This is a genomic window from Streptacidiphilus sp. EB129 (genome assembly GCF_041262645.1).
In the GTDB taxonomy this organism is placed as follows: Bacteria; Actinomycetota; Actinomycetes; order Streptomycetales; family Streptomycetaceae; genus Streptacidiphilus.
Genome location: NZ_JBGCCS010000002.1, coordinates 56,610 through 113,932, shown reverse-complemented (window position 1 = coordinate 113,932; position 57,323 = coordinate 56,610). Strand labels below are relative to the sequence as shown.

General features: G+C 73.5%; 45 protein-coding genes, 2 pseudogenes and 2 riboswitches (2 of these 49 cut by a window edge). Of the genes and pseudogenes, 13 read left to right on the top strand and 34 right to left on the bottom strand.

Translation table 11 applies throughout. From position 1 onward, the window contains the following. The 3 genes in view from ABH925_RS02730 to ABH925_RS02720 are tightly spaced (at most 25 nt apart) and all read left to right on the top strand, a layout consistent with a single transcriptional unit that may run on beyond the window. Positions 1-1,402, top strand: the 3' portion of a protein-coding gene (locus tag ABH925_RS02730) for an aldehyde dehydrogenase family protein (RefSeq protein ID WP_370145103.1). Its footprint begins 158 nt before the window's first position; 1,402 of the gene's 1,560 nt are visible here — the last part of the coding sequence; the start codon falls outside the window, past its left edge; its stop codon occupies positions 1,400-1,402. 25 nt (positions 1,403-1,427) lie between these two features. Continuing rightward, on the top strand, positions 1,428-3,929 hold the full coding sequence (gene pepN / locus ABH925_RS02725) for an aminopeptidase N (RefSeq protein WP_370145102.1): 2,502 nt from the start codon (positions 1,428-1,430) through the stop codon (positions 3,927-3,929). Continuing rightward, positions 3,926-5,020: an amidohydrolase family protein gene (locus tag ABH925_RS02720; RefSeq protein ID WP_370145101.1), complete on the top strand. Its 1,095-nt coding sequence runs from the start codon at positions 3,926-3,928 to the stop codon at positions 5,018-5,020. Before pepN ends, ABH925_RS02720 begins: the two co-directional genes overlap by 4 nt. Here the strand turns inward: ABH925_RS02720 and ABH925_RS02715 are convergent. After that, positions 5,006-5,746, bottom strand: coding sequence for a rhomboid-like protein (locus tag ABH925_RS02715; RefSeq protein WP_370145100.1), 741 nt, complete (start codon positions 5,744-5,746; stop codon positions 5,006-5,008). The genes ABH925_RS02720 and ABH925_RS02715 overlap by 15 nt on opposite strands. Positions 5,747-5,824: 78 nt before the next feature. Here ABH925_RS02715 and ABH925_RS02710 point away from each other — a divergent pair, with 78 nt between their 5' ends. Both ABH925_RS02710 and ABH925_RS02705 read left to right on the top strand, forming a co-directional pair. Beyond that, positions 5,825-6,502 (top strand): uracil-DNA glycosylase, encoded by a 678-nt coding sequence (locus tag ABH925_RS02710; protein ID WP_370145098.1) that lies wholly within the window; start codon positions 5,825-5,827, stop codon positions 6,500-6,502. 138 nt (positions 6,503-6,640) lie between these two features. Continuing rightward, positions 6,641-7,672: an SCO1860 family LAETG-anchored protein gene (locus tag ABH925_RS02705; protein WP_370145097.1), complete on the top strand. Its 1,032-nt coding sequence runs from the start codon at positions 6,641-6,643 to the stop codon at positions 7,670-7,672. 77 nt (positions 7,673-7,749) lie between these two features. Here ABH925_RS02705 and ABH925_RS02700 read toward each other — a convergent pair whose 3' ends face one another. The 11 genes and pseudogenes from ABH925_RS02700 to ABH925_RS02650 all read right to left on the bottom strand — a co-directional run bounded on the left by ABH925_RS02700 (position 7,750) and on the right by ABH925_RS02650 (position 21,012). Beyond that, positions 7,750-10,200 carry a polysaccharide lyase 8 family protein gene (locus ABH925_RS02700; protein WP_370145096.1) on the bottom strand — a complete coding sequence of 817 codons (2,451 nt, stop codon included), beginning with the start codon at positions 10,198-10,200 and terminating at the stop codon, positions 7,750-7,752. A 154-nt stretch (positions 10,201-10,354) separates the two neighbouring features. Beyond that, positions 10,355-11,383, bottom strand: coding sequence for an Rv2231c family pyridoxal phosphate-dependent protein CobC (gene cobC / locus ABH925_RS02695; RefSeq protein WP_370145095.1), 1,029 nt, complete (start codon positions 11,381-11,383; stop codon positions 10,355-10,357). Next, a complete protein-coding gene (locus ABH925_RS02690) occupies positions 11,373-12,347 on the bottom strand; it encodes a sirohydrochlorin chelatase (RefSeq protein WP_370145094.1) in 975 nt (324 codons plus the stop codon). The genes cobC and ABH925_RS02690 overlap by 11 nt, the downstream gene beginning before the upstream one ends. Further along, positions 12,344-13,024 carry a precorrin-8X methylmutase gene (locus ABH925_RS02685; protein WP_370145092.1) on the bottom strand — a complete coding sequence of 227 codons (681 nt, stop codon included), beginning with the start codon at positions 13,022-13,024 and terminating at the stop codon, positions 12,344-12,346. The genes ABH925_RS02690 and ABH925_RS02685 overlap by 4 nt, the downstream gene beginning before the upstream one ends. After that, positions 13,021-13,221, bottom strand: a complete 201-nt coding sequence (locus ABH925_RS02680; RefSeq protein ID WP_370145091.1) for a 4Fe-4S binding protein — start codon at positions 13,219-13,221, stop codon at positions 13,021-13,023. The genes ABH925_RS02685 and ABH925_RS02680 overlap by 4 nt, the downstream gene beginning before the upstream one ends. Then, a complete protein-coding gene (gene cobJ, locus ABH925_RS02675; protein WP_370145090.1) occupies positions 13,218-14,999 on the bottom strand; it encodes a precorrin-3B C(17)-methyltransferase in 1,782 nt (593 codons plus the stop codon). The genes ABH925_RS02680 and cobJ overlap by 4 nt, the downstream gene beginning before the upstream one ends. 308 nt (positions 15,000-15,307) lie before the next feature. After that, positions 15,308-16,522, bottom strand: a pseudogene (gene cbiE, locus ABH925_RS02670) (precorrin-6y C5,15-methyltransferase (decarboxylating) subunit CbiE); the annotation flags it as partial. Positions 16,523-16,536: 14 nt separating this feature from the next. Continuing rightward, entirely contained in the window at positions 16,537-17,739 is a 1,203-nt protein-coding gene (locus tag ABH925_RS02665; protein WP_370145088.1) for a cobalt-precorrin-5B (C(1))-methyltransferase, read from the bottom strand. Beyond that, positions 17,736-18,572 carry a precorrin-4 C(11)-methyltransferase gene (gene cobM / locus ABH925_RS02660; protein WP_370145087.1) on the bottom strand — a complete coding sequence of 279 codons (837 nt, stop codon included), beginning with the start codon at positions 18,570-18,572 and terminating at the stop codon, positions 17,736-17,738. Before cobM ends, ABH925_RS02665 begins: the two co-directional genes overlap by 4 nt. Beyond that, on the bottom strand, positions 18,569-19,303 hold the full coding sequence (gene cobI, locus ABH925_RS02655) for a precorrin-2 C(20)-methyltransferase (protein ID WP_370145086.1): 735 nt from the start codon (positions 19,301-19,303) through the stop codon (positions 18,569-18,571). Before cobI ends, cobM begins: the two co-directional genes overlap by 4 nt. Positions 19,304-19,400: 97 nt before the next feature. Then, positions 19,401-19,495, bottom strand: a riboswitch (cobalamin riboswitch). Between the two features lie 155 nt (positions 19,496-19,650). Then, positions 19,651-21,012 (bottom strand): cobyrinate a,c-diamide synthase, encoded by a 1,362-nt coding sequence (locus ABH925_RS02650; protein WP_370145085.1) that lies wholly within the window; start codon positions 21,010-21,012, stop codon positions 19,651-19,653. Between the two features lie 82 nt (positions 21,013-21,094). Between ABH925_RS02650 and ABH925_RS02645 the strand changes: the two are divergent. After that, positions 21,095-21,693, top strand: a pseudogene (locus ABH925_RS02645) (Uma2 family endonuclease). A 9-nt stretch (positions 21,694-21,702) separates the two neighbouring features. Here ABH925_RS02645 and cobO read toward each other — a convergent pair. The 7 genes from cobO to ABH925_RS02610 form a co-directional block, all read right to left on the bottom strand. Next, on the bottom strand, positions 21,703-22,299 hold the full coding sequence (gene cobO / locus ABH925_RS02640) for a cob(I)yrinic acid a,c-diamide adenosyltransferase (protein ID WP_370145084.1): 597 nt from the start codon (positions 22,297-22,299) through the stop codon (positions 21,703-21,705). A gap of 2 nt (positions 22,300-22,301) precedes the next feature. Continuing rightward, on the bottom strand, positions 22,302-24,347 hold the full coding sequence (locus ABH925_RS02635) for a putative cobaltochelatase (RefSeq protein WP_370145402.1): 2,046 nt from the start codon (positions 24,345-24,347) through the stop codon (positions 22,302-22,304). Between the two features lie 35 nt (positions 24,348-24,382). Further along, complete coding sequence (gene cobN / locus ABH925_RS02630; protein ID WP_370145401.1) at positions 24,383-28,018, bottom strand: cobaltochelatase subunit CobN; 3,636 nt, start codon at positions 28,016-28,018, stop codon at positions 24,383-24,385. 125 nt (positions 28,019-28,143) lie between these two features. Next, on the bottom strand, positions 28,144-29,664 hold the full coding sequence (locus ABH925_RS02625; RefSeq protein WP_370145083.1) for a cobyric acid synthase: 1,521 nt from the start codon (positions 29,662-29,664) through the stop codon (positions 28,144-28,146). Then, entirely contained in the window at positions 29,661-30,635 is a 975-nt protein-coding gene (locus ABH925_RS02620) for a cobalamin biosynthesis protein (protein WP_370145081.1), read from the bottom strand. The genes ABH925_RS02625 and ABH925_RS02620 overlap by 4 nt, the downstream gene beginning before the upstream one ends. A 128-nt stretch (positions 30,636-30,763) precedes the next feature. Then, positions 30,764-30,909: riboswitch (cobalamin riboswitch) on the bottom strand. A 94-nt stretch (positions 30,910-31,003) separates the two neighbouring features. Continuing rightward, on the bottom strand, positions 31,004-31,264 hold the full coding sequence (locus ABH925_RS02615) for a hypothetical protein (RefSeq protein WP_370145080.1): 261 nt from the start codon (positions 31,262-31,264) through the stop codon (positions 31,004-31,006). Positions 31,265-31,493: 229 nt separating this feature from the next. Beyond that, positions 31,494-32,960 (bottom strand): NAD(P)/FAD-dependent oxidoreductase, encoded by a 1,467-nt coding sequence (locus ABH925_RS02610; protein ID WP_370145078.1) that lies wholly within the window; start codon positions 32,958-32,960, stop codon positions 31,494-31,496. Between the two features lie 262 nt (positions 32,961-33,222). On the opposite strand from ABH925_RS02610, the gene ABH925_RS02605 reads away from it, so the two are divergent. From ABH925_RS02605 to ABH925_RS02595, 3 genes are all read left to right on the top strand, one after another. Further along, positions 33,223-34,338 (top strand): alpha/beta fold hydrolase, encoded by a 1,116-nt coding sequence (locus ABH925_RS02605; RefSeq protein WP_370145076.1) that lies wholly within the window; start codon positions 33,223-33,225, stop codon positions 34,336-34,338. A 273-nt stretch (positions 34,339-34,611) separates the two neighbouring features. After that, entirely contained in the window at positions 34,612-35,964 is a 1,353-nt protein-coding gene (locus tag ABH925_RS02600; RefSeq protein ID WP_370145074.1) for a hypothetical protein, read from the top strand. Positions 35,965-36,282: 318 nt separating this feature from the next. Continuing rightward, positions 36,283-36,774 carry a MarR family winged helix-turn-helix transcriptional regulator gene (locus ABH925_RS02595; RefSeq protein WP_370145072.1) on the top strand — a complete coding sequence of 164 codons (492 nt, stop codon included), beginning with the start codon at positions 36,283-36,285 and terminating at the stop codon, positions 36,772-36,774. A gap of 31 nt (positions 36,775-36,805) precedes the next feature. Here the strand turns inward: ABH925_RS02595 and ABH925_RS02590 are convergent, their stop codons facing one another. Next, complete coding sequence (locus ABH925_RS02590; RefSeq protein WP_370145071.1) at positions 36,806-37,810, bottom strand: Lrp/AsnC family transcriptional regulator; 1,005 nt, start codon at positions 37,808-37,810, stop codon at positions 36,806-36,808. Positions 37,811-37,946: 136 nt separating this feature from the next. Between ABH925_RS02590 and ABH925_RS02585 the strand changes: the two genes are divergently transcribed. Beyond that, positions 37,947-39,509: an MFS transporter gene (locus tag ABH925_RS02585; protein WP_370145070.1), complete on the top strand. Its 1,563-nt coding sequence runs from the start codon at positions 37,947-37,949 to the stop codon at positions 39,507-39,509. Positions 39,510-39,600: 91 nt separating this feature from the next. Here ABH925_RS02585 and pssA read toward each other — a convergent pair whose 3' ends face one another. The 11 genes from pssA to ABH925_RS02530 all read right to left on the bottom strand — a co-directional run bounded on the left by pssA (position 39,601) and on the right by ABH925_RS02530 (position 52,670). Beyond that, entirely contained in the window at positions 39,601-40,476 is an 876-nt protein-coding gene (gene pssA, locus ABH925_RS02580) for a CDP-diacylglycerol--serine O-phosphatidyltransferase (RefSeq protein WP_370145068.1), read from the bottom strand. Next, complete coding sequence (locus tag ABH925_RS02575; RefSeq protein ID WP_370145067.1) at positions 40,463-41,116, bottom strand: phosphatidylserine decarboxylase; 654 nt, start codon at positions 41,114-41,116, stop codon at positions 40,463-40,465. The genes pssA and ABH925_RS02575 overlap by 14 nt, the downstream gene beginning before the upstream one ends. A gap of 416 nt (positions 41,117-41,532) precedes the next feature. Then, positions 41,533-42,744, bottom strand: a complete 1,212-nt coding sequence (locus ABH925_RS02570) for an acyl-CoA dehydrogenase family protein (protein WP_370145066.1) — start codon at positions 42,742-42,744, stop codon at positions 41,533-41,535. A 166-nt stretch (positions 42,745-42,910) separates the two neighbouring features. Continuing rightward, positions 42,911-43,423, bottom strand: a complete 513-nt coding sequence (locus tag ABH925_RS02565) for a MaoC family dehydratase (protein ID WP_370145064.1) — start codon at positions 43,421-43,423, stop codon at positions 42,911-42,913. Between the two features lie 10 nt (positions 43,424-43,433). Beyond that, the gene (locus ABH925_RS02560) at positions 43,434-44,393 is read right to left on the bottom strand and encodes a CoA ester lyase (RefSeq protein WP_370145062.1); all 960 of its coding nucleotides are present in this window, start codon (positions 44,391-44,393) and stop codon (positions 43,434-43,436) included. Between the two features lie 61 nt (positions 44,394-44,454). Next, positions 44,455-46,506, bottom strand: a complete 2,052-nt coding sequence (locus tag ABH925_RS02555) for a protein meaA (protein WP_370145060.1) — start codon at positions 46,504-46,506, stop codon at positions 44,455-44,457. Positions 46,507-46,511: 5 nt separating this feature from the next. Beyond that, positions 46,512-47,849: a crotonyl-CoA carboxylase/reductase gene (gene ccrA / locus ABH925_RS02550; protein WP_370145058.1), complete on the bottom strand. Its 1,338-nt coding sequence runs from the start codon at positions 47,847-47,849 to the stop codon at positions 46,512-46,514. Positions 47,850-48,220: 371 nt separating this feature from the next. Then, complete coding sequence (locus ABH925_RS02545; protein ID WP_370145056.1) at positions 48,221-49,111, bottom strand: TetR family transcriptional regulator; 891 nt, start codon at positions 49,109-49,111, stop codon at positions 48,221-48,223. A gap of 41 nt (positions 49,112-49,152) precedes the next feature. Beyond that, positions 49,153-50,967: a 3-hydroxyacyl-CoA dehydrogenase family protein gene (locus ABH925_RS02540; RefSeq protein ID WP_370145054.1), complete on the bottom strand. Its 1,815-nt coding sequence runs from the start codon at positions 50,965-50,967 to the stop codon at positions 49,153-49,155. Positions 50,968-51,260: 293 nt separating this feature from the next. After that, entirely contained in the window at positions 51,261-51,791 is a 531-nt protein-coding gene (locus ABH925_RS02535) for an NUDIX domain-containing protein (protein ID WP_370145053.1), read from the bottom strand. Between the two features lie 39 nt (positions 51,792-51,830). Next, on the bottom strand, positions 51,831-52,670 hold the full coding sequence (locus ABH925_RS02530; protein WP_370145051.1) for a class I SAM-dependent methyltransferase: 840 nt from the start codon (positions 52,668-52,670) through the stop codon (positions 51,831-51,833). Between the two features lie 138 nt (positions 52,671-52,808). Between ABH925_RS02530 and ABH925_RS02525 the strand changes: the two genes are divergently transcribed. Continuing rightward, positions 52,809-53,249, top strand: a complete 441-nt coding sequence (locus ABH925_RS02525; protein ID WP_370145049.1) for an SRPBCC family protein — start codon at positions 52,809-52,811, stop codon at positions 53,247-53,249. A gap of 268 nt (positions 53,250-53,517) precedes the next feature. Here ABH925_RS02525 and ABH925_RS02520 read toward each other — a convergent pair whose 3' ends face one another. The 3 genes from ABH925_RS02520 to ABH925_RS02510 are packed head-to-tail and all read right to left on the bottom strand — an operon-like array spanning position 53,518 to position 55,232. Next, on the bottom strand, positions 53,518-53,844 hold the full coding sequence (locus ABH925_RS02520; protein WP_370145047.1) for a hypothetical protein: 327 nt from the start codon (positions 53,842-53,844) through the stop codon (positions 53,518-53,520). Beyond that, positions 53,807-54,634 (bottom strand): helix-turn-helix domain-containing protein, encoded by an 828-nt coding sequence (locus tag ABH925_RS02515; protein WP_370145046.1) that lies wholly within the window; start codon positions 54,632-54,634, stop codon positions 53,807-53,809. The genes ABH925_RS02520 and ABH925_RS02515 overlap by 38 nt, the downstream gene beginning before the upstream one ends. A gap of 49 nt (positions 54,635-54,683) precedes the next feature. Then, positions 54,684-55,232, bottom strand: coding sequence for a gluconokinase (locus ABH925_RS02510; RefSeq protein ID WP_370145044.1), 549 nt, complete (start codon positions 55,230-55,232; stop codon positions 54,684-54,686). A 5-nt stretch (positions 55,233-55,237) separates the two neighbouring features. On the opposite strand from ABH925_RS02510, the gene ABH925_RS02505 reads away from it, so the two are divergent. Both ABH925_RS02505 and ABH925_RS02500 read left to right on the top strand, forming a co-directional pair. Then, entirely contained in the window at positions 55,238-55,633 is a 396-nt protein-coding gene (locus tag ABH925_RS02505; protein ID WP_370145042.1) for a FadR/GntR family transcriptional regulator, read from the top strand. A 154-nt stretch (positions 55,634-55,787) separates the two neighbouring features. Further along, on the top strand, positions 55,788-57,323 hold the 5' portion of the coding sequence (locus ABH925_RS02500; protein ID WP_370145040.1) for an MFS transporter. 957 nt of this gene lie beyond the right edge of the window; only the first 1,536 of its 2,493 coding nucleotides appear in the window; the start codon lies at positions 55,788-55,790; its stop codon lies off the right edge, out of view.

Here is a 57,323-nt window from a genome sequence, read left to right as displayed (position 1 = left end):
GCGGGCGGCGGCGGACCGGCTGGAGGCGGACGGCGCGGCGCTGATCGCCGCCGCCGACCGGGAGACCGCGCTGGGCACCGCGCGACTCACCGGTGAGCTCGGGCGCACCTGCTACCAGCTGCGCGCCTTCGCGGACGTCGTCGACGAGGGCGCCTTCCTCGACGTGATCATCGACCACGCGGACCCCGCCGCCGCGCCCGCTCCGCGTCCCGACCTGCGTCGCTGGAAGGTGCCGGTCGGCGTGGTCGCGGTCTTCGCGGCCAGCAACTTCCCGTTCGCGTTCAGCGTCCCCGGCGGGGACACCGCCAGCGCGCTGGCGGCCGGCTGCGCGGTGGTCGTCAAGGCGCACCCGGACCACCCGGAGACCAGCGAGCTGGCCGCGGCGGCGCTGCGGGCGGCGGCGGTGCAGACCGGGCTGCCGGCGGCGGTGGTCGGGCTGGTGCACGGCCGGCAGGCCGGGGTGGATCTGGTGCGGCACCCGCTGGTGAGCGCGGCCGGCTTCACCGGCTCGATCCCCGGCGGGCGGGCGCTGTTCGACCTGGCGGCCGGACGTCCGGTACCGATCCCCTTCCACGGCGAGCTGGGCAGCCTCAACCCGGTCGTGGTCACCGAGGCCGCCGCTGCGGAGCGGGCCGAGGAGATCGGCGCCGGGCTGGCCGGCTCGTTCACCCTGGGCATGGGCCAGTTCTGCACCAAGCCGGGGCTGGTGTTCGTCCCCGAGGGGGCGGCCGGGGACCGGCTGGAGAAGGCGCTCACCGGCGGCGCGGCCGAGGCCGCCGCCGGTCCGCTGCTGGACGGGCGGATGCGCGAGCACTTCCTGGCCGGCTTCGCCGAGCGGTCCGCGCTGCCCGGGGTGAGCACGCCGGTGTCGGCGGGTACGGCGGGCGCGGACGGCTGGGCGGTCAGCCCGGGATACGTCAGCGTCCCGGCCGGGCTGGTGGCGGGGGAGCAGGAGCGGTACCAGGCGCTGCTGGAGGAGTGCTTCGGCCCGGTGACCGTGGTCGCCCGCTACCGCGACGCGGCCGAGGTGCAGGCGGTACTGGCCCGGCTGGGCGGCAACCTGACCGCGACCCTGCACGCCGAGCCCGGCGAGGAGCAGGCCGCGGGGTGGCTCGCGGCGCTGACCCCGCTGGCCGGCCGGGTGCTCTTCGGCGGCTGGCCGACCGGCGTCGCGGTGGCGCCGGCCATGCAGCACGGCGGCCCCTATCCGGCCGCCACCAGCTCCGCCACCTCGGTCGGCGGCAGCGCGATCGAGCGCTGGCTGCGGCCGGTCAGCTACCAGAACGTGCCGCAGCAGCTGCTGCCCGCCGAGCTGCGCGACCGGGAGGCGGACGGGGCCGGGGCGGCCGACGGCTCCGGGTCGCGGGTCCCGCGCCGGGTCGACGGAGTGCTGGAGCGCTAGCCCGGTCAGTGGCAGCATGATCCCCATGCCTGCACTGACTCGCGCCGACGCCGTCGCACGCCACCGCCTGCTGGATGTCCGCAGCAGCACCGTCGACCTCGACCTGACCCGGGGAGCGGAGGTGTTCGGGTCCCGGACGCTGATCCGGTTCCGCTGCACCGCCCCCGGGTCGTCCACCTTCGTGGACGTCAAGCCGGACCGGCTGCTGCGGGTGACCCTCAACGGCGCCGAACTCGACCCGGCCGGGCTGATCGACGGGCGGCTGCAGCTGCCGGGCCTGGCGGCGGAGAACGAGCTGCTGGTGGAGGCCGACATGGCCTACTCCCGTACCGGCGAGGGAATGCACCGCTTCACCGACCCCGCGGACGGCGAGGTCTACGTCTACACCCAGTCCTTCCTCGACGACGGCCCGAGGGTCTTCGCCGGCTTCGACCAGCCCGACCTGAAGACCGTCTACGACGTCAGCGTGCGGGCCCAGCGGGAGTGGACCGTCGTCGGCAACGGCATCGCCACCCCGCCCGCACCGGAGGACGAGGACGGCGTCTGGCGCTTCGCGACCACCCCGCCGATCAGCAGCTACCTGGTCAGCCTGGTCGCCGGGCCGCTGACCAGCATCAGCTCCGAGCACGACGGGATCCCGCTCGGGCTGCACTGCCGCCGCTCGCTCGGCCCCTACCTGGAGGCCGACGCCGAGGAGATCCTGGAGACCACCCGGCGCAGCTTCGACCACTACCACCGGGTGTTCGAGCAGCGGTACCCCTTCGACTCCTACGACCAGTGCTTCGTCCCGGAGTTCAACGCCGGGGCGATGGAGAACCCGGGCTGCGTCACCTTCCGCGACGAGTTCGTGTTCCGCTCCGCGGTCACCGACGCCGAGCGCGAGGAGCGGGCGCTGGTGGTGGCCCACGAGATGGCGCACATGTGGTTCGGCGACCTGGTCACCATGCGCTGGTGGGACGACCTGTGGCTGAACGAGTCCTTCGCCGAGTACTGGGCCTACCAGGTGGTGTCCGAGTCCACCCGCTACACCGGCGCCTGGACCGGCTTCTCGGCCGCCCGCAAGAGCTGGGGCTACGACGCGGACCAGCGGCCCTCGACCCACCCGGTGGCGCCCGAGGCCGTCGACGACACCGCCCAGGCACTGCAGAACTTCGACGGCATCTCCTACTCCAAGGGCGCCTCCGCGCTGCGCCAGCTGGTCGCCTGGCTGGGCGAGGAGGCCTTCCTCAAGGGCGTCAACTCCTACTTCCAGAGCCATGCCTTCGGCAACGCGGCGCTGGAGGACCTGCTGGAGGCGCTCACCGCCAGCAGCGGCCGGGACGTCCGCTCCTGGGCCGACCGCTGGCTGCGGACCTCGGGCGTGGACACCCTGCGGATCGACGGCGACCGCATCCTGCACACCTCCGCGGACGGCGAACTGCGCCCGCACCGGATCACCGTGGGCAGCTACGGACGGCTCACCGACGGCCGGCTGAGCGCCCTCGGCCGCGTCCCGCTGGACCTGCCCGCCGAACCCGAGCACGCCTTCGCGCCGTCCACGGCCGGCGACCCGGAGCTGCAGCTGCTCAACGACACCGACCTCGGCTTCGTCAAGATCCGCCTGGACGAGCGCTCCTGGCGGACCGTCAGCGAGTCGCTCGGCGAGATCCCGGAGGAGCTGGCCCGTGCCGTGGCCTGGAGTGCGGCCCGGGACCTGGTCCGTGACGGCGAGTTGGCGCCGGCCGAGTACCTGCGCCTGGTCGCCGCGCATCTGCCGGGCGAGTCCTCGGTGCACCTGGTGCAGTCCGTGCTGCGCTTCGCCCGGGAGACCGTGGCCGACCGCTTCCTGGCGCCGGAGCGCCGCCCCGAGGGCCTGTCCCTGCTCGCCGGGGTGTGCCGGCAGCTGCTGCGGCGCACCGAGGGCGCGCAGGGCGGCTCCGGGCTGCGGCTGCTGGCCGTGCGCGCGCTGATCGACTCCTCGGCGACCCCGGCCGAGGTCGCCGAGCTGCGGCAGTGGCGCGCCGAGGGCACCGTGCCCGGCGGGCCGCTGCTCGACCCCGACCTGCGCTGGCAGCTGCTGCTGCGGCTCGCCGTGCTGGGCGAGGTCGGCGAGCCGGAGATCGCGGCCGAGCTGGCCCAGGACCCCAGCGCCACCGGCCAGGAGGGCGCGGCCCGCTGCCGGGCGGCGCTGCCCCAGGCGGCGGCCAAGGACGCCGCCTGGGACGCGCTGTTCACCGGCGACCTGTCCAACTACCTGGTGGCCGCTACCGCCCAGGGCTTCTGGCAGCCCGAGCAGCGCGAACTGCTGGGTGACCGGCCGCAGCGCTTCTTCGACGCCGTGGTCGACGCGGCCGAGAAGCGCGGGCCCGCGATGGCCCGGGTGCTGGCGCGGTTCGGCTTCCCGGCCTTCGACGCCACCCCGGAGACGGTGCGCGCGGCCGAGGCCTGCCTGGAGCGCGCGGATCTCACCCTGGCCCTGCGGCGCGGCCTGGTCGACCAGGTCGACGACCTGCGCCGGGCGCTGCGCGCACGCGGGGGCGACAAGTGACGGCACGTCAGGAAGTACTGCACGTCCGGGGCCGGATCCTGGCCGGCGCCGAGGACGTGCGGGACGAACTCTGGGTACTCGGCGGCCGGGTGACCTACAGCCGCCCGGCCGGCGCCGCCGACGTGCGCACCGTCCAGGGCTGGGCGCTGCCGGGCCTGGTGGACGCGCACTGCCACGTCGGCCTGGACCAGCACGGCCCGGTGGACGACGCGACCAGCGAGAAGCAGGCACTGGCCGACCGGGACGCCGGCGCGCTGCTGCTGCGCGACGCCGGCTCGCCGTCCGACACCCGCTGGGTGGACGACCGCGACGACCTGCCCCGGCTGGTGCGGGCCGGCCGCCACATCGCCAGGACCCGCCGCTACATCCGCAACTACGCCCATGAGATCGAGCCGGGGGACCTCGCCGCCTACGTCCGCCGCGAGGCCAGGCGCGGCGACGGCTGGGTGAAGCTGGTCGGCGACTGGATCGACCGGGACACCGGCGACCTGGCCCCCTGCTGGCCGCGCTGGGCCCTGGACGAGGCGATCGCGGCGGCGCACGCCGAGGGGGCGCGGGTGACCGCGCACTGCTTCAGCGAGGACTCGCTCGCGGACCTGGTCGGCGCGGGCATCGACTGTGTCGAGCACGCCACCGGCCTGACCGAGGACACCGTGCCGCTGTTCGCCGAGCGCGGCGTGGCGATCGTGCCCACCCTGGTCAACATCGCGACCTTCCCGGCCATCGCGGACGGCGCGAGCCTCAAGTTCCCCGGCTACGCCCGGCACATGCGGGAACTGCACGAGCGCCGCTACGCCACGGTGGCCGCGGCGTACGACGCCGGGGTGCCGGTGTTCGTCGGCACCGACGCGGGCGGCTCGCTGCCGCACGGGCTGGTCGCCGCCGAGGTCGCCGAGCTGGTCCGGGCCGGGATCCCGCCGATCGCCGCGCTGTCGGCGGCGAGTTGGGGCGCTCGGGCCTGGCTGGGCCGCCCCGGCCTGGACGAGGGCGCGTCGGCCGACCTGGTCGTCTACGCCGAGGACCCGCGTGCCGACGTCCGGGTGCTGGCCGACCCGCGCGCGGTGGTGCTGCGCGGCTCAGTGGTCGGCTGACCGGCGCCGGGGGCGCAGCGAGCGGAGCCACGGCGTGGGGCTCCACGGCTCGCCGCGTCCCCGGGTGAGCGGATGGCAGGCCAGGCCGAGCAGCGCGGCGGTCAGGTGCCCCACGTCGGTGAAGGTGCGGCCGTGGACCAGCGCGAGGCCGTACCAGAGCAGCACCACCGCGAGGTAGGGCAGCCGCCAGGGGTACGCGATCCGGTAGGCGAGCACCGCCTGCACCCCGGCCAGCGCGTAACTGACGCCCACATCCAGGGTGTTGACGGCGGAGAGCGGGGCGTGGCCGTGCCGGATCGCCCAGTACAGCGCCCCCTCGCTCAGATAGGTGGCGCCGACGTGGGACACCACCAGGACGCCGAGCCAGCGCCGTGTCCCGAGCCAGCGCTCGGCCGGCACCTGGAACAGGTTGTAGAGCACGAAGTAGCCGAGCCAGCCGCCGCCGTCCAGCCAGAACGCGCTGGCGAACAGCACCCGCACCGGACGGGTGGCCAGCTGGTGCAGGTTGGTGGAGCGCTGCCGCAGGAACTGGTCCTGGAACTCCGGGTTGATGTGGTTGATCACCACGGTGGTCAGCAGCAGGGCCGCCAGCCAGACGTAAGTCCCGGGCGCCCGGCGGACGTAGTGGGCCACGGCGCCCCCGGCCCGGCGGAGCCGGGACTGTGACCGGTGCTGCGGCCCCTTTCCGGGCTGGTGCGGCGGCTGCTGGGCGGGTGGCGCGCTCATCTCCCGATTGTGTCCTGGTTGCAGTGGATTGTCCGGAATCTGGAGTCGTGGCGGCGTGTGGCGATAGGGTGACCGACCATGGCTGCCCGTCCTTTGCACGAGATCGTCGAACCCGGCTGGGCCAAGGCCCTGGAACCGGTCGCCGAACAGGTCGCCGCGATGGGCGACTTCCTGCGCGGCGAGATCGCCGCCGGGCGTACCTACCTGCCGCCGGGCCCGCAGGTGCTGCGCGCGTTCCAGCAGCCGTTCGAGGACGTCCGGGTGCTGATCGTCGGCCAGGACCCGTACCCGACGCCGGGCCACGCGGTCGGGCTGAGCTTCGCGGTGGCGCCCGAGGTGCGGCCGCTGCCGGGCAGCCTGATCAACATCTACCAGGAGTACCAGCAGGACCTGGGCCTGCCCGCGCCCGGCAGCGGCGACCTGACCCCCTGGACCCGGCAGGGCGTGCTGCTGCTCAACCGGGCGCTGACCACCGCGCCCCGCTCGCCCGCCGCGCACCGGGGCAAGGGCTGGGAGGCGGTGACCGAGCAGGCGATCCGCGCCCTGGTGGACCGGGGTCCGGCACTGGTGGCGATCCTCTGGGGCCGCGACGCCCGCAACCTGCGCCCGCTGCTCGGCCCCGCGCCCAGCATCGAGTCGGCACACCCCAGCCCGATGTCGGCGGACCGGGGCTTCTTCGGTTCCCGCCCGTTCAGCCGGGCCAATGAGATGCTCGTACGCCAGGGCGCGCAGCCGGTTGACTGGCGGCTGCCCTGAGCTGTGCGGGGTGGACGGGGCCGCTGGGGCTTCTTCACTCATAAGGGTGAACTGACACTGTGTGGTTACCGCGTGACGGATGGTTCGTAAGGATGGGACCCATCCAAGACCGTGCCCAGCCCGTGGGGGTTCCCCGTCATGCTCGCCATCCGCCGCCCAGCCCCTGCCCTCGGCGCGGCCGTCGCCGCTTCGCTGATCACCGCGGTCTGCGCGGCGGCCCCGGCGACGGCCGCGCCCGGGGGGTTACCCCCGGCCGCCGCTCCGGCAGGGGCCGGCGCGGCCTCGGTGGGGACGGCCTCGGCCACCACGGCGCGGCTGGGCCTGGACGTCCAGTTGCTCGACAGCGCGATAGACGTGCCGCTCAGCGTCAGCCTGAACGCGGTGCGGGCCCCGCACAGCGTGGACGGGTCGATGCTCCGGGCAGGTGTGCAAGGGGTGCAGGGCGGCGTCCCGCAGACGCTGCTGGACGCCACCCTCGGCCACAGCTCGGCCACCGCGGACGCGCAGGGCTCGCACGCCGAGGTCGACCTGGTCACCGCGGCGCTGACGGTGCCGGGACTGCCGGGCACCAAGCTGCTGGGGCTGAAGGAGGTCACCGCCAGGGCGGACTGCCCGGTGAGCGGGCAGCCGACCGCGCGGGCCAACGTCCTGGGCGACCTGACCGTCCTGGGGAAGACGGTCTCGCTCAGCGCGGGCGGTCCCACGCGTGTGGCGATCCCGGGGCTGGGGGTGGTGGACGTGGAGTGGTCCGCGCACTCCACGACGTCCACGACGGCGGCGGCCACCGCCCTGGAGCTGAGCGTCACCGTCAATCCGCTGAACCTCAACGTCGCCAAGGTGACCGGCTCGGTCGAGCTGGCCGCGGTCAGCTGTGCCGAGCCGGCCGGCGGGGAGCGGTCGGGGCCGGCCCCGACGCGGAGCGGTGCTGCGGGCGCGCCGGTGCCCGGCGGGGCGGCCCCCGGGGTCGCTCCGGCTGCCGCCACCGTCTCCGCCGCGGTGGCACCGGCCGTCCCGGGGTCCGTGTCGGCCTCGCCGCAGGCTCCGGACACCAGCCTGGCCCAGACCGGCGGCGGCAGCGGCGCCCCGGCGCTGGCCGGTGCCGCCGCGGTGCTGTCGGCCGTCGGCGTGGGCGGCCTGGCCGTCACCCGGCGCCGGCGTCGGCGGCACTGAGCGGCGGTGCCGACCGGCCGGGGCGGTCGGCGGGCCAGGCGGGTCAGCGGGCCAGGCGGGTCGGCGGGCCCGGCGGGTCAGTGGGAGAGGCGGACGGTGCGGGCGGTGCCGGGCAGGCCCTGGGTGAGGTCCAGGGTGACCACCGGTGCGGGGCCGCTGAGGTCGATCCGGACACCGGGGTCGTCGCTGAAGCCCCGGCGGTAGCGCCTCGCCGTACTCAGGGTGAGGGTCAGTGAGGTCTGGGCGCAGGTGGGGTCGCTCACGGCCAGCGTCAGCCGCCCGTCCTGGTCCCGCAGCAGCACGGACGCGGGGCCGGTCACGGCCACACCGTCGGCGCCTCCGGAGGGGAGGGCGCCGGCGGTGAAGAAGCTGGCCGCGGTCAGCCGGGTCCGCGCGGAGTGGATCGCCTGCAGGGCAGGGGAGTTGGCCAGGACCGTAACATCCGGTTCGGCCGCCCTGCGGGCGGTCTCCCGGGCCGAGGCGCCGGGCAGCAGCAGGTAGACGTAGGAGTCACCGGCCGGGTCGACCCCGTGGTCGAGCCAGAGGGTGACATAGGTGTTGGTGTAGGGGGTGGTGGTGCCGCCGGTGCTGGGGCCGTTGTCGATGGCGGCCCAGGTGCCGGTCCGTGCCTCGCGCTTGGCGCGCAGCACGGCCGGGCTGCTGAGGACGTAGCCGCCGACGCCGTCCAGATGGGCCCAGCCGGTGCCGGTGAAACTGCCGGTCCACCCGGTGCCGGAGGGCTGGGCCTGGCCGTCGACGATCAGCCGGTTGCCGCCGGTGGCATGGAGGTTGCGGTTCTCGACGGTGGTCTCGACGGTGTGCCCGCTGCTGCCCGTGATCCCGGCACCGAGGGCCACCACGCAGTCGTCCAGGCAGAACCAGGACTTCTTCGCCCGCAGCGGCGAGCCGAACGGCACCAGGTCCAGGCCGACCGCCCCGTAGGTGCCGTCGAGTACCGCGCCGCCGGACCAGGTGGTGGGCGGCAGGGTGCCGTTGCCGGCGCTGTTCGCCAGCGGCAGGGTGTCGGCGGTGACGCCGGGCAGCCGGGTGCTGTCGACAGTGGGCCAGTAGGCGTCGGTGTAGTGGCCGTTGTCGCGGTTGTAGAGGTAGGTGGCGCCGTCGCCGGTGTGCCAGCCGCGCTGGTTCTCGCCGTTGATGGCCTCCAGCCGGGCGATCCGGCTGCTGGACAGGCCGACCGTCCAGGCCCAGCCGTCCCGGCTGTGCACCGCGCGTTCGATCGAGGGCTGCTGGATGTGCCCGTCCGGGCGGTCGGCGGCGCGTACCCGCCGGTCGTCCAGCACGGACTTGACCAGGGCCATCCGGGCCGGGGTGGCGCTGGCGCGGATCGGGGTGAAGGTCTCGCGCTCGATCCAGCCCTTGACCATGCTCTTCCAGCGCTTCTGCTGGTCCCGGCTGCCGAGCGGGATCAGCCGCAGCACCGCCTCGGTGATGGCATGGCCGGCGTCGTGGTCGGTCTCGCCCTGCCGGGACAGGAAACGGCCCCGCACCACGTCCATGACCAGTCCGTCGTACATGAACGGCGCGTAGGTGAGGTCGACGGCGTCCAGGATCACCGAGAACTGCGGGTCGGTGATCGGCCAGCTGGAGCCGCTGAGCAGCAGCGAGAGCTGGCTCAGGTCGTTGAGCAGGACGTAGGAGTAGTGACCGTTGTAGGGGATGGTGCCGTGCTGGATGTAGCCGCCGTCCCGGTAGTAGCCGTCGGAGGTGGTCACATAGGGGTAGATGTCGGAGAGCTTGTCGCGGCCGAGGGCGATCGGTGCCGGGTCCCGGGCCAGGATGCCGCGCAGGATGGTGATCTGGCACATGTCGGAGCGGTTGGCCCCGGTGGTGACCACGGTGCCCTGCTGCTGCAGCGTGGGGTCGGGTACGAAGTGGGCCACGGTGGCCAGGTAGGAGGCCAGGTCGGCGGGCGGGACCTGGTTGCCGAGCACGGCGCAGGCGTTGACCAGGGCCTGCGGGGCGCCGATCTCCCAGTGGTACCAGTTGCCGACCTCGGGGGAGGAGGGGTTGTAGTACCTGGCTCCGATCAGCGCCAGGCCGGCGATCAACTGGGCGGCGATGACCGGATCCTGATGGTACGTCGAGCCGGGTGTGCCCCAGGCGATGGCGGTGTCGCGGAGCCGGTAGTAGGTCCCGCTGGCGTTCTCGACATGGGTGAACGGCAGGTCGGTGTAGACGGAGGCAGGGGTGGCCGAGGTGTCGCGCAGGGCTATGGCCGCCGCCGCGATCGCGTCGATGGTGGCGATCGCCGTCGCGTAGTCGGGGTCGGCGGGATTGACGCCGGCGCCGCCGGTGAGGATGTCGGACCAGACGCTCCGCAACTGGTCGAACGGGTCAGCGGTGGTCGGCGGGGCTGGTGCGGAGGCGCCTGCCGAAGCGGGTGCTGACGCGTGGGCGGTGGTCGCGGAGCCGGCGCCGATGAGCGCGGCGCCGGTCACGGCGGCGCCCGCGCCCAGGAGTTGGCGGCGGCGCAGGGGAGTGGCGGCGAGGTGCGTGCTGTCGTCCATGACGGGCGTCCTCGGTGACGTGGGGTCAGGCGGATGACTGATATGACACGGCCGAGGCGGGGGTGGAGTCAAGGAGTTGGACAAAGTTCATGGATATGAACGGCGAGAAGGCGTACGTGCACCACCGGAGCCGGGTGGACGGAGCGCCCGTCCGTCACAGCAGGGTGGCCAGCACCTCGCAGAAGGAGTCCACGGTGGCCTTGTCGCGTACCGCGATCCGGAGCCAGTCGGGTCCGAGGCCCGGGAAGGTGTCACCGCGGCGGACCGCGATGCCGTGCTCGCGCAGCCGCTCCCGGAGCGCCGCCGCACCCGGGGTGCGGATCAGGACGAAGGAGGCGGCCGCCCGGCCGTGGGTCTCGATGCCGGGCAGCTCTGCCAGCCGGGCCAGCAGGTAGGCGCGGTCCTCGGCCAGGGTCGCCGCAGCTGCCTCGGCCTCGGCCAGCGCGCTCGGGGCACTGCAGGCCTCGGCGGCCGCCAGGGCCGGTGTCGACACCGGCCACAGCGGCTGAGCGGCGGCGAGCGAGGCGACCAGCTCCGGTGCGCCCAGCAGGTAGCCGATCCGCAGACCGGCCAGCCCCCAGGTCTTGGTGAGGCTGCGCAGCACCACCAGGCCCGGGATCCCGCGCCGCCCGGCGAGGCTCTCGGCTTCGCCGGGGACGGTGTCCGCGAAGGCCTCGTCGACCACCACGACCCGCCCGGGGCGGGCCAGTGCCGCCAGGTCGGCGGCCGGGTGCAGCACCGAGGTCGGGTTGGTCGGGTTGCCCACCACGACCAGGTCCGCCTCGTCCGGGACCTGTGCCGGGTCGAGCCGGAAGCCGTCCCCGGCACGCAGCAGCAGCCTCCGCACCGGGTGGCCGGCGTCCCGCAGCGTCGCCTCCGGCTCGGTGAACTGCGGGTGCACCACCACCGCGTGACGTGGCGTCAGGGTTCGGGCCAGCAGCACGAAGGCCTCCGCCGCGCCCGAGGTCAGCAGCACCTCCGCCGCCGGACGGCCGTGCCGGGCCGCGACCGTCGCGCGGGCGCGGGTCCCGTCCGGGTAGGCGGCCAGATCGGGGAGGGTCGCCGCGAGCAGGGTACGCAGCCACTCGGGCGGGGTCCCGGCCCGCACGTTCACCGCGAGGTCGACCAGCCCGGCGCCGACCTCGCGGTCCCCGTGGTGGCGCAGATCCGGGTCAGTCGACATGGCTGGGCGACCCGTGACTGTGGGAGCCGTGACCGTGTGCGTCGTGCCCGTGGGAGCCGTGCGAGTGCGGGCCGTGGCTGTGGGAGGGGTCGTCGGGGTGGTGGTGCGGACGCTGCTCCGCGCCGACCCGGTCCTCGAAGCCGGGCATGGCGATCCGGTACACGCAGGTGTCGCAGTTCATCCGCAGGTCCCCGGCCAGCGCCTCCCGGTAGCGGGTCAGCACCAGCTCGGCGAGCTCGTCGGTGGCACCCATCACCCCTGCCTGGCGCAGGTCCACCGCGGGGTGGGCCGCCGCCCATTCGGCCGCCTGCCGCTCGACCCGCTCCGGCAGGATCCCGGTGAACAGGAAGTACGGCAGCACCACGACCCGCTTCGCGCCGAGCAGTCGGCAGCGGTCCAGGCCGGAGGGGACGTCCGGTGCGGCGAGCGAGACGAAGGCGGTCTCCACCCCGGCCAGGCCCCGGCCCTCCCACAGCAGCCGGGCGACCTTGGTGACCTCGGCGTTGGCGTCCGGGTCGGTGGAGCCCCGGCCGACCAGCAGCACGGTGGTGTCGGCGCGGTCCTCGACCGCGAGCACCTCGTCCAGGCGCCGCTCCAGCACCGCGAGCAGCGAGGGGTGCGGCCCGAGCGGGCGGCCGTAGGCGAAGGTGGTGCCGGGGTGCCGCTCGCGTTCGCGCACCAGCGCGGCGGGGATGTCGCCCTTGGCGTGGCCGGCCGACACCAGTACCAGCGGCACCGCGGCGAAGCGCTGTGCCCCGTCCGCGACCAGCGTGGCCACGGCGTCGGCCAGCGGCGGCGGGGACAGCTCGATGAACCCGCCGCCGACGGGGGTGTCCGGCAGCCGGTCGCGCAGCCCGTCGACGAACGCGCGGAACGCCTCGGCCCCGGCCTCGTCCCGGGTGCCGTGGCCGACGACCAGCAGGGCGGGCGCGCTGTGGCGGGGGTGGGGGAGCTGCTGAGTCATGATGCGTCCAGTACGTCTTGAGCGAGCGGGGCGTGGTCGAGCGGGGCGTGGTCGAGCCGGGTGTGGTCGGGTGAGGCGTCGGATCCGGTCTCGGTGGAGAGGTCCGGGTAGAGCAGGGCGTTGGCGGCGGCCGCCGCGACCGCGGAGCCGCCCTTCTCGGAGATGTTGCTGACGGCGGGAAGTCCCGAGGCGCGCAGCGCGGCCTTGGACTCGGCGGCGCCGACGAAGCCCACCGGCAGCCCGATGACCAGCGCCGGACGGGCGTCCAGCAGCAGCAGTTCCTCCAGTGCGGTCGGGGCGCAGCCGATCACCCAGACCGCGCCCTGGCCGACCTCGTCCAGCGCCATCCGGATCGCCGCGGCCGAGCGGGTCAGGCCCGTGGCGGGGTCGCCCTTGGCGTCCCTGACCCGGCACAGCGCGCGCCGGGCGGTGATGCCCGCCGCGACCATCTCCACGTCCGCGACCAGCGGCGCACCGGCCGCCAGGGCCTCGGCGGCGGCGCGCAGCACCGCCTCGTCGGCGATCACCAGGTCGTCGAGGTAGCTGAGGTCGGCACTGGAGTGGATCACCCGCTCGGCGACCGCCCGGGTCAGCGGCGGCAGATGGCCGGTGTCCAGCCGGGAGCGCAGCCTGCGGTAGGACTCGCGCTCGATGGGGTGAATCTGACGCGTGGTCACAGTGCGCTCCTGACGAGGTCGATGGCGTCCACGGGGCATACGTCCAGACATTCCAGGCAGCCGGTGCAGAGGTCCTCGCGGACCAGCAGCGGCACCCCGCCGACCTCGTGCGGGATCGGCCGGATCGCGTGCGTGGGACAGGTCAGCAGGCAGGCGCCGCAGCCCTGACAGCGCGCGCTCACCTCAACCGCGTTCACAGCTGCCACCGGTAGCCGCGCGGGGTGACCATGCGGCCGGCCACCGCGCGCGAGGCGGTGTTGCCGACGACCACGACGGTGGTCATGTCGACGGTGGTGACGTCGAGTTCGGCGAGCGTGGTGACGGTGTGCCACTCGTCCGGCCGGGAGATCGCGTGCGCGACGCCGACCGGGGTCGACGGCTCGCGGTGCTCGGCCAGCAGCGACAGCGCCTTGGGCAGCTGCCAGTCCCGGCCCCGGCTGCGGGGGTTGTAGAAGGTGACCACCAGGTCCGCCTCGGCGGCCGCGCGCACCCGGCGCTCGATCACCTCCCACGGGGTGTGCAGGTCGGAGAGGCTGATCGAGACGTGGTCGTGGCCCAGCGGCGCGCCGAGCAGCGAGGACGCCGCGAGCGCGGCGGTCACCCCGGGGACGCCCACCACGTCGATGTCCGCGCCCGCCTCGGCCAGTGCGGGCGAGGCCATCGCGTAGACGCCGGCGTCACCGCTGCCGATCAGCGCCACCGCGTGGCCCTGCTCGGCCAGGCGTACGGCGCTGCGCGCGCGCTCCTCCTCCGCGCCGAGACCGGTCTCCTCGATCCGGGTGCCGGGACGGAGCAGATCGCGGATCTGGTCCACGTACTGGTCGAGGCCGACGATGATTGACGCCCGGCGCAGCTCGGTGCGGGCGCGCGGGGTGAGCAGGTCGCGCGCCCCGGGGCCCAGACCGACCAGGGCCAGCCGTCCGCGCGGGCGGCGCCGGACGACGGCGACGGTGCACATCGCGGCCCGGCCCTCGGGGGCGGACTTCCGCTTGGGGACCAGCAGTTCGCCGCCGCCCAGCAGCGCCGCGGCCTCCGCCACGCTCGGGGTGCCGACGGCGGCCAGCGGGGCGTCCGAGGGGTTGGGCACGTCCACGGCGGCCAGCGCCTCGGCCGGGTGTGCCACCAGTCGCACACCGAGCACCCGGGCGGCCTCGACCAGGCCGGGCTCGTCGGCCTTGGCGTCGACGGTGGCGAGGTGGTCCAGCGAGTGCGGGCTGAGCCCGGCCTCGGCCAGGGCGTCCGCGATCAGGCCGAGGACCTCCTCGGCGGAGGCGCCCCGGCTCGCGCCGACGCCCACCACCAGGCTGCGCGGCCGCAGCAGTACGGTCGGTGCCGCCGCCGCGACGGTGCCTGCGGCGAGGCCGCCCGAGGCGGGGGCGGTGGGCTCGGCGGTGCGGGAGACGGCGTCGGCGGGGGCGGTGGGGCCGGTGGCGGTGCGGTCGGTGACGATGATGCGGGGTGCGTCGGCGGGGGCGTCGGGGCGGACGGTGGCGGGCAGGGCCGGCAGCGGGTGCTGCTGGTCCTGGACCAGCCGCACCGGCACGCCGTCGAGCAGGGCGCGGCTGACTGCGGCGAGGTCGCCCTCGTAGTGCCAGCCCAGGGTGTCCAGACCCGGTATCCCCACGGCGTCGGTACCGGTCGTCAGCACCGGCTGCGCGTCCAGCACCGCCGCGATCCGCTCGGCGAGGGCGTTGGCACCGCCGTCGTGACCGCCCGTCAGCGGCACCGCGAAGCGGCCCGCCTCGTCCACGCAGACGACCCCGGGGTCGGTGCGCTTGTCCGCCAGCAGCGGGGCGATCAGCCGTACCGTCGCGCCGGTGGCCAGGAAGCAGACCAACTGCTCGCACTCGTCCCAGGCCAGCCGGACCGAGGCCGCGACCGGCTCCTCCGCGTACACCCGGCAGTCGCCCAGGCTTGCGGCCAGCCGGGCCGCGGCCTGGCGGCCTGCGGCGGTGACGGGGATCAGACCGATCATGAAGGTGCTCCTGGGTTGCTTCCGATGGTGCCTGTGCTGTGCGCACTGCCTCGGGCGAGTGTGGTGTCGCCCCCGCGGCCGATGCGCTCCGCGCCGCCTGCCCTGCCCGCGCTGCCCAACGTGTCCGCGCCGCTCGCGCGGTCCGCGCCGCCGATGCGCTCCGCGCCGCCCGTGCTGCCCCCGCCGCTGGTGCCGCCCGTGCCGCCGAAGCGCTCCGCGCCGCCTGTCCTGCCCGTGCCGCCCGCGCTGCCCAGCGTGCCCGCGCTGCCCGGGTCGCCCGTGCCGCTGGTGCTGTCCGCGCTGCGCGCACGTGTGCCCCAGAGGACGAAGACCGGGTTGGTGGCGGCGAGACGGGTGACCTCGCCGGGCAGCGGGGCCAGCCGGGAGGCCTGCAACTGCACGCCCTCGGCGCTGAAGCCGGCCGCGAGCAGCGTCGCCCGGACGGCCGGTACCCGGTCGAGCGCGGCAAGGGTCACCACGACCGTGCGCCGGGCCCGCTCCGCGCAGGCGGCGACGATCGCGGGCAGGTCCGCGCCCCCGCCGCCGACGAAGACCGCATCGGGCTCGGGCAGTCCGGCCAGCGCCTCCGGCGCGCTTCCGCACACCACGCCGACGTCCACCCCGTGCGCGGCCGCGTTGGCCCGGACCCGGGCCGCCCCGTCCACCGTCCGCTCGACGGCGACCACGGCTGCGCCGAGCCGCGCGCACTCCACGGCCACCGAGCCGCTCCCCGCGCCGACGTCCCAGAGCAGCTCGCCGGGACGCGGGCCGAGTCGGGCCAGCGCCAGCGCCCGTACCTCGGCCTTGGTGACCATGGCGTCCCGGTGCTCGAACGCGCCCTCGGGCAGGGCCCAGCCGCCCTCGGCGACCGGCGCCGGTCCGGCCACCGACCGCATCGGCCCGACCGCTCCGCCCGCGCCCTCACCCAGGCACAGCACCACGTGCACGCCGGGCCAGTCCCGCGCCACCGCCTGAGCCGGCGTCACCGTCTCCACCCGTTCCCGCGCGGAGCCCAGGTCGGAGGCGACCACCAGCCGCCGCCGCAGGCCGGGCATCGCGAGCAGCGCCGCGCCCAGCTCGGCCGGGCCCGCGCCGGGCGCGGTCAGCACCGCGACCTTGCGCTGCGCCCGGCAGAGGTTGACCGCGACGCGCGGGTCCCGGCCGTGCGCGCTGACCACGGCGGCGTCGTCCCAGGGCAGCCCGAGCCGGGCGAAGGCCTCCGCCACGCTGCTCACGCCCGGCCGCACGTCCAGCGCCCCGGGGCCGAACCGCTCGCCCAGCGCGCGGACGATGCCGAAGAAGCCGGGGTCGCCGGAGGCGAGGACGACGACCGAGCCGCCGCCCGCCGCAGTCGCGGCCAGCCCGGCCACGGTGTCCAGGGCCGGGGCCAGCGGCCCCAGCACCAGCGCCCGTTCGGGGCCGACGCCGGCCGCGTCGAGGTGACGCCGGGCGCCCAGCACCAGCCGGGCCCGCGCGATCAGCTCAGCGTGCCCGGGAGCGAGCGCCGCGCCCAGTACGGTGATCCAGGGGGCGTCGGTCACGGCAGCAGCCCCCCGCCGGTGGCGGCGATGACCCGGCGTCCGGTGAAGTCGACCAGGGCGACCTCGGCGGTCAGCGCGCCGTCGACAAAGCGCTCCATCACCTCGGCGACCTGACGGCACAGCAGTATCCCGGCGGCGTCCAGCACTCCGGCCTCCTCCCACAGTTCGTAGGCGTGCCGCGCGGTGTTGGCCACGGCCACCTGGGCGACCACCTGCTCCGGCGCCCCGGCCGCCGCGGTGATCGAGGCCAGCACGCCGGTGTCGATCTTCGACCGGGTGTAGTGGGTCATCAGCACCCCGGCCGCGAGCTTGGTCAGTTTGCCGACCATGCCGACGAACACCGCCCGCTCCATCCCGCCCTCGACGGCCCGCCGCAGCGCCGCGCCGGTGAAGTCGCCGACCTCGACGAAGCAGACGTCCGGCAGCGACGGCAGCTGCTCCATCGCCCCCTTCTCGGTGCGCCCGCCGGTGCACAGCACGATCGCCCGCTCGCCCTGCGCCGCCGCGACCGACACCGCCTGCTCCACACTGGCCCGCCAGGAGGCGGTGGAGAACGGACGGACGATCCCGGTGGTGCCGAGGATGGAGATGCCACCGATGATGCCGAGCTTGCCGTTGGTGGTCTTCCTGGCGCGCTGCTCCCCGTCCGGGACGCTGATGGTGACGTCCAGGCCCCGGCTGCCGAGATCCACGACCTCGCCCACGGCCTGGGTGATCATCGCGCGCGGCACCGGGTTGATCGCCGGTCCGCCGACCTCAAGGCCCAGGCCCGGCTTGGTCACCACGCCGACGCCCACGCCGCCGTGCAGCAGCAGGCCCGGCTGGTCGCGCCAGGCCGCGGTGGCGGTGAGGTGCGCGCCGTGGGTGACGTCGGGATCGTCCCCGGCGTCCTTCACCACCACGGCCTGCACCCGTCCGGGGCGCAGCAGGGTGCTGCGCTCGACGGCGAAGGTGACCCGGTTCCCCGAGGGCAGGCCGATCTCGACCACGGCCTGCGGCTCGCCGGTGAGCAGGTGCAGCGTCGCGGCGCGGGCCGCGGCCGAGGCGCAGCTGCCGGTGGTCCAGCCGGGCCGCAGCGCCTTGCCGTCGCGCACCTTCGCGGTACGCGGCAGGTCCGGCTCGCGCAGCTCGGGCCGGCCCGGCCCGTTCTGGTGCGGCCCCGGCTCGGGCGGTTCCGGCTGGGGCCGGTCCTGGGTCACGGCGCCGTGGTGGCCGCCGCCGACGCGACGCGCAGCGCCCGGCGGGCGGCCGGGTCCGCGCGGCGGAAGGTGTGGAAGTGGCCCGGGTGGTAGAGGTGCGAGCGGGTGCCGGTGGCGGCCAGTGCCGGGCCGACCAGGAACAGCGTGTGCTTCCACAGCTTGTGTTCCTTGACCGTGGCCTCCAGCGTCTCCAGCGTTCCCTCCAGCACCAGCTCGTCCGGCCAGGTGGCCTGGTAGGCGACGATCACCGGGGTGTCCAGCGGGTAGCCGCCGGCGGTCAGTTCCTCCACCAGCTGCTTCGTCCTGGCGGCGGAGAGGAAGATCGCCATGGTGGTGCCGTGCCGGGCGAAGTCCCGGACCTCCTCGCCGGGAGGCATCGGCGTCTTGCCGCCGCCCAGCCGGGTCAGGATGACGCTCTGCGCGACCTCGGGGATGGTCAGCTCCCGCTGCGCGATGGCGGCCACCGCCGCGAAGGAGGAGACGCCGGGGACGATCTCGGTCTCCAGGCCCAGCTCGCGGCAGCGGTCCAGCTGCTCCTGCACCGCCCCCCACAGCGAGGGGTCCCCGGAGTGGATCCGGGCCACCCGGGCGCCGGAGCCGACGGCTCGTTCGTAGACGGCGAGCACGTCCTCCATCGGGATGAGCGAGGAGTCCAGGATCTCGGCGTCGGCGCGGGCGTGCTCCAGCACCTCCGCCTGGACCAGGCTGGCGGCCCAGATGACGGTGTCGGCCTCGGCGATGGCGCGGGCGGCGCGGAAGGTCAGCAGGTCGGCGGCGCCGGGGCCGGCTCCCACGAACGTGACCTTGCCGGTGCGCTGCTGCTGCTCGGTCACAGCTTCCCTCCACGGGTGCTCCGGCTCGCCGGGGCGATCAGGGTCGAAAGGTAGGGCAGCGGACCGTCCAGCGGGTGGCCCGCCGGCTGGATCTGCTGGTCGGGCAGGCCCAGGGAGGCCCCCCAGACGGCGTCGCCGTCCCGGCCGGTCTCCCGCAGCGCGGCGGCGACCTGGGCCGCCTGCCGACCGAACTTGTAGGCGACCACGGTGCCCGGGCCGGCCAGCGCGTCGCGCAGCACCGCCGAGCCGGCGGTGACCGGGACCAGGGTCAGCGGCTCGGTGCCCTCGGCCAGGACGGTGCCGCTGCGCGCGGCCAGGTCCTGCATCGCGGTGATCCCGGGGACGGTCTCCACCTGGAGCCCGGGTACCAGCGTGACCGCGGTCTGGGCCAGATAGGTGAAGGTCGAGTAGACGTTCGGATCGCCGATGGTGGCGAAGGCCACCGTCCCGTGCTCCCGCAGCAGCGCGGCGACGCGCTCGCCCGCCGCGTCCCAGGCGGCCTCGCGGCGGGCCCGGTCCTCGCGCTCGTTGAGCGCGAACACCACCCGTTCGACGGTGGTCGCCGAGTCGCCGATGTGGTGGAGCACGGTGGCCTCGGCACGGCCGGTCTCGCCGCTGTCCAGTACCGGGACGACCACCACGGCCGCCTCGCGCAGCACGCGCACGGCCTTGACGGTGACCAGCTCGGGATCGCCGGGGCCCATGCCCACGCCGACCAGACGGGGCGTCACAGGACGGTGGGCGGGCAGAAGGGCACGACGGCGCGGCAGCGCATGGCGACAAATCCTCACTCGGGGTCCGCGCCCCGGCTCGTGGTGACGGCGGCCAGAGTTCCTGGCTCGCGGACGGTCCCGTCCGGAATCCGGTCGGGCCGCCCGATGACAGTGGCGGGACCGCGCCGGATTCGCACCGGACTTCCTCATCATTGCCGCCGTTTCAGGCCCTGAGATCCCACCACGCCCGCGACGGGCCAGTCAACCGAGCCACCTGTGTCCTGTCCCACGTGGACGGGCCCGCGCGGCACCCTGCCGACCGGCCCGGAGCTGCCCTGATGAGCGACCGCTGCCCTCGGGTCCGCTCAGAGCCGGCGGACCAGACGGTGCGCCAGCCGGGGCTCTCCGGCCCAGTGCAGGTGGAGATAGGAGGCGTGCAGGGTGGGGGAGGTGAAGCCCTCGGTGCGCGCCCCCGACGGTCCTCGCCAGCCCCAGGCGGGGGCGGTCGGCGAGGCGCCCGGCTCGCAGACCGTGCGGTGGAACTCGTGCCCGTTCAGCCGGGTGCCGGCCGCCGCCAGCGGGCTGTCGGAGAGCGCCACAGCCTCGCGGTAGCCGAGGGTCAGCCGTGCGGTCATCCGGGACTCGGCGTCCACCACCCCGCACATCGGCGCGCCGTCCAGGTCGCGCCCCAGGTACAGCAGCCCGGCGCACTCGGCCACGATCGGCGCCCCCGAGGCGGCCAGTGCCGTCACCGCCTCCCGCAACACGCTGTTGCCGGACAGCCGTTCGGCGTAGACCTCGGGAAATCCCCCTCCGATGACCAGGGCTGAGGTTCCGTCAGGCAGCTTCTCGTCGTGCAGCGGGTCGAACGGGGCGACCACCGCCCCGGCGGCGGCGAGCAGTTCGGCGTTCTCCGCGTAGGAGAAGGAGAACGCAGGGCCGGAGGCCAGCGCGATGACGGGCCTGCTGTCGACCGGCCCGCCCAGCTCGGCGATCTCCGCCACCGGATCCCACGGTGCGTCAGGGAGCGGCGGGGCACTGCGGGCCAACGCCAGCACCGCGTCCAGATCCACGCCCGCGCGGACCAGTTCACCCATCTCCGCCACTGCCCGCAACGCCTCGGCGTCACGCTCCACGGCGGGGATCAGGCCCAGGTGGCGGCTGGGGGTGGCCACCGCCTCGGTGCGCCGGATCGACCCCAGCACCTGGACCCCGCCGCCCTCCTCCAGCGCCTCGCGCAGCAGCTGCTCATGGCGGTCCGAGGCGACCCGGTTGAGGATCACCCCGCCGATCCGCAGCTCCGGATCCCAGGACGCGAAGCCGTGCACCAGTGCCGCCACCGAGCGGCTCTGCGACGAGGCGTCCACCACCAGCACCACCGGCGCCCGCAGCAGCTTCGCCACATGCGCGGTGGAGGCGAACTCCCCGCGCCCGGCCGCCCCGTCGAACAGCCCCATCACGCCCTCAACCACGGCCACGTCCGCCCCGGCCGCGCCATGCAGCAGCAGCGGCGCCAGCCGCTCCGGCCCGCACAGGAAGGCGTCCAGGTTGCGCCCGGGACGCCCGGTCGCCAGCGCGTGGTACCCGGGGTCGATGTAGTCGGGCCCGACCTTGTGCGGCGACACGGCCAGACCCCGCGCGGTCAGCGCGGCCATCAGCCCGGTGGCGACCGTCGTCTTCCCGCTGCCGGACGAGGGCGCGGCGAGGACGACACGGGGGAGGTTCATTCGGCCATCCTTTCGTAGGGTGATACTGCTCGGAGGACAAGCGACCATCCGATTACGCTGGGTGCTCAGCCCAGGGTCTCGGATGAGGAGGCAGGCGGTGACCGCAGTGCACGACCGACCGGTGAAGCAGGCTGAGGATCAGATCACGGTTGCGGAGTTCGAGGAGATTGCTTCGCATACTCCGGAGACGGTCCGCCTCGAGTTCCTGTTCGGAAAGCTGGGGGTGAGGCCGATGCCGGACGGTGACCACTCGGAGATGATCCTCTGGCTGCAGACCCAGTGCATGCAGCACCGCCCCGACCTCGGGATGTACGCGGAAGTCGGGCTGCGGGTGGAAACGTACCGAGCAGGGAGAGCCAGGCCGGATGCAGTCCTTGCGCCGCGTGGGAGCTTCGCCGGACAGCCAGCGCAGATGGCGTACTGATGGCCGTCGAGGTCACCTCCTTCGACGACGACACCGAGCGGCGGGACCGCGTGGACAATCCTCGCGCCTACGCGGAAGCAGGCATTCCCGTCTACCTGCTCGTCGACCGCACGAGGGGCGAGGTCGTCGTCCACACCGAGCCTGCCTCTGGTCGCTACACCAAGACGAATACCGTGACCATCGGTGATGAAGTGGTGCTCCCTGTCCCAGTTGACCTCACACTGGACACCCAGCAGCTGAAGGACTTCCTTCGCTGACCACCCCGCTCACCACTCGATGCCGCGCTGGCCCTTCCGGCCCTGGTCCATCGGGTGTTTCACCTTGGTCATCTCGGTCACGAGATCCGCCGCGTCCAGCAGCGCCTGCGGGGCGTTGCGGCCGGTGATCACCACGTGCTGGCTGCCCGGACGGTCCCTGAGGACCGCCAGCACCTCGTCCAGGTCGATCCAGCCCCAGTGCAGCGGGTAGCTGAACTCGTCCAGCACGTAGAGCCGGTAGGTCTCGGCGGCGAGGTCGCGCTTGACCTGCTCCCAGCCCTCGCGGGCGGCCTCCTCGCTGTCGGCGATGTCGCGCTGGACCCAGGACCAGCCCTCGCCCATCTTGTGCCAGGCGACCGTGCCGCCCTCGCCGCTGGCGCCCAGCACCCGCAGCGCGTGCTCCTCGCCGACCTTCCACTTCGCGGACTTCACGAACTGGAACACCCCGATCGGCCAGCCCTGGTTCCAGGCCCGCAGTGCCAGCCCGAAGGCCGCCGTGGACTTGCCCTTGCCGGGGCCGGTGTGGACCGCGAGCACGGGCTGGGTGCGACGCTGACGTGTGGTCAGGCCGTCCTCGGGAACGGTGGTCGGCTGTCCCTGCGGCATGGCTACGCCGCCTCCTTCTGCACGGTGCGGATCAGGTGGGTGACGCTGTCGGCGGCCAGTTCGTCCAGGCGGACGGCCTCCCCGCCCAGATGCCCGGCCAGCTCTCCGGCCAGGCCGAGCCGGACCGGGCCGCTCTCGCAGTCCACGACCACGGCCGCGATGCCCTGCGCGGCCAGCAGTTGCGCCGCGCGGCGGGCGTCCGGCAGTGCCTGCGAGCCGCCGGTGGCCCGGCCGTCGGTGACCACGACCAGCAGCGGACGGCGGCGCGGATCACGCAGCCGCTCCAGCCGCAGCGTCTCGTGGGCCCGCAGCAGCCCGGCCGCCAGGGGGGTGCGGCCGCCGGTGGGCAACTGCTCCAGCCGGGCCGCGCCGACCTCGACCGAGGACGTCGGCGGCAGTGCCAGCGTCGCCTCGGAACCCCGGAAGGTGATCATGCCGACCTTGTCGCGGCGCTGGTAGGCGTCCATCAGCAGCGACAGTACGGCGCCCTTGACCGCCGACATGCGCTGCCGGGCCGCCATCGACCCGGAGGCGTCCACCACGAACAGCACCAGGTTGGACTCCCGCCCCTCCCTGACCTGCTCGCGGAAGTCGTCCCGGCGCAGCACCAGCGCCCGCCCGTCCCGGCCGCGCGCCCGCTGCTGCGGTGCGGCCGCCTGCAGCGTCGCGGCCAGGTGCAGCCGCTGCAGCGCGCCGGTGGGCCGGGCCGCGCGGACGGTGTGCCCGCCGCTCCGGGTACGGGCGGCCGAGCGGCGGCCGTGCGCGCCGTCCCCGGTGCCGGGGACGGTGAACAGCCGGGTCCGGTACGGGGAGGCCGCCGGCGCGGCCGGCTGCGGGGGGACGGGAGCGCTGCGGGAGCCTCCCGGGGCCTCGCCGTCGGGCGCCTGCCCCGGCACGGGCCCGTCCTCCGGCGGCGCGTCCCGGCCGCCGCCGGACGGCCCGTCGGGGCCGCCGTCGCCAGGGCCGTCATCGTCGGGGCCGTCATCGTCCGGGCCCTGGTTGCCCGGGCCCTGGTCGTCCGGGCCGCCGCCGTCGGGTCCGTCCGGGCCGTCGGGGTCGCGGTCGGGTTCCTCGCCGGCGGTCTGCTGCAGGGTCTGGTCCAGCTTCTCCTCGTCCAGGCCCGGCGCGTCGAAGGGGTTGCGGCGGCGCCGGTGCGGCAGCGCCAGCTGCGCCGCCACCCGCACGTCCTCCGCCAGCACCGTGGTCCGGCCCGACCAGGCGGCCAGCGCCACCGCGGTGCGCGCCATCACGATGTCCGCGCGCAGCCCGTCCACCTCGAACGCCGCGCACACGGCGGTGATCTGACGCAGCGCCGGATCGCCCAGCAGCACCGACGGCAGCAGCTCGCGCGCGGTGACGATCCGGGCCGCGAGCGCGCGCTCGTCCTCGGTCCAGCGCGCCGCGAAGCCCTCCGGGTCGGCGTCGTAGGCGAGGCGTCGGCGCACCACCTCGGCGCGCTGCTCCGGCTCGCGGGTGGCGGCGATCTCCACGGTCAGGCCGAAGCGGTCCAGCAACTGCGGCCGCAGCTCGCCCTCCTCCGGGTTCATCGTCCCGACCAGCAGGAACCGCGCCGCATGCCGCACCGAGACGCCCTCGCGCTCGACGTACGAGCGGCCCATCGCGGCGGCGTCCAGCAGCAGGTCGACCAGATGGTCGTTGAGCAGGTTGACCTCGTCGATGTAGAGCACGCCGCGGTGGGCGGCGGCCAGCAGGCCGGGCTCGTAGGCCTTGACACCCTCGGCCAGCGCCCGCTCCAGGTCCAGCGAGCCGACGATGCGGTCCTCGGACACCCCGACCGGCAGCTCCACCAGCCGGGTGGGCCGCGCCGCGGCGCCCTGCCCCGGGTGCGGGCCGTCCGGGCACTGCGGGTCCGGCGCGGCCGGGTCACAGGCGAAGCGGCAGCCCTCGACCACCGCGATGGACGGCAGCAGCCCGGCCAGCGCCCGCACCGCCGTGGACTTCGCGGTGCCCTTCTCGCCGCGCACCAGCACCCCGCCGACCTGCGGGGACACCGCGTTGAGCAGCAGCGCCAGCCGCAGCTCGTCCATGCCGACCACGGCCGTGAACGGATACCGGGTGTCACTCACTGGTCGTCCCCTTCCAGGTCGCCTTCGAGTTCGAGGTAGGTGGCGCGGAGCCGGTCCAGGGTGTCCTGGTCCGGCTCGGCCCACAGCTGCCGGTCGGCGGCCTCCAGCAGGCGCTCGGTGATGCCGCGCAGCGCCCAGGGGTTGGACTGGCGCATGAACTCCTGGTTGGTCGGGTCGAAGACGTACTCCGTCGCCAGCTTCTCGTACATCCAGTCGTCCACGACACCCGCCGTGGCGTCGTAGCCGAAGAGGTAGTCCACCGTGGCGGCCATCTCGAAGGCGCCCTTGTAGCCGTGGCGCCGCATCGCGGCCATCCAGCGGGGGTTGACCACGCGGGCGCGGAAGACGCGGTGCGTCTCCTCGCCCAGGGTGCGGGTCTTCACCTGGTCCGGGACGGCGCTGTCGCCCACATAGGCCTCCGGCGAGGTGCCGGTGAGGTGCCGCACCATGGCCACCATGCCACCGTGGTACTGGAAGTAGTCGTCCGCGTCGACCAGGTCGTGCTCGCGGGTGTCCACGTTCTTGGCGGCCACCGAGATCCGGCGGAACGCCTGCTCCATGTCCCCGCGCGCGGCCCGTCCGTCCAGGCCGCGGCCGTAGGCGTAGCCGCCCCAGACCGCGTAGACCTCGGCCAGGTCGGCGTCGGAGCGCCAGTTGCGGGCGTCGATCAGCGGCAGCAGCCCGGCCCCGTAGGCGCCGGGCTTGGAACCGAAGATGCGCGCGGTGGCGCGGCGCCGGTCGCCGTGCTCGGCGGTGTCCGCCTCGACGTGGGCGCGCACGTAGTTGGCGTCGGCCGGCTCGTCCAGCGCGGCGACCGCCTGGACCGCGTCGTCCAGCAGTGCCACCACGTGCGGGAAGGCGTCCCGGAAGAACCCGGAGATACGGACCGTCACATCCACGCGCGGACGCGCGAGTTCGTCCAGCGGCACGATCTCGAAGCCGGTCACCCGGCGGGAGGCGTCGTCCCAGACCGGGCGGCAGCCCAGCAGGGAGAGGATCTCCGCGATGTCGTCGCCCTGGGTGCGCATGCAGGAGGTGCCCCACACGGTCAGGCCGACCGAGCGCGGGTACTCGCCGTTGTCGGCCAGGTAGCGGGCCACCAGCGAGTCCGCCAGGGCCTGGCCGACCTCCCAGCTCAGCCGGGAGGGAATGGCCTTGGGGTCCACCGAGTAGAAGTTGCGCCCGGTCGGCAGCACGTTCACCAGCCCGCGGGTCGGCGACCCGGACGGCCCGGCCGGGACGTAACCGCCGCGCAGCGCCCGCAGGATGTGCGTCAGCTCGTCCGTGGTACGGGCCAGCCGCGGCACCACCTCCTCCGCCGCGAACTCCAGCACCGCCACCGCGTCCGGCAGTGGGCGGCCCAGCACCTCGGCCACCAGCGGACCGGCGGCGGTGACCGCCCAGTCCTCGCGCTCCATGCCCTCGGCCAGCCGTCGGCACAGCTGCTCCAGCAGGTCCACGGCGTCCGAGCCGGTCCGGGCCGGGCCCTCCACCAGTGCGGTCAGCTCCTTGGACACCGGCACCGAGGCGCCCGGCTCGGCCAGCAGTTCCTTCTCCACCAGCCCGAACTCCCGGGCCAGCGCCGACCGCAGGCCCGGCAGGGCGTCCGCCTGCCCGCCCCACACCTGGGCCGAGCGCAGCACCGCCAGCACCAGGTTGACCCGCGCCTCGCCGACCGGGCCGCCGCCCAGGATGTGCAGGCCGTCGCGGATCTGCACGTCCTTGATCTCGCAGAGGTAGCCGTCGATGTGCATGACGAACTCGTCGAAGGCGTTCTCGTCCGGCTGGTCCTCGACATGCAGGTCGTGGTGCAGTTCGGCGGCCTTCACCAGGGTCCAGATCTGCGCCCGCACCGCCGGGGCCTTGACCGGGTCCAGGTCCTTGACCAGCGCGTACTCGTCCAGCAGCTGTTCCAGCTTGGCCAGGTCGCCGTAGGTGTCGGCGCGCGCCATCGGCGGCACCAGGTGGTCCACGATGGTGGCGTGGCCGCGCCGCTTGGCCTGGGTGCCCTCGCCGGGGTCGTTCACGATGAACGGGTAGACCAGCGGCAGTTCGCCCAGCACCGCGTCCGGGGCGCAGCCTGCCGACAGGCCCAGGCCCTTGCCGGGCAGCCACTCCATCGTCCCGTGCTTGCCCAGGTGGACCACCGCGTCCGCGCCCCAGGACTGCTCCAGCCAGCGGTAGGCGGCCAGGTAGTGGTGCGAGGGCGGCAGGTCGGGGTCGTGGTAGATGGCGATCGGGTTCTCGCCGAAGCCGCGCGGCGGCTGGATCATCAGCATCACGTTGCCGAAGGCCAGCGCGGCGAGCACGATGTCGTCGCCGTCCACGTACAGCGAGCCGGGTGCCTCGCCCCAGTGCCGGACGATGCCCTCGCGCAACTCGGGCTCCAGGGCGGCGAACCAGCGCTGGTAGTCGGCCAGCGGGACCCGGGCGGGCGCGGCCCGCAACTGCTCCTCGGTCAGCCACTCGACGTCGTGGCCACCGGCGGCGATCAGTCGATGAATCAGTTCGTCCCCGCCGGACGGGTACTCGGTCACCCCGTAGCCCGCCTCGCGCAGCGAGTCCAGCAGCCGGACCGCGGAGGCCGGGGTGTCCAGGCCCACCGCGTTGCCGACCCGCGAGTGCTTGGTCGGGTAGGCGGTGAAGACCACCGCGATCTTCTTCTCGGCGTTGGGCTTGTGGGCCAGCGCGGCATGCCGCAGCGCGATCCCGGCCACCCGCCCGGCCCGCTCCGGGTCGGCGACGTAGACCGGGATGCCGTCCGCGCCCAGCTCCTTGAACGAGAACGGGACGGTGACCAGGCGGCCGTCGAACTCCGGGATGGCGACCTGCATGGCCGCGTCCATCGGCGACAGCGCCGCGTCCGACTCCTGCCAGGCGGCCCGGCTGGAGGTCAGGCACAGCCCCTGCAGCACCGGTACGTCCAGCTCGGCCAGCGCCCCGATGTCCCAGGCCTCCTCGGCGCCGCCGGCGCCGGCGTCGGCCGCCACGGTGCCGCCGGAGGCCAGCACCGTGGCCACCAACGCGTCGCAACGCCCCAGCAGCTCGTAGAGCCCGGCGTCGGCGCCGCGCAGCGAGCCGCAGAAGACCGGCACGGCGTTGCCGCCGCGCGCCTCGACCGCCTCGCACAGGGTGTCCACGAAGCCGGTGTTCCCGGAGAGTTCGTGGGCCCGGTAGAAGAGCACGCCCACGGTCGGGCGTCCTGGCACCGAGGCCCGCTCGCCGCGCACCCCGTACTGCGGCATCGACTCGGGCGGGGCGAAGCCCTCGCCGGTCAGCAGCACGGTGTCGGAGAGGAACCGGGCCAGCTCGGCGAGGTTCGCCGATCCGCCCTCGACCAGGTACGTCAGCGCCTCGGCGACCACCCCGGCCGGTACCGAGGACAGCCCCATCAGTTCCGCGTCCGGCACCGACTCGCCGCCGAGCAGCACGGTCGGCAGGCCGGAGCCGGCGATCTGCGCCAGCCCGTCCTCCCAGGCGCGGCGGCCGCCCAGCAGGCGCACGACGACCACGTCCGCGCCGTCCAGCAGGGCGCTCAGCTCCGCGCCGACGCCGACCCGGGTCGGGTTGCCGATCCGGTAGGCGGGGCCGGCCGCGCGGGCGGCGAGCAGGTCGGTGTCGGCGGTGGACAGCAGCAGCACCGTCGCCGCCCGACCGGGTTCCGGGGACGCCTGATCCAGCCCGGTTTGCTGCGAGTTCACGCTGAGTCGGCCTTTCGAAGGAGCGTACGAGGGGAGTTGGTGCAGGTCGCCAGGGGTCATGGCGCACCCGGGGGGACGAAGGGCAGGCCGTCCGGGACGCCGCCCTCGATCAGCCGCAGCAGCGCATCGGTGTCGGCATGCTGCTCGATCAGGTCGCCCAGGCGGTCCAGGCGTTCCTCCCGGGCGGCGGCGAAGCAGGTGTCCGGAGCGGGCCGGAAGTCGCGTCCGGCCAGCTCGGCGACCTCGCGCAGGAAGGCGCGGCGGAAGCCGTCGTTCTCCAGCGCGCCGTGCCAGGTGGTGCCCCAGACCGACCCGTTGCGGCAGCCCTCCAGGCCGCGCCCCAGGTCGTCGGTGAGGAACGGGTCGCCGCCCTCGACGGTGGTCACCCCGTGGTGGATCTCGTACCCGGCCACGGTCTCGCCGTAGGCCCGGCCGACCGGACGGGCCAGGGTCTTGGCCACCGCGAACTCCACCCGGGTCGGCAGCAGGCCCAGCCCGTCGACCGCGCCCGCGCCGGACTCCACCTGGTCCACGATGGTCCGGCCCAGCATCTGGTAGCCGCCGCAGACGCCCAGCACCGGCAGGCCCCGGGCGGCCCGCTCGGCCAGCGCCCGCTCCAGGCCGCGCTCGCGCAGCCAGGCCAGGTCGGCCACGGTGGCCCGGGTGCCGGGGAGCACCACGAGGTCGGCGTCGGCCAGCTCCTCGGCGCGGGTCGCCCAGCGCACCAGCACGCCCGGCTCCTGCGCCAGCGCGTCGATGTCGGTGAAGTTGGACAGCCGGGGCAGCCGGACCACCGACACCCGCAGCACCTCGCCGCCGTGCGCGGCTCCGCTGGGCGCGCGGTCCACCATCCCGGCCAGGTCCAGCGAGTCCTCGGCGTCCAGCCACAGGCCCTGCAGCATCGGCAGCACGCCGAGCGAGGGACGGTGCGTCAGCCGCTCCAGCATGTCCAGACCCGGCTGCAGCAGCCGCACGTCGCCGCGGAACTTGTTGACGATCCATCCGGCCAGGTGCCGCTGGTCCTGGGTGGACAGCAGCGCCAGCGTCCCGTACATGGACGCGAACACCCCGCCCCGGTCGATGTCGCCGACGACCACGACCGGCAGCGAGGCGGCGGTGGCCAGGCCCATGTTGGCGATGTCGCGGTCGCGCAGGTTGATCTCGGCGGGGGAGCCGGCGCCCTCGCAGACCACCACGTCGTAGCGGTCGCGCAGATCCGCCAGGCAGTCCAGTGCGATGCGCAGCAGCGCGGGCTTGCGCTCGCGGTAGTCCAGTGCGCCCACCTCGGCCACCGGCTGCCCCAGCACCACGACCTGGCTACGCCCGTCGGCGCCCGGCTTGAGCAGCACCGGGTTCATCGCCGCCTCGGGCTCCACCCCGGCGGCGGCCGCCTGCATCGCCTGGGCCCGGCCGATCTCGGCGCCGTCGGCGGTGACGAAGGAGTTCAGCGACATGTTCTGCGCCTTGAACGGCGCGACCTTCACCCCCTGCCGCGCCAGCCAGCGGCAGATCCCCGCCGTGACCACGCTCTTGCCCGCGTCCGAGGTGGTCCCCGCGACCAGCAGTGCCCCGTTCATCCCTGCTCCCTCCCAGCCCACGACGCCGCACCCGCCCGTACCGCAGCCGCGCCCGCTGTGGCCAGGACGGCCAGCAGGCCGACCCGGCGGGACAGCATGCAGGCGCGTTCGATGTCCCCGGTCCGCACCGGCCGCGCCTCCGCGCCCAGCACCGCGCGGTGCTGCACTTGCTCGCCGTACCGCAGCGTCCCGCCGAGGCGGACGCCCAGCGCCCCGGCGAAGGCTGCCTCGGCCTGGCCAGCGTTGGGGCTGGGGTGGGTGCCCGCGTCCCGGCGCCACACCCGCCAGGCGTCGCCGCGCCGTCCGGGCCCCGCCGCGGCGACGGTCAGCAGCGCGGTCAGCCGCGCCCCCGGCCAGCCCGCGACGTCGTCCAGCCGCGCCGAGGCCCAGCCGAAGCGCAGGTAGCGGGGCGAGCGATGGCCCACCATCGCGTCCAGGGTGTTCACCGCACGGAACGCCAGCAGCCCCGGCGTGCCCGCGACCGCGCCCCAGACCAGGGCGTTCACCACCGCGTCGGCGGTGTTCTCGGCCACCGACTCGACCACCGCGCGGGCGACCTGCTGCTCTGTCAGCTCACGCGGGTCCCGCCCGCACAGGTACGGCAGCCGTTGCCGCGCCGCCGCCAGGTCGCCGGACTCCAGCGCGGCACCGATGGTCCGCGCCTCGCGGACCAGCGACGCGCCGCCCAGGACGGTCCAGGTCGCCGCCCCGGCCAGCAGCGCCCGGCCGGGACCGGAACCGCGCAGCGCCCGGTCGGCGGCCAGCGCCGCCCCGGCCACGGTGCCGACGCAGAGCGCGGTGAACACCGTCCCGGCCGCGCGCCGGTCCCGCCACAGCCGCCGTTCCAACGCGCCGGCGGCCCGGCCGAAGCCGGCCACCGGATGTCCGCGCCGGGGGTCGCCGAAGGCGGCGTCGGCCGCGTAACCGGCGGCGAGGCCCAGAGCGATCGTCGGTGCGATCGTCGCCCGCACGGCGGTCAGCGGGGCGACTGCGCGGAGCGGGGAACGGCACCGGTCGACGGTGGTGGCGGCAGGGCAGCGCGCATGGCGTGGATGTCCTCACTCAGGGTCCGCGCCCTGGATCGACGAACCGGGGGCGAGAGTCTCCTGGCTTCCGGATCGACACGCTTCCGGGCCTTCCCGCAGCGGGTTGCCCCGCCGCCGTGGCCGTCGTTCGAAAGCGCTCCCCGGTGACAGTGGCGGGACCGCGCCGGACTCAGGGCGAACCCTTGCACCGGCTTCCTCTGCATGCCTCCGTTTGGCCATGCGATCCCACCACGCCGCCCGACCGACCGTCAACACGCACACCTGAGCGGTCGGTCACACGGCACAGCCGCACGTCAGGCGGCGGTGTCGCCGCTCTGCGGGCCGCTCGGCGGGAGCTGCTTCTGCTGCGGTGCGCGCACGATCCGCAGCAGCTCCACGCTGCCCTGCGCGACGGGACCGGGGACCGGCAGATCGCGTGCCATCTGACTGCGCACCACCTGGTCGGCGGGGCTGGTGGGCGGACTCAGGAAGTGGTCCTCGAACCAGGACATGCCCAGAATCACGACCAGTCCCAGTGGAGCCACGAGCAGGCAGAGCAGGACAGACATGGGCACCCCAAAGAGTCGAGTGCTGCGGTCTTCCGGTCACCCCCGGACTCAAGCCTGTGACACCGGCCGTCGATCCGCATCTCGGGGCGCACTCGTACGCCTACCCTCTGTCAGCCGTCCGCGCGCAACCCTTGCGCCGTACGGGTGAGGGTGCACGCCGCGTCCCGGCGTGCACCCCGGCGTGCCCTCTCGGCGGCCCGCCATGCCCCCGGGAACCGCCAGGCCCCGGGGACGGTCAGTGCCGTCCGGAGACCACGTCCGCGACCCGGGCGATGGGGGAGGTGGTGGCGCGCCCGCCGCGCTCCTGGCGGTCCGCCGCGTGGTACGCGGCGTACATGCCGTGCACGCCGATCCAGCGCAGCGGCTCCGGCTCCCAGCGGCGCACCTGGTGGCCCACCCAGGGCAGCCCGGTCAGCGCCGTGTCGCCGCCGGAGACGCCGTCCCGGCCGCCGGTCCCCTGCAACGCCAGATCCCGGAGCACCAGATCCCGTAGCGTCCTGGCGGCCAGGTTGGTGGTGGTGACGCCGCTGCCGACGTAGCCGCCGGCCAGGCCCAGGCCGGTGGCCCGGTCCAGCTCCACGGTGGAGCACCAGTCCCTGGGCACGCCCAGCACGCCCGACCAGGCGTGGTCGATCCGGGCCTCGCGGGCGGCCGGGAAGAAGTCGACCAGGATCGCCCGCAGCTGGTCCACGGTCCGCTGCGCGGTCAGGCCGTCGTTGTCGGTCCGGGAGCCGAAGCGGTACGGCACGCCGCGCCCGCCCAGCGCGATCCGGTCGTCCGCGGTGCGCTGCGCGTACATGTAGGCGTGGGCCATGTCGCCCAGGGTCTCCCGGCCGGCCCAGCCGGCCTGCTCCCAGAACGAGGCCGGCAGCGGCTCGGTGACCACCATCGACGAGTTCATCGGCAGCCAGGACCGCCGCTCGCCGCGCAGCGCCGAGGTGAAGCCCTCGGTGGCCCGCAGCACGAACCGCGCCGACACCGTCCCGCGCGCGGTCACCGCCCGGGCCGGGGCGCCGGAACCGCCGGGGACGATCTCGGTCACCGTGGTGCCCTCGTGGATGGTCACGCCCATGGCCTCGACCACCCGGGCCAGGCCCAGTACCAGCTTGGCGGGCTGGATCCGCGCCCCGTGCGGGGTCCAGCTGCCGCCGAGCGCGCCCGCCACGTCGATCCGGGCCGCCACCTTCCCGGCGTCCAGCAGTTCCACCTCGGTCTCGCCGAAGGCGTGCTCGCCGTCCACGTAACCGCGCAGCCGTCCGAGCTGCGCCGGGGTACGGGCCACCTCCAGCACCCCGCCCTTGACCACGTCCGCGTCGATGCCCTCGGCCTCGCAGACCGCGATGACCTCGTCCACGGCCGCGTTCATGGCCTGCTGCATCGCGACCGCCCCGGCCTTCCCGTGGCGGCGGGCGAACACGCCGCGCCCGGCGAAGCCGTTGTAGAGCCAGCCGCCGTTGCGCCCGGAGGCCCCGTACCCGCAGAACCGCTGCTCCAGAACGGTGATCCGCAGCCCCGGATCGGCCTTCTTGAGGTAGTACGCGGTCCACAGCCCGGTGTAGCCGCCGCCGACCACGACCACGTCGGCCTCGGCCGAGCCGTCGAGGGCGGGCCGGGGCTCGGGCAGCCCGATCGCCGAGTACCAGAACGAGACCCCGCCGTTGGCGGCTGGGAGGGACGGGGAGGACGTGGCCGTGGTGCCCACGGGAGACCTGCTTCCGGACCGGGAATGGTGCCCGGCACGCTACCCACGGCCCCGACCAGCGGCAATGCGCACAGTGTCAGGACTGGGTCGCGGAGTCGGACAGTCCGTCGGATGGCCGCGCACCGCTGGCGTGCGGTACCCGCCGGTACTGGGATGGAGCACAGCGGACGGGGTAGGCCGTTCCGTGGGACCGGGCGCCGCCCGGGACGGTACGGCCGGTGGACCGGACGGCCCGCGGGACCTGACACGGGGAGCGAGCGACATGCGTTGGGGAAGAGCAGCGGTCCTGGTCGCCGCCTCCGCCGTCGGAGCGGGCGCCGCCGCGCTGATCGTCGGGCGGGTGGTCTCCGACCTCTCGGTGCGCCCCAGGGGGGTGGCCCCGGCCGCGGCGGACGGCCTGCGCGTCCACTCCGTCGCCGCCGGGCAGGTGGAGCTGACCCGTGCCTGGGAGACCCAGCGGCCCGGCCGCTACGCCCTGGAGTGGCCCGGCGGCCGGGCCGTGGTGGGCGAGGTGCTGCAGACCGACCCGCAGAGCGTCTACCGGCGGCTGGAGAGCACCGAGGGCGCCACGCTGACCGTCGGCACCGCGGTCCGGATCACCCCGCAGGTCTACCGAGGCGACCCGCGAAGCGCGCTGGGGCTGGATTTCACCGAGGCCCGCGTACGCGGCGAGCTGGGCCCGATGCCGGCCTGGTACCTGCCCGGCGTACGCGACCTGGTCGTCATCGCGGTGCACGGCCCGGGCGGGGACCGGCAGCAGACCCTGCCGCTGCTGCCGCTGCTGAGCTCGCTCAAGGTGCCGGTGCTGGTGGTGACCTACCGCAACGACGAGGGCGCGCCGCGCTCGCCGGACGGCCTCGGCCACTTCGGCGAGACCGAGTGGCGGGACGTGGAGGCCGCGATCCGGCTGGCCGTGGACGGCGGCGCGACCCGGGTGCTGCTCTACGGCTGGTCCGTCGGCGCCACCATGGTGCTGCAGGCGGCGGCCCGGTCGGCCTGGCGCGAGACGGTCCGCGGCCTGGTGCTGGACTCGCCGGTGCTCGACTGGCAGAGCACGGTACGCCGCCAGGCCACCCGGCGCGGGGTGCCCACCGCGCTGGCCGAGCTCGGCGCCCGCGCCGCCGAGGGCCGCTCGCAGGTGGACCCCGCCGGAATCGACCGGCTGGCGCTCGGCGACGACCTCGACGTGCCGGTGCTGCTGCTGCACGGCACCGACGACACCGTCGCGCCGGTCGCCGCGTCCCGCCGACTCGCCCGGCGCCGTGAGGATCTGGTGCTCTACCAGGAATTCCCCGAGGCCGAGCACGAGGCGCTGTGGAACACCGACCCGGCTCGGTACGAAGAAGTGCTGAACCGGTTCCTCACCCCCCTCCTGTGACCCATCCGTCACCAATCCGGGACCCCGGCGACGCCGCCGCACCTGAGGATGTGACAACTGCCCTGCGGACGGGGAAGACTGCACGGCGTGACGTCCCGGAATTCGCGCGACCGTACCGGCCGACCCGAGATTTCTGGCCGACCCGAACGAAACGGCCAACCCGACACAGCGGGCCGACCGCAGGGCGGCACCGCGAGGGTGACCCGGCTGCCCTCGGCCGCGCGCACCCCGCAGGCCCGGCCTGCGACACCCCCTGCCCGCACCTCCCCACCCATGCGCTCCGGCGCGCAGAACCGCCGCACGCCACCGGCTGGACTGCCCGGACCCGCCCAACTCTCCCCGCTCGCCCGGCGACTGCTCGCCGACGCGGTGCGGATCGCCCGCTGGGCCGGCGAACTGCCCAACGTCGACCGGCGCGGTGACCTGCTCACCGACGATCTGGTCGCGGCCGGCCGGGCCCTGGCGATGACCCCGGCTCAGGCGATGGCCGCCTGGGAACGCGCCCGGCTCGCCGGACTGGTCGAGCTGCGCGGCAGCGGGGCCGGCCCGGGCTGGCGGCTGCACGCCTGGGAGCACGACGACGAGGCCGTGCTGCGCGGCTGGGCCGCGCTCTTCGACGCCTGGACGCTGCTCGTCCCGGTGCCGGACCGGGCGCTCACCGCGCTGGCCGGACTGGCCGTCGACCACGCCCCCCAGCTGCTGTCCTTCCTGCACCTGGTGCACGACCCGGTGCCGCTGACCGAACTGCTGGAACTGCTGCGCCGCGGCCTGGAGGAGCAGTGGCACGGCGGCGTGCACCCGGCCCTGGGCGCACCGGTCCCGCACGCGGCCTGGGCGATCTCGGCGGTGCGCGGCGACACCGCGCTGTCGCTGACGCTGACCCCGGGCCCGGCCGAGGCAGGCGCGGTGCTGGAGTGGATGCTGGACGGCTTCGCCGCGGTCGGCGCGCTGGTCCGCCGCGAGCAGCCGCAGGACGGCTACTGCGCGGAGCTCACCCCGCTGGGGCACTGGGCGGTCCGGGCCAAGCTGGAGGAGATCTGCACGGTCGCGCAGACCGCGGCCGGGCACATCGAGCAGTCGGCGCTGGAACTGCTGACCGCCTGCGCCCGCTACACCCCGGGACCGGCCCGCGCCGAGTACCGGGCCTGGCTGGCCGCCCGGCAGACCGACCGCGCGGTCGCCGACCTGCTGGGCGTGGCCCGGGGCGAGGACGCCCTGCTGCGCGGCTTGGCCTTCGAGGCGCTGCGGGTCGCCGGGCACCCGGCCGAACCCGCCGTCAGGGACTGCACGGAGGAGCCGCTGCTGCGCCCGTACGCGCTGCTGTGGCTCGCCGAGCAGAACGACGAGGGGGTGCTGCCCTCGGACGTCCTGGACCGGGACGACGCCGCCTGGCTCTGGGTGGACACCGGCGCGGCGGTGCTCGCGCACGGCGACACGGCCATGCTGGTGCGCCACGTCCAGGGCGCGGCGGACGGTGACCCCGTCCGCCTGTTCGCCCTCGCACGGAAGATCGGCCACCCCCGGGCGGGGCAGGTGCTGGCCGCGGTGGCCTCGGCGCATCCCGACCCCGGGGTCGCCCGGGCCGCGAGGCGCAGTGCGTTCAGCGTGCACGAGGGTGGGGGCTGAGCGGGGCGGACCGTTGCGGGGCGGGGGCTCTGTGGCCGGTGCACCTGGAAGGTGGGCTTGTCGCGCAGTTCCCCGCGCCCCCAGGCGTGTGGTGGGTTGCTGTGCTGCTGTCGGTCCGCCTTTGACGAGCCATCAGCTCCTGGGCCGCTGGCATAGGGTGGGCCGCCCGGTTTGGGGCGATTGCGGCATGGGTTCCACGCCCACAGACTGAGGTCCTGTACGGACCGGTGGAGCCCGTGCCGCTTTTGCGTGCGCCCGGGTGGCGTCTCGGCGGTTGCTAGTACGGTGTGGGGCAGCGGTCGAGGCCTGGAGGCGGACATGACAGACGAGAGCGGGATCAGCACGGCCGCCGAGGCGGTCGCGGACCCCCGGATCCAGGCCTTCGGCGTGCTGCTCACCACCGCCAACCGGCTGGAGCGCCTGCTCGGGTCGGTCATGGAGCGGGAGAGCGGGCTCAGCCACGCCATGTTCGAGGTGCTGCTGCTGCTCGCCGCCAAGCCGGAGGGGGCGCCGATGGGGGACCTGTCCCGGCGGCTGGTGCTGACCAGCGGCGGGGCGACCCGGTTGATCGACCGCATGATCGAGGCCGGCCTGGTCGCCCGCGCACGCTCCCGCGAGGACAAGCGGGTGCAGGTGGTCACCCTCACCGACGAGGGTGCCGCACGGCTGGTCGAGGCCGCCGGGCGGCACACCCGCGAGGTGGAGCGCCACGTCTTCGCCGTGCTCACCCCGGACCGGGCCGACGCGATGATCGAGTCCCTCGACCAGCTCGGCCGCCACGCCGCCGAAGCCCTGCCCCCGCTGGGCTGACCACGCCGACCCGGCGCGACGCGCGGTCCGCTCAGCCGCGGTGCCGGGCGGGCGCCGACTGCACGGGGTGCGGGGAGGGGCCCTTGACGGTCCGCATGATGGGGGTGGTCTCCAGCTGCCGGACGGCCGGGAGCGAGGCGATGCGGGTGGTCAGGTAGGTGTAGAGGGAGTGCATGTCCGGGCACATCGCCACCGCGTACAGGTTGGTGGCCCCGGTGGTGGCGCAGGCGTAGGCGATCTCCGGATGCCCGGCCAGCGCGGCCCCGGTCGCGGCCAGCTCGGACGGAGCGACCGAGAGCCACATCAGCACCCGGGCCTCCAGGCCGAACATCCGCTGGTCGTATTCCAGGTCGAAGTACAGCGCCCCGCTGCCCTGCAGCTCGGCCATCCGCCTGCGCACCGTGCTCGGAGACCAGCCGGTCGCCGTGGCCAGCGCCGCCAGTCCGGCGCGCCCGTCCCTGCCCAGCTCGGCCAGCAGCAGCCGGTCCTGCTCGTCCAGCCGCACCGGCGTCGCCGGGCGCGCGGGCGCGGGGCCCGGCGGCCGCAGCTCCCGCATCTGCTCCGCGCTGAGCACTCCGGACTTGTTGACCAGACTGAGCGAGCCGCCGAAGAAGGTGTGCATCACGCAGTGCGCCGAGACCGCCACCACGCTGGGGGTCCGCGGCAGCCGCTCCATCAGCAGCGCGTGCTCCTCCTCGCCGACCGCGGAGGTGCTGGAGCAGCTGATCTCGGTGCCGCCCGAGGTGAGACTGACCCAGCGGGTGTCCCCGCGCCGCGCCAGCGCCGCCGCCACCGCACCCGCCGCGTCCGGGGTGCAGCGCACCCGTACCACCCAGAACGTCTCTCCCACCGCCACCGGATCGGTCAGCCCGAGCACCCGCAGCATCCCCTGGGTGCGCAGCCGGGTGTAGCGGCGGGCGATGGTCTGGTCCGAGACGCCGAGAACCTCGGCGATCCGGCTGAACGGCTGCCGGCCGTCCAGCTGCAGCGCACTCACCAGCTGCCGGTCGATGGCGTCAACGGTGTGGGATTTCACCGTCCCAGGCTAGTCGATGTCGGTTTCTGCCGGGCTAGCTCGTCTGGCTGTGTCTGATCGGTCGTCGGACCGCACGATCTGCACAGTACCGAGACCCGCCCGTGGACAAGTCCGCACAGTTGAGGAAGCCGCAACCATGAACACCCCGACCACGCCACCGGAGACCGGTGTGCGCAAATGGATCCCGCTGGCCGCCATCTGCCTGGGCACCTTCATGCTGCTGGTGGACGTCAGCATCGTGAACGTCGCCCTGCCCGCCATGGCCGACGACCTGCACTCCTCGTTCACCTCGCTGCAGTGGGTGGTGGACATGTACGCGCTGGTCCTCGCCGCCCTGCTGATGCTGGTCGGCGCCCTGGGCGACCGGCTCGGGCACCGCCGCCTCTACCTGATCGGCCTGCTCGTCTTCGCCGCCGCCTCGCTGGCCTGCGGCCTCGCCCCCAACGCCGGGACGCTGATCGCGGCCCGCGCCGCGCAGGGCCTGGGTGGCGCGGCGATGCTGACCTCCACCACCTCGCTGCTCAACGCCGCCTACCAGGGCCGGGACCGGGGCACCGCGTTCGGGGTCTGGGGCGCGGTCTCGGGCGGCGCCGCAGCACTCGGCCCGGTTCTGGGCGGGCTGCTCACCGAGCAGTTCAACTGGCGGGCGATCTTCATGGTCAACCTGCCGGTGGCCGCTCTCGCCCTGGTGATGACACTGCGCCGGCTCCGCGCCGACCAGGGCCGGGCCAGGGGCCGGCTGGACCACCTCGGCGCGCTCGCCTTCACCGTCTTCGCCGGCGCGCTGGTCTACGGCCTGATCGAGAGCGGGGACCGGGGCTGGGGCAGCGGCACGGTGCTGACCGCGCTGGCCGTGGCGGTGCTCGCGCTGCTGGCCTTCCTGCTGGTCGAGCGGAGCACCGAACACCCGCTGCTGGACCTGGCCCTGCTGCGCAACCGCAGCTTCGTCGGCCTCACCACGGCCGCGCTGCTGCTGAACGCGGCGGCGTTCGCGCACCTCACCTACACCTCGATCTGGCTGCAGTCGGTGCTCGGCCTGAGCCCGGTCCAGGCCGGTCTGACCGTCTGCCCGCTTGCGCTGGCCTCGCTGCTGGTGGCCCTGAACAGCGGACGCCTGTTCCACCGGATGGCGCCGCAGCTCCCGATCGGCATCGGTCTGCTGCTGGTCGGCGCGGGTGCGCTGCTGATGACCACGGTCTCGGCGGCCTCCGGCTGGGCGTCGGTGCTGCCCGGCCTGATCGTCACCGGGCTCGGGGTGGGCACGGCCACGCCCATCATGATGTCCGCGGCGCTGGGCACGGTCCCCCGGGACCGCGTGGGCATGGCCAGCGGCGCCGTCAACACCGGCCGCCAGCTCGGCTACGCCCTGGGCATCGCCGTACTCGGCACCGTGTTCGCCGACCGCCTGCAGACCTATGTGGCTGCGAGCGGCCGCGTGGCCGATCCGCACGCGGCAGCCTCGGCGCTCGGCGGCGGCCGGGCGGGGGCACTGGTCGCGGCCGCCCCGGAGCAGCAGCGCGCCGGGCTGGAGCACCTGGTGCACGCGGCCTTCGCCACCGGCCTGGACCGCGTCTACCTGGTAGCCGGCCTCACCGGCCTCACCGCCGGCCTCCTGGTACTCACCCTCGTCCGCCGGGGCCCTGCCCCCACCCAGGAAAGCCGTCCGACGCCCAAGCCGCAGACTGCAGCCGTCCGGTAGTTGCAACCACACAGGGGCGCGGGGAACTGCGCTGCCAACCATCTACGATCCGCACAGATGGCAGCACAGTTCCCCGCGCCCCTCAAAACGTTCAGCTAGCCCGCGACTCCGCCCGCCGCGCCCGAACGTCACCGACCTTGCGGCGAATAACCATGAGCGGAGCCATCAGCGCCAGCGCCACCTGCAGGCTCGCGCCGATCTGCAGCAGCGTGTGCCCGCCGGGCAGCCCCATCGCCCAGGCTGCCAGGCAGCCCATGCTGACCACGATCCAGCAGAGCGTGGCCGTGGCCAGCACCCCGTGCGGCTTGGGGTACTCCACCCGGCTCACCATCAGTGCCGCGACCGCGACGATCCCCAGCACGGCCGGGATGAACGGCGGGTTCAGCAGCACGATCGAGATCACCGTGAGCGCGCCCATCGGGCACGGCATGCCCTGGAACACCCCTGGTCGCATGGTGGTGCAGGAGAACCGGGCCAGCCGCAGCACCACCGCCAGCAGCACCATGATCGCGATCCCCGCGGAGATCCGCTGGTGCGCGCCGCCGGTGACCATGCCCCAGACCACCACGAAGTAGGCGGGGGCGATGCCGAAGCTGATCAGGTCGGCCAGGTTGTCCAGTTCGGCGCCCAGCGCCGAGGAGCGGAGCTTGCGCGCCACCAGGCCGTCGAACAGGTCGAACATCGAGCCGACGAGGATCAGCGTCACCGCCGTGGCCGCGCTGCGGCGGTCGCCGGAGGTTGCCTCGCCGGTGAGGTGCGGGATGAGCACGCCGGTGGTGGTGCAGTAGATCGCCAGGAAGCCGCAGACGGCGTTGCCCAGCGTGAACATGTCGGCGGTGGAGAGGTGCTGCGGCGACCGGGGCGCGCGCATCTCGCGGTCCCGTGCCCAGCGCAGTCGCCGGGCGGTGCCGTCCGAGTCCTCAGGTTCTCCGGACTCCTGCAGCGTCTCCGGGTCAGTCACGGTCAAGACGAGTCACCCCAGCCGTGGTCCGCTCGCCGATCCGCACGCCGGGCTCGACGCCCGCCGGAAGGTAGGTGTCGACCCGCGAGCCGAAACGGATCAGGCCGATCCGCTCGCCCTGGTCGACCTTGGTGCCGGCCGGGACGTAGGGGATGATGCGGCGCGCGACGGCCCCGGCGATCTGGACCATCTCGATGTCGCCCAGTTCGGTGTCGAAGTGCCAGACCACTCGCTCGTTGCGGTCGCTGTCCTTGTTGAAGGCAGGGACGAAGCCGCCGGCGATGTGCTCGACCGAGGTCACCGTACCGCTCAGCGGCGCACGGTTGACGTGCACATTGAGCGGACTCATGAAGATGGCCACTCTGGTCCGGCCGTCGGGCCAGGCGTCGATGCTCTGCACCACGCCGTCGGCCGGACAGATCACCCGCCCCTGGCTGATGGCACGCTCGGGGTCACGGAAGAACCAGAGCATCCCCGCACCCAGCGCGGTGGCGGGGACCGCCGCGAGGGCCCACGTGCCGTTGCGCCGGGTGAGGGCGGAGCAGGCGGCAGCGGTGAGCAGGGTGGGGGCGAGCCAGGGCGAGGCGCCTCGTGCCAGCCTGACACGGGGACGGTTCGCGGATCGTGGGGACGGACTGAGGGGCATCGAAGACCTTTGTCGCGGGGGCCCGGGAACGGTTGGCACCGGAGAGTACCGGTACGGGTGACCGCGCGAGGGGCCGCGTGATCGAGGGGTTCGGGGACGTGGCTGTCCTCGGGGGATGCTATCGGCAGCGGGCGGTGCCTGGGCAACCATCGGGTGTCCGGAGAACCGCCTACGGCTCTTCCTCCTACCCTCGAAAGTAGGCCCCCTGACCCCGGCAGGCCAAGGGCTTCGGCGGAACGGTGACAACTCTCTCAGACATGGTCAGCAAGCCCGCACCGCCCAATGGGGGGCGTGCGAAGCACGCAGTGCGCCGGTGGCAGCGTCCCTGTGGATCATAGTGGGAGCCGCGCCGCTGCCGGTACGCCGAGATCGGCCGGAAGTCGTACCCCCGGCCGAATCCCGTCCATCGCCCGCGATCACTCGCTGAGGCGGTACTCCTCCAGCAGCCGGCGGCCGATGATCATCTTCTGGATCTCCGCAGTACCCTCACCGATCAGCAGCATCGGGGCCTCCCGGTAGAGCCGCTCGATCTCGTACTCCTTGGAGAAGCCGTAACCGCCGTGGATCCGGAACGAGTCCTCGACGACCTCCTTGCAGTACTCGGAGGCCAGGTACTTGGCCATGCCGGCTTCGAGGTCGTTGCGCTGGCCGGAGTCCTTCTTGCGGGCCGCCATGATCATCATCTGGTGCGCGGCCTCGACCTTGGTGGCCATCTCGGACAGCTTGAACTGGATCGCCTGGTGCTCGGCGATCTTCTTGCCGAAGGTGGACCGCTGCTGCGCGTAGCGGATCCCCAGCTCGAAGGCCCGCTGGGCGACACCGCAGCCACGGGCGGCGACGTTGACCCGGCCCACCTCGACGCCGTCCATCATCTGGTAGAAGCCGCGGCCGGAGACCCCGCCCAGCACCATGTCCGCGGGGACCCTGACGTCCTCCAGGATCATCTCGGTGGTGTCGACGCCCTTGTAGCCCATCTTCTCGATCTTGCCGGGGATGGTCAGCCCGGGGACCGTCTCGTTCGGGCCGAAGCCCGGGGTCTTCTCGATCAGGAAGGTGGTCATCGACTTGTGCGGGGCCGCACCCTCCGGCTGGCCCTCGTCGGTCCGGCAGAGCACCGCGACCAGGGTGGAGGTGCCACCGTTGGTCAGCCACATCTTCTGGCCGTTGATGACGTAGTCGTCGCCGTCGCGGACGCCCCTGGTCCGGATCGCGCCCACGTCCGAGCCCAGGCCCGGCTCGGACATCGAGAACGCGCCGCGGACCTCACCGGTGGCCATCCGGGGCAGGAAGTGGTCCTTCTGCGCCTGGGTGCCGTGCTGGGCCAGCATGTAGGCCACGATGAAGTGGGTGTTCACGATGCCGGACACCGACATCCAGCCGCGGGCGATCTCCTCGACCACCAGCGCGTAGGTGAGCAGCGACTCGCCGAGCCCGCCGTACTCCTCCGGGATCATGAGCCCGAAGAGGCCCATCTCCTTCATCCCCTCGACGATGGCCGCGGGGTACTCGTCCCGGTGCTCCAGCTCGGTGGCGACCGGAATGATCTCCTTGTCGACAAAGCTCCGCACCGTGGCGAGGATGTCCTGCTGGATCTCGGTGAGACCTTCGGTCTGGGCGAGGCGTCCCATCTGGCTACTCCGTGTCTGGGGGGAAGGTGCCCCGCAGCCGTGGCAGTAGCCACGGGGCACCCCGTCTGAGGGAGGGGAAAAAAATCGGTGGATCAGTAGGCAACGCCTCAGGGGCGCGAGGAACTGCGCGACAAGCCACCCAGGGCCCGCACCGTTCCGCGAACGCTCACGCCCGGTGCGGCAAAGGTTCGGGACGACCAGGCTGCTCCCCGCCGCGCTCCTTGATATACGTCTCCGTAGGAACCATCACCTTGCGACGGAACACGCAGACCACGGTGCCGTCCTGCTTGTAGCCCTTGGTCTCGACATGGACGATGCCCCGGTCCGTCTTGGACTTGGACGGCGTCTTGTCCAGCACCACCGTCTCGCCGTAGATGGTGTCGCCGTGGAACGTCGGCGCGATGTGCTTCAGCGACTCGACCTCCAGGTTGGCGATGGCCTTCCCGGAGACGTCCGGCACCGACATGCCCAGCAGCAGCGAGTAGATGTAGTTGCCGACGACGACGTTCCGGCCGAAGTCGGTGGTCTTCTCGGCGTAGTTGCTGTCCATGTGCAGCGGGTGGTGGTTCATGGTGAGCAGACAGAACAGGTGGTCGTCGTACTCGGTGACGGTCTTCCCGGGCCAGTGCTTGTAGACCGCGCCGACCTCGAACTCCTCGTAGGTGCGTCCGAACTGCATCGCGTGGTCCTCAGCTTTCCGGAATCTCGAACTTGGTGGTCCGCTGCATCCCCGCCGCGCGGCCCTTGCCGGAGATGACCAGGGCCATCTTCCGCGAGGCCTCGTCGATCATCTCGTCGCCGAGCATCGCCGAGCCCTTCTTGCCGCCGGCCTCGCTGGTGCACCAGTCGTAGGCGTCCAGGATCAGCTCGGCGTGGTCGTAGTCCTCCTGGGAGGGGGAGTAGACCTCGTTGGCGGCGTCGACCTGGCCGGGGTGCAGCACCCACTTGCCGTCGAAGCCGAGGGCGGCGGAGCGGCCGGCCACCGCGCGGTAGCCGTCCACGTTCTTGATCTGCAGGTAGGGGCCGTCGATGGCCTGCAGGTCGTTGGCGCGGGCCGCCATCAGGATGCGCATCAGGATGTAGTGGTACGCGTCGGCGTCGTAGCCGGGCGGCTGCTCGCCGACGACCAGGGACTTCATGTTGATGGAGGCCATGAAGTCGGCCGGGCCGAAGATGATGGTCTCCAGCCGGGGCGAGGCCTCGGCGATGGCGTCCACGTTGATCAGGCCCTTGGCGTTCTCGATCTGCGCCTCGATGCCGATCTTGCCGACCTCGAAGCCCATGGTCTTCTCGATCTGGGTGAGCAGCAGGTCGAGCGCGACGATCTGCTGCGCGTCCTGGACCTTGGGCAGCATGATGCAGTCCAGGTTCTGCCCGGCCCCCTCGACCACGGTGACCACGTCGCGGTAGGTCCAGTGCGTGGTCCAGTCGTTGACCCGGACCACGCGGGTCTTGCCGCTCCAGTCGCCGGTGTTCAGCGCGTCCACGATGGTGTGGCGGGCGCCCTCCTTGGCCAGCGGCGCGCAGGCGTCCTCCAGGTCCAGGAAGACCTGGTCGGCGGGCAGGCCCTGGGCCTTCTCCAGGAAGCGCGGGTTGCTGCCCGGCACGGCCAGGCAGGAGCGTCGGGGGCGGAGACGGTTGACGGTCATGGATCCTCTTCGTTCGTGGGGGCGGGCTGGGTCGCTGGTGCCGACTCTGCTGGTGCCGACTCTAGGGCGCGGCGGGGAGGCGTCCCGGCCTGCCGGTTCGATCAGGCGCCGTGAGCCGGGGTTCGAGTCCGTGGGCCCGGCGGATCTCGTCGACGATCCGGCCGATGATGGTGGTGATGCCGAAGTCCTTGGGCGTGAACACCGCGGCCACGCCCTCGGCGAGCAGCGTCTGCTCGTCCGCCGCCGGGATGATCCCGCCGACGACCACGGGCACGTCCTCGACCCCGGCCCGGCGCAGCCGGCTGAGTACGTCGGGGACCAGCGCGGCGTGCGCGCCGGAGAGGATCGACAGCCCCACGCAGTGCACGTCCTCGGCCACGGCCGCGGCGGTGATCTGCTCGGGGGTGAGCCGGATGCCCTGGTAGACGACCTCGAAGCCGGCGTCCCTGGCCCGGACCGCGATCTGCTCGGCGCCGTTGGAGTGCCCGTCCAGGCCGGGCTTGCCGACCAGCAGCCGCAGCTTGCCCGCGCCCAGCTCCTCGGCGGTGGCGCGCACGTACTCGCGGACGGCCAGCAGCTCGGCGCCGCTGTCGCCGGTGAGGGTGCCGGTGATCGGGGCGCCGCCGACGCCGGTGGGGGCCCGGTACTCGCCGAAGACGTCGCGCAGCGCCTGCGACCACTCGCCGGTGGTCACGCCCGCGCGGACGCAGTCCAGCGTGGCGGGCATCAGGTTCGCCTCGGTGACGGCCTGGCGCTTGAGCTCGGCGAGGGCGGCCTGCGCCGCCTCCTCGTCGCGCTGCTTGCGCCACTGGGCGAAGGCGTCCACCACGGCCCGCTCGGAGGCCGGGTCCACCTGCATGATCGCGGTGTCCAGGTCGGCGGTGAGCGGGCTGGGCTCGGTGGTCTCGAAGCAGTTGACGCCGATGACCTTGTCCTCGCCGGACTCGATCCGGCCGCGCCGCTCGGCGTGCGAGGCCACCAGCGCCGCCTTGAGGTAGCCGGACTCGACGGCAGGAATCACGCCGCCCATCTCCAGCACCTTGTCGATCTCCTTGGTCGCGCCCTCGACCAGCTCGACGACCTTGGCCTCGACCACGTGCGAACCGTCGAACAGGTCGCCGTACTCCAGCAGGTCCGACTCGTAGGCCAGCACCTGCTGGATCCGCAGCGACCACTGCTGGTCCCAGGGCCGGGGCAGGCCCAGCGCCTCGTTCCAGGCCGGCAGCTGGACGGCGCGGGCGCGGGCGTCCTTGGACAGCGTGACGGCGAGCATCTCCAGCACGATGCGCTGGACGTTGTTCTCCGGCTGCGCCTCGGTCAGGCCCAGCGAGTTGACCTGGACCCCGTAGCGGAAGCGGCGCTGCTTGGGGTCGGTGATGCCGTAGCGCTCGCGGGTGACGGTGTCCCAGATCCGGCCGAAGGCGCGGAGCTTGCACATCTCCTCGACGAAGCGGACGCCCGCGTTCACGAAGAAGGAGATCCGCGCGACCACGTCGCCCATCCGCTCCGGCGGCAGCTGGCCGCTGTCGCGGACCGCGTCCAGGATGGTGATCGCGGTGCACATGGCGAACGCGAGCTCCTGGACCGGCGTGGCCCCGGCCTCCTGCAGGTGGTAGCTGCAGATGTTGATCGGGTTCCACTTGGGGATGTTCGCCACGGTGTAGGCGATCATGTCCGTGGTCAGCCGGACGCTGGGGCCGGGCGGGAAGACGTGCGTCCCGCGCGACAGGTACTCCTTGACGATGTCGTTCTGGGTGGTTCCGGTGAGCATCGCGATGTCCGCGCCCTGCTCCTCCGCGACGACCTGGTACATCGCCAGCAGCCACATGGCCGTGGCGTTGATCGTCATGGAGGTGTTGGTGCGCTCCAGCGGGATGCCGTCGAACAGCGCCCGCATGTCGCCGAGATGGCTGACCGGGACGCCGACCCGGCCGACCTCGCCGTTGGCCAGCACGTGGTCCGGGTCGTAGCCGGTCTGGGTCGGCAGGTCGAAGGCGACCGACAGGCCGGTCTGACCCTTCGCCAGGTTCCGGCGGTAGAGCGCGTTGGACGCGGTCGCGGACGAGTGCCCGGCGTACGTCCGCATCAACCAGGGGCGGTCTCGCTCAGCCATCGTTCTCATTCCCCCCGGAAGCGATTGATGGCCGGCAGGTGCTTGGCGCGCAGCTCCGCGTCGCGGACGCCCAGGCCTTCGCGCGGGGCCAGGCAGAGCACGCCGACCTTGCCCTGGTGCTTGTTGTGGTGGACGTCCAGCGCGGCCTGGCCGGTCTCCTCCAGGGTGTAGGTCTTCGACAGCGTCGGGTGGATCTTGCCCTTGGCGATCAGGCGGTTCGCCTCCCAGGCCTCGCGGTAGTTGGCGAAGTGCGAGCCGACGATGCGCTTCAGCGACATCCACAGGTAGCGGTTGTCGTACTGGTGCATGTACCCGCTGGTGGAGGCGCAGGTGACGATGGTGCCGCCCTTGCGGGTGACGTAGACGCTGGCGCCGAAGGTCTCCCGGCCGGGGTGTTCGAAGACGATGTCGACGTCCTCACCGCCGGTCAGCTCGCGGATCTTCCCGCCCAGGCGCTTCCACTCGCGCGGGTCCTGGTTGTGCTCGTCCTTCCAGAACTTGAAGCCCTCGGCGCTGCGGTCGATGATCGCCTCGGCGCCCATCGCCCGGCAGATGTCGGCCTTGGCGTCGTTGGAGACCACGCAGATCGGGGTGGCGCCGCCGGCCAGCGCGTACTGGGTCGCGTAGGAGCCGAGGCCGCCGCTGGCGCCCCAGATCAGCACGTTGTCCCCCTGCTTCATGCCGGCCCCGTTGCGGCTGACCAGCTGCCGGTAGGCGGTGGAGTTCACCAGGCCCGGCGACGCCGCCTCCTCCCAGGTGAGGTGCTGCGGCTTGGGCATCAGCTGGTTGGACTTGACCAGGGCGATCTCGGCCAGGCCGCCGAAGTTGGTCTCGAAGCCCCAGATCCGCTGCTCGGGGTCGAGCATGGTGTCGTTGTGGCCGTCGGCGCTCTCCAGCTCCACGCTGAGGCAGTGCGCGACGACCTCGTCGCCGGGCTTCCAGGCGTGCACGCCGGGACCGGTCCGCAGCACCACGCCGGCCAGGTCCGAACCCACCACGTGGTACGGCAGGTTGTGGCGCGCGGTCTCCGGCGAGAGCTTCCCGTAGCGCTCCAGGAAGCTGAAGGTGGACACCGGCTCGAAGATCGAGCTCCACACCGTGTTGTAGTTCACCGCGCTGGCCATCACCGCGACCAGGGCCTCGCCCGGGCCCAGCTCGGGCACGGCGATCTCGTCCAGGTGCAGGGACTTGCGCGGGTCCTTGTCGCGGCTGTCCAGCCCGGCGAACATCTGCTCGTCGTCCTTGTGGAGCGTGACCGCCCGGTAGGACTCGGGGACGCTGAGCGCGGCGAAGTCGGCCGGGCTCGCGTCCTCGCTGACGATCGCTTCGAGGATTTCCTTCATGGTTGCCTCCGGAGGCTTCCCCGCTGAGGGGAGCGGGGACGTCTGTTGGGGGTACCGGGAGCGGACACCGGTGGTGAGAGGGGAAGTTTTTACGCGCTTCAGTCGCTGGGGTGGGGCTGCTGCCGATCGTCCGCGCAGGGGTGTCGCACGGACCCTGGACATGGCGCGCCAGGGTGGGGAGCCGCGGCGCCGCGACCAGTGGGTAACAACGTACTGGCACGCTGTGCCACTCGTAAAGACACTGCGTGCCATCATTTTCACCCCAGGACACGTGAGCGTCATCACGTCGCAACACCTACCCCAGGAGACACCACAGGCCCACCCCGACGCGCCGGGGTGGGCCTGACTTCCACGCGTATGCTGACCTGCGGTTACCGGCCTCCGCCGGCGCCCAGGGCGGCCCGGATGCTCTGCAGCACCTCGTCCAGCGGGGCGTCCGTACGGGCCACCGTGATCAGTACCTCGCCCGAGGGGGTGGCACTCACGGCACTCTCCACGGCACTGCTGAGGGTCTCCGCGACCCGCCCGCCGACCTGCTGCGTGGCACTGCGTGCCAGCTGTGGTGCCGTCTCGGTGCGGCTCGGCGCGTCGCCCCAGAAAGTCCGCCGGATCACCTCGAAGGCGTGGTCCAGCTGCGGCTCCACCTCCCCGTTCCCGCCGGAGCGCAGCCAGCGCCGCAGCACGTGGTTGTGCGCCGCGACCACCGCTGCCGCCGACACCTCCGCGAGCATCGCGTCGTCACCGACCCCGCGCTCCCAGCCGCCCGAGGACTGGCCGGCCGTGTCGAACCGCCCCAGCAGATAACGGGTGAACAGCCGCTCGTAGCGGGCCACCACCGCGATCTCGCGCTCGCGCAGCGTGGGCACCTGGCGGATCAGCCGGTAGCGGGCCACCGAGACGCCCGGAGTCGCCGCGTACATCCGCAGCACCTCCTTGATGCCCCGGCAGACCACGTCCAGCGGGTGCTCCGCCGGATCCGCCCCGGCGAGCAGGTCCGCGACCCGGATCAGGGTGTCGTCGTGGTCCGGGAAGATCGCCTCCTCCTTGGACCGGAAATAGCGGAAGAACGTCCGCCGGGCGACGCCCGCGGCGGCCGCGATCTGGTCGACCGTGGTCTCCTCGTAGCCCTGGTTCGCGAACAGCTCCATCGCCGCGGCCGCGAGGTCCTGGCGCATCTGCTGCCGCTGCGCCGTCACCCGGCGCGGGGCGGCCCCGTTCGCCTGCTCCACCTGCTGTCCCGCCTGCCCTTCTGCCCCGGTCATGTCGGGAACGCTACACGCCGCGCAGGCCCGTACGGGCACGCTCACCGCCGCGCGTGGTCGCGAAAGCCACGCCCCGTCTTGCGGCCCAGGCAGCCCGCCGCCACCAGGTGCTCCAGCAGCGGTGCGGGAGCCAGGCCCGGCTCGCGGAACTCGGCGTGCAGCACCTTCTCGATCGTCAGCGAGACGTCCAGACCGACCACGTCCAGCAGCGCGAACGGGCCCATCGGGTAGCCGCAGCCGAGCTTCATCGCGGTGTCCACGTCGTCGACCGAGGCGTAGTGCTCCTCGATCATGCGGACCGCGTCGTTGAGGTAGGGGAACAGCAGCGCGTTCACGATGAACCCGGCCCGGTCGCCGCACTCCACCGGGTGCTTGCGCACGGTCGCGCACAGCTCCAGCACGGTCGCGGTGACGTCCTCGGCGGTGAGCACCGTGCTGACCACCTCGACCAGCTTCATGGCCGGCGCCGGGTTGAAGAAGTGCATCCCGACCACGTCCTGCGGACGGCCGGTCGCCATCGCGCACTGGATCACCGGCAGGCTGGAGGTGGTGGTCGCCAGCACCGCGCCCGGCTTGCAGATCTTGTCGAGGGTGGCGAACAGCTCCTGCTTCACCGCCAGGTCCTCGGCCACCGCCTCCAGCACCAGATCGGCCGAGGCCAGGTCCTCCAGCGTCCCGGACGCGGTCACCAGCGCCAGCGCCGCGTCCCGCACCGCCTCGGTGGAGCGGCCCTTGTCGACCATCCGCTGCAGCGACTTCGCCAGCGCCGCCTTCGCCCGGTCCGCCTTCTCCTGGCTGCGGGCCACCAGCGTCACCGCGAAACCGGCCTTGGCGAACACCTCCGCGATGCCGGTCGCCATCGTCCCCGAGCCGCAGACCCCGACGCTGCGCACGGTACGGCCGGCCACCCGCTCGGCGGCCGCGTGCTCCTCGGCCACCACCTGCGAGGAACCGGGTCCGGCGTAGGTGTAGAAGCCGCGCCCGGTCTTGCGGCCCAGCAGTCCGGCGGCCGCCAGCTGGCCCAGGATCGGCGCCGGGGCGTGCAGCCGGTCGTGGGACTGCGCGTACATCGCCTCCAGCACGGTCTTCGCGGTGTCCACGCCGATCAGGTCCAGCAGCGCCAGCGGGCCCATTGGCAGGCCGCAGCCGAGCCGCATCGCCGCGTCGATGTCCTCGCGGGTGGCGTAGCGCGACTCGAACATCGCCGCCGCCTGGTTGAGGTAGGCGAACAGCAGCCCGTTCACGATGAAGCCGGGACGGTCGCCCGCGGCCACCGGCGACTTGCCCAGGCTCCGGGCGAACTCCGCCGCCTGCTCGGCGACCTCGGTGCCGGTCAGCACCGTGCGGACCACCTCGACCAGCTGCATCACCGGCGCCGGGTTGAAGAAGTGCAGCCCGATCACCCGCTCCGGGCGCTGTGTCGCCGCCGCGATCCGGGTCACCGAGAGCGCCGTCGTGCCGGTGGCCAGCACCGTCTCCGGCGGGCAGATCCGGTCCAGCTCGGCGAAGAGCGAGCGCTTGAGCTCCAGTTGTTCGGGGACCTCCTCGATCACCAGCTGCGCCTCGGCGGCTGCACCGAGCTCATGGGTGACGGTGATCAGTGCCAGCAGCGCGGCGCGGTCCTGCTCGGTCATCCGTGAGCGTTCGACCGAGTGCGCGGTGGACTCCTCGATCCGCCGGAAGGCGGCCGTGGCGGAGGCCTCGTCGGCCTCGATGCCGATGACCCGGCGCCCGCTGCGGGCGGTGATCTCGGCGATGCCGGCACCCATGGTGCCCAGGCCGACCACGGCGACGACGGGGAAGTGCTGCGTGTGCGAAGGCTGGGAGTGCTCGGAAGGCTGGGCGTGCTCAGTCATGACAGGGAACTCCTCGGGGAGCGCCGCGCCCGTCGTTCCGCTCCGGCGGCCGCGCGGCAGGTGATGTGCGATGAGGGGGCCACGGCGCGACTGAGGTCACCGTGTGAAAAAAGAAGACAGCACTGCCGGGTCAGCTGGTTGAGATGACGGCGTGCCAGAGTGAACGTCCCAGAGAGAAACCTGAGAAAGACCGACCGACCCGTTGCTGCGGCTCCCGACGCCAACGGGGGTGGTGCGCACACTCTACCCGCCCTACTCGCCGGTAGGAAGGGGGCGCGCCGGAGGAGGGACGGTCAGCTCGTGCGCCACAGGGCGAGGCGCTGCCAGGCGGCGAGGCCGTCGGGGACCCACTGCCAGTCGCCGAGCCGCTGCGCCAGTTCGGCCTCGGTCAGGAAGGAATGCCAGGCGACCTCCTCGACCTGCGGCGCGACGGTGACCGGGGTGCGCGTCTCGTAGACGGCGGACCACCATGAGTGCTCCGCCGTCTCGTAGAGGAAGCGGAACAGCGGGGTGGGGGAGAGGCCGGTGACGCCCAGCTCCTCCTCCGCCTCGCGCCTGGCCGCCTCGTCGTAGGACTCGCCGGCGCCGACCACGCCGCCGACGAACATGTCGTACAGGGAGGGGAAGACCAGCTTCCCGGCGGTGCGCCGGTGCACGAAGATCCGGTCCTGCTCGTCCCGGGCCAGCACGAAGACGCAGCGGTGCCGCAGCCGTCGGGCGTAGGCCTCGGCCCGACGGGCCTGGCCGACGACCCGGTCCTCGGTGTCGACGATGTCCAGCAGTTCGTCCGCACTGCGGGGTTGGGGTGCCTGCGGTGTCGTCATGGCTGTCATCCAAGCACGCGGGTACGACAGCCGGACCCGTCAGATCCCGGGCCGGCGTGCGGTGGCGAGGAGGGCCACGGCGGGGAGCGCGACCGAGCCGTCGGCCGGGTGCGCGTACGGGGCGATCAGCGCTTCGTAGTGGCGTTTGACGGCCCCGGCGGTGGCCGCGTCCTGTCGGCCGATCAGCGAACCGGTGATCGGCGTTCCGGTGATCACGGCGGCCCACCAGGCGTCGGGATCGACATGGTGCAGCCACTCGACCCGGCGCGCGCAGGCGCCCGCGAGCCCCGCGTGCTCCAGCAGCTCGGCGAACGCGGCCGCGCGGTCCTCGGCGTCGGCCAGGAACGGACCGGAGGAGGGGAGGTCGGCCGGGTAGGGGATGCCCGCCGCGGCGATCGCCTCGCCGAAGACGGCGGTGGCGCGCATCGAGGTGCGCTCCCAGCAGGTCAGGGCGAGCGCCCCGCCCGGGCGCAGCACCCGGCGCAGTTCGGCCAGCCCGGCCGGGGGGTCACCCAGATGGTTGATGACGAAGTTGCCCACGATCGCGTCGAACGAGGCGTCGGCGAAGGGAAGCTCCGGCAGGACGGCCGTGTGTACGTCCGCGCCGGGGCAGGCGCCCGCCGCACGGGCGGCCATCTCCGGCGAGGCGTCGACGGCCGTCACCCGCGCCCCACGGGCGAGCGCGGCGGCGGCGACCACGCCCGGTCCGGTGCCGACGTCCAGGACCTCGGTGCCGGAGCCGACCCCGGCCGCGTCGAGCAGCGGCGCGACGGTGTGCGCGGTCAACCGGGCGAAGCCGTTCTCGTAGGCCTCGGTGCGCCCCGCCCAGCCGCGTCGTTCGAATGCGTCGAAGCTGGTGGCGTCCCACGTTGTCGTCATGCCGCGCATCATCGCAGGGCGGTGGAGCGGTTCGACAGCGGCCCGGTTCGACGGTGGCCCGGTTTGGCCCCGGGGCCGGGCGGTGGTTGGCTGGACCGCACGCATGTGAGCGCACAGTAAGCAGGAGGAGTACACACCATGGGCCAGGTATACGCGGGCACCGAGCGAGTGCTGGACGCCGAGCCGGAGCGGGTCTTCGACGCGCTGGCCGACTACCAGAGCACCCGGCAGTCCCTGCTGCCCGCCCAGTACAGCGAGTACGAGGTGCGCGAGGGCGGCAAGGGCGCGGGCACGGTCGTGCACTGGAAGCTGCAGGCCACCGAGAGCCGGGTGCGGGACTGCCTGCTCTCGGTCACCGAGCCCTCCCCGGGCCGGCTGGTCGAGACCGACGCCAACTCCAGCATGGTGACCACCTGGACGGTCACCCCCGCCGGCGAGGGCAAGTCCAAGGTCACCGTCGAGGCGACCTGGACCGGCGCGAGCGGCATCGGCGGCTTCTTCGAGCGCAAGTTCGCCCCCAAGGGCCTGAACCGCCTGCACGACGAGGTCCTCGGCCGCCTGGCCTCGTCCGTCGCCTGAACGCTCCGCGCCACCGCCGTCAGCGGCCCTGCCCGATGCTGTCAGGACAGGGCCGCCGAGAAGTCACCCCGAAGCTCGGAAGGCAGGCGTCGATCCGCGGGGCCGGGGTGTCGCCCCCAAGTACTTGCGCGATGTGGCCTGGCGCCGCGCCGGACGACGGGACGACCTTGCTGTCGAACAACCGTAGGCTCCGGATGCGGCCCCGCCCCGGTGCAGGACCGCAGGCGTTCCGGGTTCGTGGGGTCCGGTCAGTGCAGCAGGATGAGCGTCAGGCAGCCTGCTTGACCTCGGAGAGCAGCATGCGGAGTGTGAGGCTGTGTCGCTCGGGTGGGAGGGCGGCCAGGGCCTGTTCGGCGTAGGCCACGCCACCGGCCCGGTCTCCGGAACGAGCCAGCATGAGTCCCTTGTGCATCTCCAGGTGAGTGGCAAAGCGGGGCAGCGATGCGGGCAGGGTCTTCTTCGCTGCGGTTTGGGCGGCGATGGCACCGTGCTCGTCACCGAGTCGCGCCAGGAGCAGACTCTCGAACACGGACATGCGCCATTCCGGTACGGCGTAGTCAGACTGCTGCTCGTAGGAGCCGGCCGCGTCGAACACGCGACGACCTTGTTCCAGGAGGGCGAATGCTGTCTTCCGATCTCCTCGGATCGCGGCAACGTGCGCTTTGCCCATGAGTGCGTTCAACCGCCCGAGGGTCGGCTTGTCGGAGAGAGATCAGAGCCTGGTTGGCGAACTCCTCCGCCACCGGCAGCGCTGCGCCCTCGTAGCCCAGAGCGATGGCCGCGCGGCCCCGTACCCAGACCCTTGACGACAGGTCGCCGGATCGGTCAGCGGCCTCGGCTGCCATGCGGTACCAGTCGATGGCCTTCGAGCCTTCGCTACCGGGATAGGTCTTGCCGTGGACGGTCATGAGCTTGGAGGCGACTTCCCAGAGCCCGGGTGTCTCCAACTGTTGCTGCAGGACGACCAGATCCGCCGCCAGGCGCTTTTGGATGTCGGCCGCTCCGAAGCTCATGTAGTCCGCGCCGTACTGCTCCAGGGACGCCTGCCACGCGTCAACGGTCGGACGATGCTTCAAGGCGGCATCGAAGCCGTGCCGGATGAGATCGGATGCCGCGATGGGCGCAATGACCGTCGCGGCCGCGTCCGTCAGAAATGTTCGGCGCTTCACTCGTTCGCTCTCCAGAATCGACAACGGAACCTGCAATGCCGTAGCCAGGTGGCGCAGCCAGTAGGGGCCCGGAACTCGCTTGCCGCTTTCCCACCGCTTGACTTCGTCGCGGGTGACGGCAGCGTGGCCCGAGACGTCGCACAGTTCCTGAGCCAGCCGGCCTTGCGACCAACCGTGCGCCCCGCGTAGATCACGAATCAAGCAACCGATGGACATGCACCAATGATGGCCCCCGTCCTGGCCGCGTCGGCGGCCAGCAGGAGGGTCACGCGATGTCTCCGTTGACAGGGTTGCCAGAGGTGCCGGCGGGGGTGGGGAGGGCGAGCAGGCGGATCGCCGAGTCGACGAGCCGGTCGGGGGTGGGGCCCACGTCCAGTACGCCGCCGCGTTCGTCCGCCGTGAGCGGCTCCAAGGTCGCGTACTGGGAGTCCAGCAGCGAGGCGGGCATGAAGTGCCCGGTCCGGTGGTCGATGCGGTCGGCGACCAGGTCGTGGCTGCCGGCCAGGTGCAGGAACCAGGCGTCGGGGCAGGCGGCGCGCAGCGTGTCGCGGTAGCGGCGTTTCAGCGCGGAGCAGGTGACCACCCCGCCGGTGCCGTCCTCGCGCCGCTGGTGCAGCCAGGCGCCGATGGCCTCCAGCCAGGGCCGGCGGTCGGCGTCGTCCAGCGGGATCCCGGCCGACATCCTGGCGATGTTGGCCGGGGGGTGGAAGTCGTCGGCCTCCGCGTACGGGAGGCCGAGTCGCTCCGCGAGCAGCCGGGCGACGGTGGTCTTCCCGACGCCGGAGACGCCCATGACGACGACGGTGGGGTTCATCAGGTGTGCTCCCGGGGGTGGTCCTGGCGCTGGCGGCCGGGCAGGCGACCCCGGACCACTGCCGGGAGCTCAGCGCACTGGCCGTCGAGCTGACGGTCACCGCCCGCAGCGGCGACCTGGAGGCCTTCCTCCGCCATGACATCGCCTTCCACGCGCTGCTGCTGCGCGCCTCGGGCAACGAGATGTTCGCGCACCTCGCCGATGCCGTCGGCGCGGTGCTCACCGGACGCACCGAGCACCACCTCATGCCGCACCATCCGGAGCCCTACGCCGTTGCCCTGCACCGGGAGGTCGCCGACGCGGTCTGCGCCCAGGACCCGGCGGCGGCGGAGCGGGCGATGCGGGCCATCGTCGCCGGAGCGCTGGAGGAGCCGGCGCCGACGCTGGGCGAGAGCGCGTGAACGTGCATGCGAAGGGCGTCACGCAGGGGTGAATTGCAATTCGCTCTTTATCGACTTGGCGTCACATCCGTGCTGGTTGCAGCCATTCGACTGCATCGAACGGATGGTATGACCAGTTCGAGGCCGGTCGGTACGCACTGCAATGATCCGTGCCATGTCCGTGACCGAGGTCTGCCGCACGGCGCCGGCAGTCGCACCGGCTGTGTCGCCGGCCGTATCGCCCGCCGACGAACCGCAGTTGACGCCCCGCCGGCTGAGGCTGGTCTTCGCCGGTCTGATGCTGGCGCTGCTGCTCGCCGCGCTGGACCAGACCATCGTCGCCACCGCGCTGCCCCGGATCGTCGGCGAGCTGCACGGTCTGCAGCACATGTCCTGGGTGGTCACCTCCTACCTGCTGGCGTCCACCGTCGGGCTTCCGGTCTACGGCAAGCTCGGCGACCTGCTGGGCCGCAAGCCGGTGTTCCAGTTCGCCATCGTGGTGTTCCTGCTCGGCTCGGCGCTGTCCGGCTGGTCGCACAGCATGAACCAGCTGATCGCCTTCCGGGCGGTCCAGGGGGTCGGCGGCGGCGGACTGATGATCGGCGTACAGGCGATCATCGCGGACGTGGTCTCGCCCCGGCGGCGCGGCCGCTACATGGGGCTGATCAGCGCCGTGTTCGGGCTCTCCTCGGTCGCGGGCCCACTGCTCGGCGGCTGGCTCACCGATGGTCCCGGCTGGCGCTGGTGCTTCTACGTCAACCTGCCGCTCGGCCTGGTCGCGCTGGTCGTGACCGGCCTGGTGCTGACCGGCGGGCGCGCGCACGCACACGGCCGGCGGCCACGGCTGGACGTGACCGGTGCGCTGCTGCTCGCGGTCGTCGGCAGCTGCCTGGTGCTCGCCACCAGCTGGGGCGGTGGCCAGTACGCCTGGGGCTCGCCGGTGATCCTCGGCCTGCTCGGGGCCGCGGTGCTGGCGCTGCTGCTGTTCCCGCTGGCCGAACGGCGCGCGGCCGAGCCGGTGATCCCGCTGCGGCTGTTCCGCGACCGGGTGTTCACCGTGTCCGGCGGCATCGGCGTGGTGGTCGGGGTGGCCCTGTTCGGCGCGGCCAGCTACCTGCCGAGCTTTCTGCAGATGGTGGACGGCGCCAGCGCCACCGCCTCCGGGCTGCAGATGCTGCCGATGATGGGCGGCATCGTCCTCGCGTCGATCGGCTCGGGTCAGCTGATCAGCCGTACCGGCCGCTACCGGCTCTATCCGATCGTCGGCGGGGCGCTGTCCACGGCCGGGATGGTGCTGCTCGGCCTGCTCACCGGGCACAGCTCCTATCTGACGCAGAGCCTGGCCATGGCGGTGCTCGGCCTGGGGGTCGGGCTGGCACTTCCGGTGCTGGTGCTGGCCGTGCAGAACTCGGTCGAGGCACGGGACCTCGGCGCGGCCACCTCTGCCAGCAACTACCTGCGCCAGATCGGCGGTTCGGTCGGAGCAGCGTTGTTCGGCACCCTGTTCGACGCCCGGCTGGCCCATGAGCTCGGTCGGCGGCTGCCGCACACCGGCGGCCTGCCGCCGACGAACTCGATCACCCCGCAACTGGTCCGCGCCCTGCCGGGGCCGCTGCGCGCGGCCTATGTCGACTCCTTCGCGGCGGCGATGCCGCGGGTCTTCCTCTACCTGGCTCCGGTCCTGGCGCTGGGCTTCCTGCTCGCCTTCCTG

Bases quoted from the DNA above. Each gene is read 5' to 3' on its own strand.
- ccrA (WP_370145058.1), bottom strand. From the start codon at position 47,849: ATGAAGGAAATCCTCGAAGCGATCGTCAGCGAGGACGCGAGCCCGGCC.
- ABH925_RS02600 (WP_370145074.1), top strand. From the start codon at position 34,612: ATGCGCTCCGGCGCGCAGAACCGCCGCACGCCACCGGCTGGACTGCCC.
- ABH925_RS02555 (WP_370145060.1), bottom strand. From the start codon at position 46,506: ATGGCTGAGCGAGACCGCCCCTGGTTGATGCGGACGTACGCCGGGCAC.
- ABH925_RS02595 (WP_370145072.1), top strand. From the start codon at position 36,283: ATGACAGACGAGAGCGGGATCAGCACGGCCGCCGAGGCGGTCGCGGAC.
- ABH925_RS02575 (WP_370145067.1), bottom strand. From the start codon at position 41,116: ATGCCCCTCAGTCCGTCCCCACGATCCGCGAACCGTCCCCGTGTCAGG.
- ABH925_RS02540 (WP_370145054.1), bottom strand. From the start codon at position 50,967: ATGACTGAGCACGCCCAGCCTTCCGAGCACTCCCAGCCTTCGCACACG.
- ABH925_RS02525 (WP_370145049.1), top strand. From the start codon at position 52,809: ATGGGCCAGGTATACGCGGGCACCGAGCGAGTGCTGGACGCCGAGCCG.
- ABH925_RS02690 (WP_370145094.1), bottom strand. From the start codon at position 12,347: ATGACTCAGCAGCTCCCCCACCCCCGCCACAGCGCGCCCGCCCTGCTG.
- ABH925_RS02585 (WP_370145070.1), top strand. From the start codon at position 37,947: ATGAACACCCCGACCACGCCACCGGAGACCGGTGTGCGCAAATGGATC.
- pepN (WP_370145102.1), top strand. From the start codon at position 1,428: ATGCCTGCACTGACTCGCGCCGACGCCGTCGCACGCCACCGCCTGCTG.
- ABH925_RS02530 (WP_370145051.1), bottom strand. From the start codon at position 52,670: ATGACGACAACGTGGGACGCCACCAGCTTCGACGCATTCGAACGACGC.
- ABH925_RS02635 (WP_370145402.1), bottom strand. From the start codon at position 24,347: ATGGACGAGCTGCGGCTGGCGCTGCTGCTCAACGCGGTGTCCCCGCAG.
- ABH925_RS02605 (WP_370145076.1), top strand. From the start codon at position 33,223: ATGCGTTGGGGAAGAGCAGCGGTCCTGGTCGCCGCCTCCGCCGTCGGA.
- ABH925_RS02535 (WP_370145053.1), bottom strand. From the start codon at position 51,791: ATGACGACACCGCAGGCACCCCAACCCCGCAGTGCGGACGAACTGCTG.
- cobJ (WP_370145090.1), bottom strand. From the start codon at position 14,999: ATGATCGGTCTGATCCCCGTCACCGCCGCAGGCCGCCAGGCCGCGGCC.
- ABH925_RS02715 (WP_370145100.1), bottom strand. From the start codon at position 5,746: ATGAGCGCGCCACCCGCCCAGCAGCCGCCGCACCAGCCCGGAAAGGGG.
- ABH925_RS02625 (WP_370145083.1), bottom strand. From the start codon at position 29,664: ATGAACGGGGCACTGCTGGTCGCGGGGACCACCTCGGACGCGGGCAAG.
- ABH925_RS02570 (WP_370145066.1), bottom strand. From the start codon at position 42,744: ATGGGACGCCTCGCCCAGACCGAAGGTCTCACCGAGATCCAGCAGGAC.
- ABH925_RS02705 (WP_370145097.1), top strand. From the start codon at position 6,641: ATGCTCGCCATCCGCCGCCCAGCCCCTGCCCTCGGCGCGGCCGTCGCC.
- ABH925_RS02650 (WP_370145085.1), bottom strand. From the start codon at position 21,012: ATGAACCTCCCCCGTGTCGTCCTCGCCGCGCCCTCGTCCGGCAGCGGG.
- ABH925_RS02565 (WP_370145064.1), bottom strand. From the start codon at position 43,423: ATGCAGTTCGGACGCACCTACGAGGAGTTCGAGGTCGGCGCGGTCTAC.
- ABH925_RS02710 (WP_370145098.1), top strand. From the start codon at position 5,825: ATGGCTGCCCGTCCTTTGCACGAGATCGTCGAACCCGGCTGGGCCAAG.
- ABH925_RS02545 (WP_370145056.1), bottom strand. From the start codon at position 49,111: ATGACCGGGGCAGAAGGGCAGGCGGGACAGCAGGTGGAGCAGGCGAAC.
- ABH925_RS02700 (WP_370145096.1), bottom strand. From the start codon at position 10,200: ATGGACGACAGCACGCACCTCGCCGCCACTCCCCTGCGCCGCCGCCAA.
- ABH925_RS02510 (WP_370145044.1), bottom strand. From the start codon at position 55,232: ATGAACCCCACCGTCGTCGTCATGGGCGTCTCCGGCGTCGGGAAGACC.
- cobO (WP_370145084.1), bottom strand. From the start codon at position 22,299: ATGCCGCAGGGACAGCCGACCACCGTTCCCGAGGACGGCCTGACCACA.
- ABH925_RS02560 (WP_370145062.1), bottom strand. From the start codon at position 44,393: ATGACCGTCAACCGTCTCCGCCCCCGACGCTCCTGCCTGGCCGTGCCG.
- cobC (WP_370145095.1), bottom strand. From the start codon at position 11,383: ATGTCGACTGACCCGGATCTGCGCCACCACGGGGACCGCGAGGTCGGC.
- ABH925_RS02515 (WP_370145046.1), bottom strand. From the start codon at position 54,634: ATGTCCATCGGTTGCTTGATTCGTGATCTACGCGGGGCGCACGGTTGG.